The sequence below is a fragment of the Reyranella sp. GW821-FHT14A01 genome, from assembly GCF_058803965.1.
In genome coordinates, this window is the sequence record NZ_JBXAPM010000001.1 from 664,023 (window position 1) to 718,967 (window position 54,945).

The window sequence follows — 54,945 nt, forward strand, 5'->3', positions numbered from 1 at the left end:
GGACTACGTCCTGCATCTGTCGAACCTGCATGTGCAGGAGAAGCACTTCGACCAGGCGATCCAGGTCCTCGCGCCCTATCTGAAGGTCGTCTCGGATGACCCGAAGGCGATGAACAACCAGGGGCTGGCGCTGCTCGGCCTCGAGCGGTTCGACGATGCGCGGCGCGTGCTGAAGAAGGCCGCCAAGATCGCGCCCGACGATCCCTTCGTGCAAACCAACTTCGGTCGCGCCCTGGTGGGCCTCGGCCGGGCGGCGGAAGCCCGCCCACACCATGAGCTGGCGCTGCGCAGCCTGCCGGGTGACGCGCGGCTGCTGGCCAATTACGGCATCTGCCTTGCCCTCCTCGGCGAGCGCGACCGGGCGCGTGAGACCCTCGACGCCGCCCTCGCCGCCGATCCGAACAACGACGAGGCGCTGCTCGCCCGCGCCGGCCTCGACGCATGAGCGAGGGTGCCGACCGTCTGGCCGAGGTTTCCGGCCATATCGCCGAGGCTGCGCGTGCGGCGGGCCGGTCGCCGGCCGATATCACGCTGGTCGCGGTCTCCAAGACGCACGGCGCCGACCGTGTCCGCGAACTGCTGGACGTCGGCCATCGCGTGTTCGGCGAGAACCGCGTGCAGGAGGCCGAGGGCAAGTTCCCGGCGCTGAAGGAAGCCTATCCCGACCTCGAACTGCACCTGATCGGCCCATTGCAAACCAACAAGGCGCGCGACGCCGTCGCTCTGTTCGACGTCATACAGTCGGTCGACCGCGACCGGCTGGCCGCCGCTCTGGTCAAGGAGATGGAAAAGCTCGGCCGCCGGCCCGCCTGCTACATCCAGGTCAACACCGGCGAAGAGCCGCAGAAGGCGGGCATTCTTCCCAAGGACCTCGACGCCTTCGTCACCACCTGCCGCGACCAGTACAAGCTGCCCATCGTCGGCCTGATGTGCATCCCGCCGGTCGACGAGGAGCCGGCGCTGCACTTCGCGCTGCTGGCCAAGATGGCCGCGCGCAATGGCCTGGCCAAGCTCAGCATGGGCATGAGCGCCGACTATGAGACGGCGGTACGCCTGGGTGCCACCCACGTCCGCGTCGGCAGTGCGCTCTTCGGGGCACGTCCGCCGCTGCAACCCGCCGCTTAGGGCCGGATTGAAGCACGGGATCAGGGCGCGATCTTCAGATCGAGGATCAGCGGATGGTGGTCGTTGCCGATGTCCGGCCCCACGCGGCGGCTGACGATCCCGATGCCGGCGCTGACGAGCGCGTGGTCGATGGGCAGGCCGATCCCGGTATTTGCCAGCCGCCAGGTCGCGATCGAGGGCGAGGTGCGCGGACGCTCGGCCGGCAGGATGTTGGTGTCCCACAATCCGCTTTGCGTTATCAGCCGGTCGAAGATCGGCGAGAACGGCGTGACATTGAGATCGCCGACCAGGACGACGCGCTCTCCCTTGTCGACATGCTGGCGCGCCACGGCAGCGGCATGGGCGAGCTGGCGGTCGCGGACGCCGGTCCAGGGCGGCAAGGGCGGCCAGGCATGCAGGCCGAGCAGGGTGAAGCACCCCGATTCCAACGGGCACAGTCGCGCCACCATCAGAGGCGCGTGGTCGCCCATCGTCAGGTCGAATTTCAGCGACTCAGGCTGTTTCTTGGCGAGCAGCATGACTCCAAGCACGCTGCTGCGGGGTGGCGGCGACTGGAAGGGCAGCAGGCTTCGCACGTCGCGCAGCACCGCGTCGTGAACGGGGTCGAGTTCCGTGAACACCGCGATGTCGGGCTTCTCCGCCTCGATCAGATGCTGCAGGGCGCCGAGATCGGTGTTCGCGTTATGCAGGTTGGCCCAGAGGAGGCGCACCACCGGCCCCGGCTGGGGCTGAAGATCGACCGGTGGCAGGTGCATATGCGGCCACACGGTCGAGAAGCTCGCGGCGACGATCAGCGACGACAGAACGGCCGTCCACCATTGCCGCAGGCCGAGCGCGACCACGGCGAGTGCAGCGCCTGCCAGGAGGAAATAGACATGGAAATGGGTCAGCAGCTCGAACGCCCAATGCCACGTCGCCAACCGGGACAAGGCCGCCACCAGCGCAAGGCCGATGACGAGCATGGTCACGGCCAGCCGCAGGACGTTTAATGCTCTCTGTTGCCCCTTCATTGACCCCACTGTACATGGCCGCCGCGCATGCCCGAACTTCCTGAAGTAGAAACTGTCCGGCGCGGATTGATGCCGCGCCTGGTCGGCCGGCGCATCGTCCGCCTGCAGCAGCGTCGCCGCGACCTCCGGGTCCCGCTTCCCGCGAAGTTTGCCTCCAAAGTCGAGGGCCGCACCGTCACCGGCATCGACCGGCGCGCCAAGTACCTGCTGATCCGGCTCGACGACGGCCAGACCCTGATCGTCCATCTCGGCATGTCGGGCCGCATGACCCTGTACGATGCGGAAACGGCGGCCAGCCATCCGCTCGACCGCCACGACCATGTGGTCTTCGACATGGACGATGGCTGGCAGGTCCGCTTCAACGACGCCCGCCGCTTCGGCCTGATGGTGCTGGTGGCCGACGATGCCGTGGCCCAGCACAAATACTTCAAGAGCCTGGGACCGGAGCCGTTGGAAGATGCTTTCGACGGCGATGTGCTGGCGGCCCGGCTCGCCGGACGCAAGACGCCGATCAAGGCGGCCCTGCTCGACCAGAAGACCCTGGTGGGCGTCGGCAATATCTATGCGTGCGAGGCGCTGTTCCTGGCCGGCATCTCGCCGCGCCGCTCCGCCCACACGATCAAGGGCGAGCGCGCGGTTCGCCTCGTCGATGCGATCAAGCTCGTCCTGAACCGTTCGATAGAGGACGGCGGATCGACCCTGCGCGACCATGTCCAGCCCGGCGGCGAGCTCGGCTATTTCCAGACGCGCTTCAATGTCTACGACAGGGCCGGCATCGCCTGTCCGACGCCGCAGTGCGGCAACACGGTACGCCGGCTGGTGCAGGCGGGGCGATCGACCTTCTATTGCACCCGCTGCCAGCGCTAGCTAAGGCACGCTCAAGGAGAACAGGAATGACCGCTGTCTACGAGAACATCCAGACCGAGACCAAGGGCCGGGTCGGCATCATCCGCCTCAACCGCCCGAAGGCGCTGAACGCGCTTTGCGCCGATCTGGTGCGCGAACTCGGCCAGGCGCTCGATGCGTTCGAAGCCGATCCCAATATCGGCTGCATGGTGTTGACCGGCAGCGAGAAGGCCTTCGCAGCCGGCGCCGACATCAAGGAGATGAAGGACAAGTCCTACCAGGACGTCTTCCTGCAGGACTTCATCACCGTCGGCTGGGAGAAGGTCAGCCAGGTCCGCAAGCCGATCGTCGCGGCGGTGGCCGGATACGCGCTGGGCGGCGGCTGCGAGATGGCCATGATGTGTGACTTCATCATCGCTGCGGACAACGCGAAGTTCGGCCAGCCCGAGATCACGCTGGGCACCATTCCCGGCGCCGGCGGCACGCAGCGCCTGCCGCGCTTCGTCGGCAAGTCGAAGGCCATGGACATGGTCCTGACCGGCCGCATGATGGACGCGGCCGAAGCCGAGCGCTGCGGCCTGGCGAGCCGGGTCGTGCCGCTGGCCCAGCTGATGGACGACGCTATCGCCACGGCCGAGAAGATCGCCGGCATGTCGCTGCCCGCCACCATGGTCGCCAAGGAAGCAGTCAATCGTGCCTTCGAAACCACCCTTTCGGAGGGCGTTCGCTTCGAGCGCCGGACTTTCCATGCAACTTTTGCCTTCGACGACCGGTCCGAGGGCATGGCGGCCTTCGCCGAGAAGCGTAAGCCGGGCTGGAAACACCGCTGATTTGGCGGTTTTGGCGCGCTTGACCGGCCCCCATGCGGCCTGTACAAGCGCGCCCTTCGAATAACGAGGACTATCCATGGCTAATCACAAGTCGGCCGAGAAGCGCGCCCGCCAGACGGACCGCCGCACCGCCGTGAATACGGCGCGCCGCAGCCGCGTCCGCGGCTCGGTGAAGAAGGTCGAGGAGGCGATTGCGTCCGGCGACAAGAACGCCGCCAAGGAGGCGCTGCGTCTGGCGCAGCCGGAGATCCAGCGCGGCGCCACCAAGCGCATCGTGACCAAGAACGCAGCCTCGCGCCGCGTGTCGCGTCTCTCGGCACGCATCAAGGCGATGGCCTGACGCTTCCAGACATCCTGCTTCAGGGTTTGTGAACGCCGCTCTTTCGAGCGGCGTTTTCTTTTGTGGCGATGACGAAGCCAAGATTCTTTCGCGAAAAAAATCTCGCCGCTTTTCATCAATGATCGTTAGGACGGCGATCCGCCGAACGACATACGATTCGGAGTTATCGAACGCTGCGCATCTGCGACGCGCTAGATGTTGAGAGGCGTCGCCCGATGAACGACGCGCAAAATAGGATCGAACAACTTGTCAATCGAGCAACGTTGCGAAGTGGCTGAATAGCGTGTGGTGTTAGGCGTGTGAATCGTTTGCGCGGCTCAGAGAGTCTGGATAAGACTCGTCACATCGCGACGGGGCGTGGGGCGCTTGGATCGCGGGCCAGATGGAGAAGAGGGGATTCCTCTCCATCGAAACGACGAACGAGGGAGACAGGTACACAACTTCGCAAGTTCGACGATCGATAAAAAGATGAAGCGTCCCACATAAGCGACGCTCGCTGAAAATCTCTCGTTTCCTCTTGCCGTGTTGTGTGTCGCCCAAGGTCGCTGGCTCGCCAGACAACGCCTCGCTTCGACGAATGAAAGCGGGGGCCATGTCGAAAGACAACAAGATCGCTGACACGTTCGAGGTGTCTCCCGCTGCCGGTTATGCCGGCGACGTGACTCCGACGGTAGCCTGGAAGATTCTCGGCGAACTGAAGGACGCGATCCTGATCGACGTGCGCACGCGCGCCGAGTGGAACTATGTGGGCGTGCCCGACCTTGCCGGCCTGGACAAGAAGCCGGGCCTGGTCGAATGGCAGGTCTTCCCGAGCATGCAGGTCAATCCGGAATTCGTCGACGCCCTGTCGAAGGCGCTGACGGACAAGGCGGTCCCGCTGCTCTTTTTGTGTCGAAGCGGGGTGAGGTCGGTCGCGGCGGCGAAAGCCATGTCCGCGGCCGGATACAGTAAGTGTTTCAATGTAGCAGACGGCTTTGAAGGGCCTCTCGATGCGCACGGCAAGCGCGGCGCGACGAGGGGGTGGAAGGCAGTGGGGCTTCCGTGGAGACAAACGTGAACCGAATTCAATCGCCGATCCAAGGCAATAACAACACAGTATTTGAAAACAACGATATGGCGGGGGCACATATGGATGAAGGGGCGGGCCGAAAGGAGCTCGAAGCGCATTGGGTGCGCGTCTGCGATCGGCTTCGCAAGGAGATTGGGGACAAGGCCTTCAAGACATGGTTCGGCGAGGTCGAGCTGGGTGAGCTGAAGGCCGGCAAGCTGCGCCTCTACGCGCCGACGCGCTTCGTGCGCGACTGGGTCGGCCGTCACTATGGCGACCGCGTGCTCGCCTACTGGCAGTCGGTCAACGGCGAGGTGAAGAACGTCGAGGTGAATCTCGTGCCGCCGCCGGCGCCGCGTCGCCCGAACGAGATCATCGCGATGCCGCCGCTACCCTCGTCGCAGAACAACCACCAGCCGCCGATGCCCCGCATGGGACCGTCGATCGGCCGTGGCGCCGACGAGCTCTCGCAGTCGCCCGAGGCGCGCTACACCTTCGCCAACTTCGTGGTCGGCAAGCCCAACGAATTCGCCTATGCGGCGGCGCGCAACATCTCCGAGCAGGACATGCCGCTGCCCGAGCGCAACCCGCTCTACATTTTCGGCGGCGTCGGCCTCGGCAAGACCCATCTCATGCACGCGATCTGGCACGTCATCCGCGAGCGTGACCCGAAGACCCGCGTTCTCTACCTGACGGCCGAGAGCTTCGTGAACCGCTTCATCCAGGCGCTGCGCACCAAGAACACCGGCCAGTTCAAGGAGCTGTTCCGCAACGTCGACGTGCTGATGGTCGACGACGTCCAGTTCATCTGCGGCAAGGAAGCGAGCCAGGACGAGTTCTTCTTCACGTTCAATTCGCTGGTCGAGCAGAACAAGCAGATCATCCTGTCGTCGGAGAAGCCGCCGAGCGAGTTGCAGGACATCGAGGAGCGCATGCGCTCGCGCCTGGGCAGCGGCCTCGTCGCCGACATCCATTCCTCGACCTACGAGCTGCGCCTGTCGATCCTGCAGACCAAGGCCGAGAATGCCCGCGTGCCGGTGCCGGTCAACGTGCTCGAGTTCCTCGCGCACAAGATCAGCACCAACATCCGCGAGCTCGAGGGCGCCCTGAACCGCGTCGTCGCGCACGGCCAGCTGATCGGCCGCGAGATCACCGTCGAGATGGCGCAGGACGTGCTGCACGACCTGCTGCGCCAGGCCGACCGCAAGGTCACGGTCGACGAGATCCAGCAGCGGGTGGCCGCCCACTACAACATCAAGCTGGCCGAGATGAGCTCGCCCCGGCGCGCCCGCTCCGTCGCCCGGCCGCGCCAGGTGGCGATGTATCTCGCCAAGCAGCTCACGACGCTCAGCCTGCCCCAGATCGGCAAGCGTTTCGGCAACCGCGACCACACCACGGTCATGCACGCCGTGCGCAAAATCGAGGAACTCAAGGTTTCCGACCTGTCGATTGCCGAAGACGTCGAACTGCTCAAGCGCCAGTTGCAGGGCTGACAAATCCCTCACATCAATTGTGAAACAGGCCCCGACCGGGGCCTGTTTTGCTTTGCGCCAAGGCCCCTAAACGCTTCTAGGAACAGCGAAATCGCTTCCCGCGGACGGGGCCCGTGATATACTTTCCAACCGTTCCTCTGGGCCTTTCCGTGGCCGCTGGAACGGGCCTAGAAATTAACCAATCTGGCCCTGACTACGGCGACCAAAACATGAAATTGACGATCGAACGGGCGGCCCTCCTGAAGGCCTTGGCCCATGTCCAGAGTGTCGTCGAGCGTCGGAATACCATCCCGATCCTGTCAAATGTGCTGATCACCGCCCAGAAAGGCCGGCTGAGCCTCGCCGCGACCGACATGGACCTCGCCATCACCGAATCGGTGGAAGCCAGCGCCTCCAAGACCGGCTCGACCACGGCGCCGGCCCATACGCTCTACGAGATCGTCCGCAAGCTGCCCGACGGCGCCCAGGTCGAACTGGAAGCCGCCGCCGACAACAGCAGCCTGGTCATCCGGGCCGGCCGCTCGCGCTTCACCCTGCAGTGCCTGCCGCCGGCCGACTTCCCGGCCATGACCGAGGGCGACCTGCCGCACCGGTTCCAGCTGCCGGCGACCGACCTCAAGGGCATCATCGACCGCACCCGGTTCGCGATCTCCAACGAGGAGACCCGCTACTACCTGAACGGCATCTACTTCCATGCCGCGACCGCGGGCGGCACCCAGGTGCTGCGCGGCGTGGCGACCGACGGCCATCGCCTGGCCCGGGTCGAGGTGCCGCTGCCCAAGGGCGCCGGCGAGATCCCGGGCGTGATCGTGCCGCGCAAGACCGTGGGCGAGGTCCGCAAGCTGCTCGACGAGGGCGACGGGTCGGTCGATGTCGAACTCAGCGACACCCGCATCCGCTTCTCCAGCGGCAGCGTCACCCTGGTCAGCAAGCTGATCGACGGCACCTTCCCGGACTACGAGCGGGTCATCCCGACCGGCAACGACAAGGTCTTGAACGTGCCGTGCAAGGAATTCGCGCACGCCGTCGATCGCGTCTCGACCATCTCCACGGAGAAGTCGCGGGCCATCAAGCTGGCGGTCGCCAAGGGCATCGTCACCCTCTCGGCCACCAGCCCCGACGCCGGCAGCGCCACCGAGGAAATCGAGGTCGAATACAAGGATACGGCCCTCGAGATCGGCTTCAACTCGCGCTACCTGCTGGACATCACCGAGCAGATCGCGGGCAGCGAGGCGCGCTTCCTGATGGCCGATGCCGGCTCGCCCACCCTGGTGCGTGACGGTGCCGACGAGAGCGCGCTCTACGTGCTCATGCCGATGCGGGTATGACCGCACGGGTATGACCGCACAGGCCATCAGCGCCCTCGTCTACTCTTCCGACGCCGTATCGGGCGCTGCGCCGGCACTCCTCGCCGTGCGCCAGCTTCGCCTGACCGACTTCCGCAACTACCGCCAGCTCCGCCTCGAGTGCGGTTATGAGCCGGTTGTGCTGGTCGGCGCCAACGGCGCGGGCAAGACCAACCTGCTGGAGGCGCTCTCCTTCCTGGCGCCCGGCCGCGGCCTGCGCCGCGCCAGGCTCGACGATGTCTGCCGCCGCGCGCGCGGTGACGAGCCCTCGGCCGCCGGCTGGGCGGTCGCCGCGACGCTCGACACGCCGGAGGGCCGGGTCGCCATCGGCACCGGCCTGGAAGCCGGCCGCAGCGAGGGCAGCCTGGCGCGCCGCGCCGTGCGCATCGATGGAAGGCCGATGCAGAGCCAGACCGCGCTCGGCCAGCATGTCGCGGCCGTATGGCTGACGCCGCAGCTCGACCGGCTGTTCCTCGACGGCGCGACCGAGCGCCGACGCTTCCTCGACCGTCTGGTGACGGCGCTGCATCCCCAGCATGCCGGCGATGTCGCAGCCTACGAGAATGCGCAGCGCCAGCGCAGCCGCCTCCTCGGCGAAGGCAACCGCGACCCGCACTGGTTCACGGCGCTGGAAGACACGATGGTCCGCCACGGCGTGGCGCTGGCCGCGGCGCGTGCCGACACGGTGCAGCGCCTCGACGCGGCGGCGCGGCTGGGCGTCGGCCCCTTCCCGCGCGCCTCGCTCGCCATGGCGGGCGAAGTCGATGGCTGGATCGCCACGATGGCCGCGATCGACGTCGAGGACCGCCTGCGCGGCGAGCTGGCCGCCAGCCGCTTGCGCGACGCCGAGGCCGGCACCACTTCCTGTGGGCCGCATCGCAGCGACCTCGCGGTGCGCCATCTCGATATCGATCTGCCGGCGGCCGAGGGGTCGACCGGCCAGCAGAAGGCGGTGCTCGTCTCGATCGCGCTCGCGCATGCCAGGCTGGTGGCGCTGTCGCGCGGCCGGCCGCCCTTGCTGCTGCTCGACGAAATCGCGGCCCATCTCGACGAGGAGCGCCGGCGGGCGCTGTTCGACGAGGTGGTGGCGCTGGGCGTCCAGAGCTGGATGACCGGCACCGATGCCGAACTCTTTGCGCCGCTCCGCGGCCGCGCGCAGATCCTGCGTGTTGCTGACGGCTCGATCGCGGCGGTCTGAACTCTTTTCGAAAGCCAGGATCATGAGCGACAATGACGTGACGCCGGGCGCCGAGGATTACGGCGCCGATTCCATCAAGGTGCTGCGCGGCCTCGAGGCCGTCCGCAAGCGCCCGGGCATGTATATCGGCGACACCGACGACGGCACCGGCCTGCACCACATGGTCTACGAGATCGTCGACAATGCGATCGACGAGGCGCTGGCGGGCTATTGCGACCAGGTCGACGTCGTCCTGCACGGCGACGGCTCGGCCACGGTGCGCGACAATGGCCGCGGCGTGCCGACCGACATCCACAAGGAAGAGGGCATCTCGGCCGCCAACGTGATCTTCACGCAGCTCCATGCCGGCGGGAAGTTCGACCAGAATTCCTACAAGGTGTCGGGCGGCCTGCACGGTGTCGGCGCGGCCGTGGTGAATGCGCTGTCCGAGCGTCTGGACCTGCGCATCTGGCGCAACGGCAAGGAACACCACCTGGTCTTCCGGCACGGCGAGCCGGAAGGCGACTTGCAGATCGTGGGCGACGCCCCCGATGGCAAGCATGGCACTGAGGTGACCTTCCTGCCCTCGACCGGCACCTTCACCAAGACCGAGTTCGACTTCGCCACACTCGAGCACCGGCTGCGCGAACTCGCCTTCCTGAACTCCGGCGTGAGGGTCGTTCTGACCGACGATCGCGGCGCCGAGCAGAAGGTTTCCGAGCTGTACTACGAGGGCGGCGTCGAGGCCTTCGCCAAGTATCTCGACCGCAACAAGTCGGTGCTGCACGACCCGCCAGTGTCGATCCGCGGCGAGAAGGACGGCATCTCGGTCGAAGTCGCGATGCAGTGGAACGACAGCTATCACGAGACGATGCTGTGCTTCACCAACAACATCCCGCAGCGTGACGGCGGCACCCATCTGGCAGGCTTCCGCGGCGCGCTGACGCGCACGCTGAACAAATATGCCGACGAGAGCGGCATCTCCAAGAAGGAGAAGGTCGGCCTCACCGGCGACGACATGCGCGAGGGCCTGACCTGCGTGCTGTCGGTCAAGGTGCCCGATCCGAAGTTCTCCTCGCAGACCAAGGACAAGCTGGTCTCCTCGGAAGTGCGCCCCGTGGTCGAATCGGTAGTCGGCGACAAGCTCGGCCAGTGGTTCGAGGAGCATCCGGCCGAAACCAGGAAGATCCTGACCAAGGTGGTCGAGGCGGCCGCGGCGCGCGAAGCCGCGCGCAAGGCGCGCGAACTCACCCGCCGCAAGGGCGCGCTCGACGTCTCCTCACTGCCCGGCAAACTCGCCGACTGCCAAGAGCGCGATCCGGCGCTCTCCGAACTGTTCATCGTCGAGGGCGATTCGGCCGGCGGCTCGGCCAAGCAGGGCCGCAACCGAGCCAACCAGGCGATCCTGCCGTTGCGCGGCAAGATCCTGAATGTCGAGCGCGCACGCTTCGACAAGATGCTGGGCTCGGCGGAAATCGGCACGCTGATCACGGCGCTCGGCACCGGCATCGGCCACGACGACTTCAACCTCGACAAGCTGCGCTACCACAAGATCATCATCATGACGGACGCCGACGTCGACGGCTCCCACATCCGCACCTTGTTGATGACGTTCTTCTATCGCCAGATGCGCGACCTGATCGATCGCGGCTATCTCTACATCGCCCAGCCGCCGCTGTTCAAAGCGGCCAAGGGCAAGTCGGCGATCTACCTGAAAGACGAGCGCGCGCTCGACGACCACCTGATCCAGACCGGCCTCGAAGGCGCGACGCTGGCGCTCGGCAGCGGCAGCGTGCTGGCCAAGGACGACCTGCGCAACACGGTGGACATCGCCCGCTCCGTCACCAACCTCGTGAAGCCGCTGGCGCTGTCGCGTCGCGTCACCAGCCAGGCGGTCATCGAACAGGCCGCCATCGCGGGCGCCCTCAAGCCCGACGTATTGGGCGATCCTGAGCTTGCCAAGCAGGCGGCCGACTATATCGCGCGACGGCTGGACGTGGTGAACCCGCCGCTCGAGCGCGGCTGGACCGGCGAGCCGATCGCCGACGGCGGTCTTGCTTTCACGCGACGCCTGCGCGGCGTCACCGAACGCCATGTCATCGACGGTCCGCTCACGCGCAGCGCCGAAGCGCGCAAGCTCGACGCGCTGGCCGACGAGCTGCAGGCCGTCTACCAGAAGCCCGGCATCTTCGCGGTCAAGGACAAGGAGACCCGGATCTCCTCGCCCACCGAGCTGTTCGCCGCCGTCCTGGAGGCCGGTCGCAAGGGTGTCGCAATCCAGCGCTACAAGGGGCTGGGCGAGATGAATCCCGACCAGCTCTGGGAGACGACGCTCGACCCCGAGGCGCGCACTTTGCTGCAGGTCAGGATCAACCATGCCGACGAGGCCGACGAGATCTTCTCGACCCTGATGGGCGACGTGGTCGAGCCGCGCCGCGACTTCATCCAGGAAAACGCACTGAAGGTGGCGAACCTCGATGTCTAGAATCGGAAAGGCCCTGCTCGCCGCCATGCTGCTCGCGGCGGCGAATGCAGCCCCTGCGGCGGCGCAGACCCAGTCGTCGACGCCCACGACCAACGCCGGCACCAAGCTCAACTTTCCGGCCACCCTCGGCGGCGCCACCTTCGAGCGCGTGATCAACTATGCCGCCCCGCCGGCCAACGCTCCGGGCCAGGGCATGGCCTACTACTATTCGACGCCCAAGAAGCTGTCGATCAACGTGCAGGTGTTCGATCTCGGCCGCCGCGTGCCGGCCGGCAGCGACAATCCGACGGTGATCGGCCAGTTCAACGTCGAGGTCGGCTCGGCCGAGCAGCAGTTCAAGTATGCCGGCTATACCAGCTTCCAGAAGCCCTCGGTGCCCTCGACCTGCACCTACGGCGCGGTGACCTTCCGCTGCATCACCTACAGCGCCCTCAACCAGGTCAACGCGCGGGTTTCCAGCAAGCTGTTGCTGACCGGCTTCCGCGACCATTTCATCAAGATCAGGGTCGACTGGTCGCAGTCGCACCAGCAGACGGCCGCCGATGCCGACGCCGCGCTGCAGGCCTTCGTGCCCGCCCTGATGCGCTGAGCGTCAATAAGCAGAGATCACCGCAGGCCGAGCCGCCGGAACAGGCCGACGGTCGTCATCAGCCCCAGCGTGACCAGGCAGAGCCCGGCGATCTGCAGCGCGCCGGGTATTTCGCCGACGATCGGGATGCCGACCAGCACCGACAAAGCCGGCACGATCGCCGGAAACAGCACAGCCCGACTGACACCGAGGAAGATCACCGCCTGGCTGTAGGCCACCATGGTGATGGCGCCCTGCAGGCCGCCCTGCACCAGCCCCTGGAAGGCCAGCATGCCGAGCGGCAATGCTTGCAGGTGCGCGACGCCCATCACCGCCAGATAGAGCGGCGTCGTCAGGACGAAGGACAGCACGGCCACGACGGCGGTCGCCTGCAGCGCCGGCAGGCGCCAATGCCGCAGCAACAGGGTGAAGCCCGCCCACAGCACGCTCGACGCGAAGAAGAGAAGATCGCCCAGCCAGGCGCGCTCGCCCGACGGCTGGGTGAGCCCATCCCAGCCGATCAGGAAGATGCCCGCCAGCACGATGGCGGCGCCGATCAGGTGATTGCGGCTCAATCGTTCGCGCAGGAAGAGTGCGGCGCCGACGGTGCTGACGATGGTGACGGTCGAGGGCGCGATGACCGCGCCATGGGCAAGCGGCGCGAAACCGTAGCCGCCTGTCTGCAGGAGCGCGAAAGGCGCGCCGCCCAGTACGGTGAGGATCAGCGATCGCCGCAAGCCGATCCCGGCGAAGCCGCGCACGCCGTAGCGCAGCAGCAGGGGAAACATGATCGCGCCGGCCACGATGTAGCGGGCAAAGATCATGTCGACGGCACCCAGCCCGTCCAGGATGCCGGCGCGCGCCGAGGCGAATGACAGCGACGCGCCCAGCGCCATGATCGAGCCGGAGAGAAAGCCCCAGCGCTCCCGCGCGGTCCGTGCAGCATCCGTCGTGGAATCGGTCATGTCTCGCCGCTAGCACGGAGCGGGCCATACACCCATGAATTTTAGTGCGAACGCTCCAAAATCGTGGTTTTCATGTCGAGCCATGGCCCGCCTGAAAGAATTCAACGAAGACAGCGCGATCGACACCGCCGTCGAGTGCTTCTGGAGTCGCGGCTACGAAGCGACATCGGTGCGCGATCTCGCGCGCGAGATGGGGATAGGCGGGGCCAGCCTCTACAACGCCTTTGGCGGCAAGCGCGCCCTGTTCGAGCGCTCCCTCGAACGCTACGCCAACCGGTCGACGCGCGAGCGCATCGCCCGCCTCGAAGCAAGCCACAAGCCGCGCGAAGCCATCCGCGCCTTCCTCGCGGAAGTGATCGAGCGCTCGCTGAAGGACCCCGACCGCAAGGGCTGCCTGCTGGTGAATTCCGCCCTCGATGTGGCGCCGCACGATGCCGAGCTCGGCCGCGTGGTCACGGGTTACCTTGAGGAGATTCGCGCCTTCTTCCGGCGCAATGTCGAGGCGGCGAACGAAGCCGGCGAGACGCCGCACGGCACCGATGCCGATGCCCTGTCGATCCACCTGCTGGGCGTGCTGATGGGCATGCGCGTGCTGGCGCGCACCGGCGCACGGCGGCGAACGCTGGAAGCCGTCGTGAAACCGGCTCTCGACCTGCTGGAAACACCGCAGTGATCGATCGGGACCGACCAGAAATTTCCTCGAGGAGTTCGTCGCCATGGTGAAGCGGCTCAGCGATATGCCGGAAGTCGAAGCCAGCCATCTCCGGCGCATCGACTGTCCGACTTACAAGGACACGCCCGCCCTCGCCGGCAAGCCGCTCGCCGAACGCCGCGTTGTATTGATCTCGACGGCCGGGCTTCACAAGCGTGGCGACCGGCCGTTCCGTCCGGGCGACGGCAGCTACCGCGTCATTCCCGCCGAGACGCCGGCGCGCGACCTGGTGATGAGCCACATCTCGGTGAACTTCGACCGCACCGGCTTCCAGCAGGACCACAACGTCGCCTTTCCGATCGACCGGCTGCGCGAGCTGGTGGCCGACGGCACCGTGGGCTCGATGGCGTCGGTCCATTACTCCTTCATGGGCGCCTTCCCGCCCGAGGCGGCCGAGCCGCACGCCCAGCATCTCGCCGGCCTGCTGAAGCAGGATGGCGTCGACGCGGCCCTGCTCGTCCCTGTTTGACCCGCCTGTACGCGCGCCGTGGGCGCGCTGGGCCACTTCCTCGAGCGCCAGGGCATTCCGACCGCCGGCATCAGTCTGGTGCGCGAGCATACCGAGACCATCCGCCCGCCCCGCGCCCTCTGGGTGACGTTCGAGCTGGGTCGGCCGCTCGGCATGCCCGACGACCCCGACTTCCAGCGCCGCGTCCTGCGCGCCACCGCCGAACTGCTGGAGCGTACCGACGGGCCGCTGATTGCCGACTATCCGGAAGAGGTCGCCGAAGAAGCCGATTTCACCGGCTGGGCCTGCCCCATCAACCTGGCACCCCAGGCCACGGACACGCTGGCCGCGGAGATCGATCGTCTGGCGACATGGCACGACCAGGCCGTGGCGAAGACCGGCCGTACGACGACGGCGTCTCCGGCCTCGACATGCCCGCCGCAGGCGCATTGCTCTCGACGGCGCTGGCCGGCGACCTGCCGCCTGCCCAGGCCCTCAAGGAAGCGATCGACGATCTGCGAGCTTACTATCTCGAAGCGGCCTCGGCCTTTCCCGATCCCGGCACGTCGAAGAAGCGCAAGGCGTGGCTGTGGGACGAGACGCTGTTCGGCAAGGCGCTGCTCGCGCTGCAGCCGAAGCTCGCCGCCAGCGCCGATCCGCAGCACAGGATCCTGGCGAATCTCACGTTGATTCCGGCGACCGAACGCCACCGGCTGGCGAAGGCCCAGCCTTAGAGAACCATCTGCGTCTGCGTCACGACCGCCACCAGCTTGCCTTCGGCGGTGGTGATGCGCGTGGTCCAGACCATGGTGCGGCGGCCGCGATGGATCGGCGTGGTCTCGCCGATCACCGTGGTGCCGACCGGCGCGGGCCCGACGAAGTTGGTCTTGCTCTCGATCGTCGTCGTGCCCTTGCCCTCGGGGAGGTTGAGCACGGTGGCGGCGGCGCCCAGCGTGTCGGCGAAGGCCATGACCGCGCCGCCGTGCAGGATGGCGGGCCGCGTGCAGAGCTCGGGGCGGACGACCATCTCGGCCTTCACCCCGGTCTCGCTCGCTTCCGTGAACTTCAGCCCCAGAACCTCGGCAAAAGGCAGCTTGATGTCGTTCAGGTGCTGAAGTCTGTCCACGTCTCTTCTCCAATCATCGATGCAATCTATCTCGCGCCATCACGTCTTCGGCGCGAGCTGGTTCCTGATGGGCAGGCTGCGGATGCGCCTGCCGCAGGCGGCGTGGATCGCGTTGGCGAGCGCCGGGGCGACAGGCGGGACGCCGGGTTCGCCGACGCCGCCCATTGGTTTGTCGAAGCCTGTCGTGTTGACGAGGTGGGTGCGGATCTCGGCCGGCGAGGCGTCGATGCGCGTGAGCTCGTAGCCGTCGAAGTTGGTCTGCTCCGGCCGGCCGTTCTTGAAGCTGATCTCGCCCACGGTGGCGAGACTGACGCCCTGCACGACGGCACCCTCGAGCTGCGAGCGCACGCGGTCGGGACTGACCACGGCGCCGCAATCGAAGGCGATGTCGACTCGCGGGATGGTGAGCTCGCCCTTGGCGCCGACCGCGACCTCGACCACGACCGCGGTATAGCTGACGAAGCTCCTGTGCGCGGCGATGCCGAGGCCATGCCCCGCCGGCAGGGTGCGTCCCCAGCCCGCTTCCCTGGCCGCCGTCTCGATAACGCGGCGCAGCCGGCCGGTGTCGAACGGATAGAGCTTGGGATCCTCGCCGTAGAGCCACTTGTCGGACAGGGCGGCGGCATCGATCAGGCGGTCGGGTCCGATCAGCTCCAGCAGGTAGTCCTTCGGATCGCGCTTGAGCGTCGTCGCCATCTCGGCCGCGAAGCTCTGGATGGCGAAGGCGTGCGGGATGTTGGAAACTGACCGGAACCAGCCGATGCGCGTATGCGCCTTAGCCTCCGGGTTCTCGACCCGCAGGTTCGGAATGGCAAAGGGCGTGTCGACGGCGCCCATCGCCAGCTCGAAGGGGGCCTCGTGGCCAGGATCGGGCGCGAAGGTCGAGAAGATGGTCGGCGCCACGGTACGGTGCAACCAGGCGACCGGCTTGCCCGCCGCATCCACCCCCGCCTCGATCCGTTCGACCGAGACGGTGTGGAAGAAGCTGTGCTGCAGGTCGTCCTCGCGGGTGAAGGTGAGCTTCACCGGCCTTCCCTCCATCGCCTTGGAAAGGATCGCGGCCTCGCTCGCGAAGTCGGGCTTGGACTTGCGGCCGAAGCCGCCGCCCAGCAGCAGCGGATGGACCACCACCTTGTCGAGCGGCAGGCCGAAGCGCTTGGCGAGATCGGTGCGCACGGCCTCGGGCGCCTGCACGCTGGTCCAGACCTCGGCGCGATCGGCGAGGACGCGCGCGGTCGCGGTCGGCGGCTCCATCGGCGCCTGGGCGAGATGCGGCACGTAGTATGTCGCCTCCATGCGCTGTGCCGCACCCTTCAGGGCCGCATCGACATCGCCGTCGTTGCGCACGACCAGGCCGGGTTTGGCGGCCGCCTCTTCCAGGGTCTGGCGATAGGCCACCGAGTCGTAGCCGGCGTTGGGCCCGTCATCCCACTCGATCTTGAGGGCCGAGCGGCCCTTGATGGCGGCGAAAGTGTTCTCCGCCACCACGGCGATGCCACCCAGCGGCTGGAAGACCGAGGGGATCGACGGGCTGTCGATCGGCACGACCTTGAGGACACCCGGCACCTTCAGGGTCTCGGCCGCGTCGAACGACTTCACCTTGCCGCCGAAGACCGGCGGACGGGCGATCACGGCATAGGCCAGGCCGTCAGGGCGGGCGTCGATGCCGTAGAGGGCACGGCCGGTGGTGATGTCGAAATTGTCGACCAGCCCGGTATCGGACTTGCCGATGTAGCGATAGCGGTCGGGCGCCTTGAAGACGAGCATCTGGCGAGCGGGCACCGGCCGGGCCGCCGCCCCCTTGGCGAGCGCGCCGAAGCCGAGACGCCGGCCGCTGGCGGCGTGGACGACCTCGTGGTTGGCGGCCTTCACCTCGGCCACCGGCACGTTCCAGCGGGCGGCCGCCTCCTGCTCGAGCATCAGCCGCGCGGCGGCGGAAATGCGGCGCAGCGGATCGAAGTGATGCCGCATGCTGCGCGAGCCATCGGTGTTCTGGTTGCCATAGCGCGCCTCGTCGCCAGGCGCCTGCTGGACCTTGAGGCGCGCAATATCGGCCTCGAGTTCGTCGGCCACGACCATTGCCCAGCCGGTGCGAATGCCCTGGCCCATCTCGGCGCGGTTGCAGAGCAACGTGACCGTGCCGTCGTCGGCGATCGACAGGAAGACGCGCGGATCGTCCTTGAGGCCGCCTTCCATGGCGTCGCCGCCATACTTCTTCTCCTGGGCAAGGGCAGGCGAGGAGAGGCGCGTGGCGATCACGAAAGTGCCGGCGACGAGGCCCAGCAAGGCGGCGCGGCGGCGGAGGTTGATCACGGTGTTGCGTGATTGGGGAAGAACGGTGGAGGAGATGAACTGGTCGGGCATGATCAGGTCCTCCCGGCAGCGCGCCTGACGGCGGCGCGAATGCGCGGATAGGCACCGCAGCGGCAGAGGTTGCCGCTCATGGCGCCGTCGATCTCGGCGTCGGTGGGCTTGGGCGTGTCCTTCAGGAGAGACACGGCCTGCATGATCTGGCCGGTCTGGCAGTAGCCGCATTGCGCGACATTGAGCTCGCGCCAGGCGACCTGGACCGGATGCAGGCCGTCGGGCGACAGGCCCTCGATGGTGACGATGGCGGCGCCTTCGACGTCGCCGACGCGGGTCTGGCAGGAGCGCGCCGCGGTACCATCGACATGGATGGTGCAGGCGCCGCACAGCGCCTGGCCGCAGCCGAACTTGGTGCCGGTGAGTGCCGCAACATCGCGCAGATACCAAAGAAGAGGCATCTCGGGATCGCCGTCGAACTTGTGGGGTTTGCCGTTTACGGTGAACGTGCTCATGGGTGTCCTCTTCGTTGGAGGTTGCCTAGGTCGCGCACTTCATTTGGCCGTATGCAGGACCGTAGCATGGCGCCCGCCGGCTGCGGAACCGACGGGCGTCTTCACGAGATCGTCAATCCTTGAGGCGAGGCCGTCCTAGTTCGCGGCGCTCATCTTGCGCAGGCCGAGATATTCCAGGATCACGAAGTCGGCCACGATCAGCGCGACGACGACGATGCCCGCGATGCCGGCCGTGGTCCACGAGGCCGGCAACGCCAGCACCAGCGCGCTGGCCGCCACCCAGGCGATGTCGGCGGCAAAGATGAAGCGGGCGAGACCGCGCGGTAGCTCGGTGCGCGAGGCGACCCAGGCGCAAAGCCCGCCGAAGGCCACGACGCCCACGCCCAGCAGCTCGAACAGGATGGCGAGATCGATGCCCGCCACGGATACCGGCGCATGCGCGGCCGAGCGGGCAAATGGCTCGGCGAAGGCCACCAGCATCGCGCCAGAGAGCACGGAAAAGACGGCGTTGCCCCACAGGGTGCGGCGGAGCAGGCGGTCGGATGAAGCAGTCATGTCGTCCTCCTTTGGTTTCGGACGACCCGGAAATCGCATCCGCGCGACCGTCTCTCAATTACGCGGCAGGTAATCGGCGGACCCGAGGGCCAGTGTTAGGCTTCCCTTCATGAGCACCCATCCCGCGTCCGCCCCCGCCACCCCGGTCGACACGTTCGGCCCCATGCTGCGCGCCTGGCGGCGTCGCCGCGGCGCCAGCCAGCTCTCGCTGGCGCTGCAGTCCGGCGTCTCGCAGCGCCACGTCAGCTTCCTCGAATCGGGCCGCGCCCGCCCCAGCCGCGAGATGGTGGTCCAGCTCTCGACCGCGCTCGACGTGCCGCTGCGCCAGCGCAACGAGATGCTGCTGGCCGCCGGCTTCGCGCCGGCCTATCGCGAGAGCAACCTCGCCTCGCCGGAGCTTGCGCCGGTGCGCCAGGCGATCGATTTCATGCTGAAGCAGCAGGAGCCCTATCCCGCTGTCGTGATCGACCGGCTGTGGAACCTGCTGCAGGCCAACGAGGCGGCCAATGCCTTCACCCTGTTCCTGTTCGAGGGCGCGCCGCCCCCGCCGCCACCGGGCAAGGCGCCGAACCTGCTGCGCTGGATCCTCGACCCGAAGGCGCTGCGCTCGCGGATCTCCAACTGGGAAGAGGTCGCGCGCTATCTCGTCTCGACGACCTATGCCGAGATCCTGGCGGCCGGCGGCGAGCCCAAGGCGCTGGCCTTCATCGAGGAGATCATGGCCTATCCCGACGTGCCGGCCTCGTTCCGCAAGCTGCGCTTCGAGGAGCGGCCGGCGCCGATGCTGACGGTCGACTATCTGGTGAGCGGCAAGGCGCTGTCGGTCTTCACCACCATCGCCACGCTGGGAACGCCGCAGGACATCACCCTGCAGGAAGTCCGCGTCGAATGCTTCTTCCCCGCCGACGACCGCAGCGACGCGCTGTTCAAGAGCCTGGCGGCGAAGCGGTAGACGCACTCATCTTTGCCGTCACACACCATTGTCATCCCGAGCATAGCGAGGGACCTTTCGGGTTACGGTAAAGGTCCCTCGCTATGCTCGGGATGACACCGGGTGGTTGGTGACCGACACGACTCACGAGCCGCGTCAGAGAACTTCGATACTCATCGCGAAGGTCTCGCTCGCACCTGGCGCGATCGCGACGATGCCGGGCTTGTCGGCCAGCTCGCCGTCGAAGCCTTCGGGGCTGGCATGGCCCTGCCACGGCTCGATGCAGACATAGAAGGCGCCGGGCTTGGTCCAGATGCCGAGATGGGGCATGCGCGGGAAGTCGACGCGCAGGGCATCGCCATAGATGACGCTGCGGCTCGCCAGCGAGTCCCAGACCAGTGCGCCCTCCTCGAACAGATCGTCGTGCAGCTGGAGGTGACGATCGCGCACCGGCGTCGGGAACTGCGCGGCGCTCAGCAGGCCGTCGATCGGCCGGCGGATCGGCGCCGGCTCATTCTTCTCGAAGACGATTTCGTGCGCCTCGCGAGGTTTGCCGTAAGGCAACGGCCAGCGCAGCGCCGGATGGAAGCCGAACGAGGCCGGCATGACCACGGCGTTGGTGTTCGTGACCTCGGCTTCCATGTGCAGTGTGGCCGCCTCGATCCGGTAGGTGACGTCGAGGCGGAACGCGAACGGATAGTGGCGACGCGTCGCGTCGCTCGAGTCGAGGCGCCAGGTGCAGGACGCCGCGTCGGACCGGTGCAAGGCGAAGGTCGAGGTGCGGGCGAAGCCGTGGCGGCCGATATCGTAGGCCTTTCCGGCGACGTTGAGCCGGTTGCCCTTCACCTCGCCGACGATGGGAAACAGGAGCGGCGAGCGGCCGTTCCAGACGGCGGGATTGCCGTCCCATAAAAGATCAGCGCCGGTGTTGTCCTGCAGGCGGACCAGCTCGGCGCCGGTGGCGGAGATTTCAGCGCTGAGCGCGGCGGTGGAGATCGTGACGGTATTGGCCATCAGGCCATCTTACAGAAGATGCGCCTCGCGCACGGCATGATCGACGGACGGCAGGTAGCGCACTTGCGGCCGGCCGGCGCCGGCCCGCAGCAGCAGGTGGCGGACCGACGGCGTGGCGCCGGTGACATAGACCCGGACGCCGTGGCGCAGCGCCTTGCGGCCGATGCCGGCGATGACGTTTGCCGCCGTCGAATCGATGAAGGGCACCGCGCTGAAGTCGATGATGAAGGCCTTGTGCTGGTCGGCGATGCGGTCGAGCGCGGCGCCCACCGTCGAGGCCGTGCCGAAGAAGAAGGCGCCGGACAGCCGGTAGACGATGACCTGCGGGTCGGTCACGAGGTCGGCCGCGAACGGCGCGCGCGTTGCCTGCGCCTCGATGCCGGCAGTGGCCGTCATGCGCTGCAGAAGCAGCACGACGCCCAGCGCCACGCCGACCACAATGCCTTCCGTCAGGTCGCGGAACACCGTGAGCAGGAAGGTCGAGAGCAGCACGACGGCATCGCCGCGCGAGGAGCGCAGCAGGGTCACGAACTCGTGCTTCTCGGCCATGTTCCAGGCGACCACGGCCAGCACGCCGGCCAGCGCCGCCAGCGGAATGTAGGCGGCGAGCGGCGCGGCCAGCAGCATGAAGGCGAGCAGGAAGGCCGAGTGCAGCATGCCGGCGACGGGCCCGCGCGCGCCGGCCCGCACGTTGGTGGCGGTGCGCGCGATGGTGCCGGTGGCGCAGATGCCGCCGAACAGGGCCGCCCCGATATTGGCCACGCCCTGGGCCACCAGCTCGCAGTTGGAGCGATGGCGGCGCCCCGTCATGCCGTCGGCCACGACGGCCGAGAGCAGCGATTCGATGGCGCCCAGCAGGGCGAAGGCGATGGCGTCCGGCAGCACCGCCAGCATCTTGTCCGGCGACAGGTCGGGCAGGCTGGGGGCGGGCAGCATGGAGGGGATGCCGCCGAAGCGGCTGCCGATCGTCTCGACCGGCAGGCCGAACGCGAAGGTCGCGAGCGAGGTGGCGACGACGGCGACCAGCATGCCGGGCCAGTGCGGCCGCAGCTTCCGCAGGCCGAGGATGAGGCCGATCGTGGTCACGGCCAGCGCCACGGCCGCGGCGTTCACGGTGCCGAACGCGCCCACCAGCACTTCGAGCTTGGCGGCGAACTCGCCCGGCTCCTTGCCGTCGAGGGTGAGGCCGAACAGATCCTTGATCTGGCTGGCGAAGATGATGACGGCGATGCCGGCCGTGAATCCCACCGTCACCGGATAAGGGATGAACTTCACGAAGGTGCCGAGGCGCAGGGCGCCGGCCGCCACCAGGAAGATTCCGGCCATCAGCGTGGCCAGCAGCATGCCCTCGATCCCATGTTTTGCGACGGTCGCGGCCACCAGCACGATGAAGGCGCCGGCGGGACCGCCCACCTGGAAACGGCTGCCGCCCAGCGCCGAGATCAGGAAGCCGCCGACGATGGCGGTGAACAGGCCGCGTTCCGGCGTCGTGCCGGAAGCGATGGCGATCGCCATGGAGAGCGGCAGCGCCACGATGGCCACGGTGAGCCCTGCCACGGCATCCGCCCGCAGCGAGGCCAGCCCGTAACCTTCGCGCAGCACCGAAACGAGCTTCGGGACGAAGGGTCCGTCGAAGCCCGTGGAAAGCGGCGAGGAAGGGATACCGAGAGACATTTCACTAAATATTTGTGTTATTATGATATCGAATAACGCCAGCAAACACAACCGACGCAATTTCCAGACCGAAAGACGGGAATCGGCTTGTTGTCTGACAACTCGGTCGCGCATCGACTGAATCCGATGCATAGTCCCTGCAGGGCCACGGTCGCAGAACCACAAACAGGGCCTCGGAGGAAACAGATGAAACGCAGACTGCTGATGGGCGGTATTGCCGCCTCGACTCTTGCTGCACCGTTCGTCGTGAAGGCGCAGGCGCCGCTGACCTTGAACGGCGCCGTCCAGTTCAACGACGACCACGCCTTCAACAAGACGCTGCTGAAGTTCGAAGAGCTGGTGAAGCAGTATTACGGCAAGCCGATCAACTTCGTGCTCCACCGCAATTCGTCGCTGGGCCTCGAGAAGCAGTATTTCGAGTACATGGCGCAGGGCAAGGCGGTCGACTACGGCATCGTCTCGCCGGCCCACATGTCGACCTTCTCGAAGGCAGCGCCGTTCATCGACGCGCCCTTCCTGTTCAAGGACCTGGCGCAGTGGAACAAGGTGCTCGACCTCGACCTGCTGAAGCCGGTCGCGGACGAGATCGCGCAGAAGGCCGATGTCATGCTGATCGGCTATGCCGGCGGCGGCGTGCGCAACATCTTCGTCAACAAGCCGGTGAGCAACCTCGCGGAGATCAAGGGCCTCAAGGTCCGCGTCCAGGGCGCGCCCATCTGGTCCAAGACCTTCGCCGCCGCCGGCATGTCGCCGACCGTCATCGCCTACAACGAGATCTACAACGCCATCCAGAACAACGTGATCTCGGCTGGCGAGAACGAGGCCGCCGGCGTCGAGACGATGAAGTTCTACGAGGTGGCGCCCAATCTCGCGATGACCGAGCACGCCATCACCATCCGGCCGGTCTGCTTCTCCTCCAAGACCTTCAAGGGCCTTCCGAAGGACCTGCAGGACGCGGTGGTCAAGGCCGGCAAGGAAGCCGGTGCCTATGGCCGTCAGGTCGAGAGCTCGGAAGACGCGCAGAAGCTCGATGCTCTCGAGAAGGCCGGCAAGCTGAAGCGCATCCCGTTCAAGGACCGCGCCGAGATGAAGAAGCTCGTCGATCCGGTGATGGCGGCCTACGCCAAGGAAATCGGCGCCGACGGCATCTTCACGAAGATCGTCGCCACCAACTGACATCGGAAACGCAGCGGAGCCGGACGCTCCGCCGCGCCCCTCTGCCGGCTTCGCCGGGCGTTTCCTCCTGAACGGATTCCCGATGCCCTCCTCAGTTTCTGCGCCGCCGCCCAGTCTCTGGCGCCGGTTCACGGCCGCTTACGCTCAATTCCTGACCGGCCTCCTCGCCTTCTCCGTCGCCGTCATCGTCATCCCCGTCACCCTGCAGATGGTGTCGCGCTACACCGACCTGATCCCGGCCTATATCTGGACCGAGGAGATGGCGCGCTTCCTGTTCATCTGGATGATCATGATCGGCGCCATGATCGGCGTCCGCGAGGCCTCGCACTTCGAGGTCGATGTCTGGCCGACCCTGTCGCGTCGCGGCGAGGCGGCCGTCCGTATCGCCGCGCGCCTCGGCATCCTGGCCTTCGCCATCGTGTTCCTGGTCGGCGGCATCGAGTTCACGCGCTTCGCCTGGTACCGCACCTCCGAGCTGGCCGACCTGCCGCTCTGGATGATCCACATCGCCTGGCCCGTCGCTGCCGTCACCTGGATCGTCTTCCTGGGCGAGCAGTTCTACGACGAGACGCGCATCCTGCTGGGAAGGAGCGCGACATGAGCGGCTCCCTCTTCACCGCCGGCGAGGCCGCCTCGATCCTGTTCGGCTGCTTCTTCGTGCTGCTGGTGCTGCGCGTGCCGGTGGCCTTCGCGCTCGGCCTCGCCTGCCTGCCGCTCTTCTATCTCGAGCCGCGGCTCGGGACGATGATGCTCGCGCAGGAAACCTTCAATGCCTACAACTCCTTCATCCTGCTCGCCGTGCCGTTCTTCCTGCTGACGGCGAACCTGATGAGCGTGGGCGGCATCACCGACCGGCTGGTGGCCCTATCGAGAGCCATCGTCGGCAGCTTCCCAGGCTCGCTGGCCCAGATCAACGTCGTGCTCTCGGTGTTCTTCGCCGGCATCTCCGGCTCCTCGACCGCCGACGCCGCCAGCCAGAGCAAGATCTTCATCGATGCCCAGACCAAGGAGGGCTACGACCTCTCCTTCTCGATCGCCATCACCGCCGTCTCCGCCGTGCTGGCCGTCGTGATTCCGCCCTCGATCCTGATGATCGTGTGGGGCGGGCTGATCTCGACCTCGATCGGTGCGCTCTATCTCGCCGGTGTGGTGCCGGGCCTGCTGATCGCCGGCGCGCAGATGGCCACCGTGCATGTCTATGCCGTGAAGCGCGGCTATCCGACCTATCCGCGCCAGGGTTTCCGCCAGCTCCTCTGCTCGATCTGGGTCTCGATCCCGGCGCTGATGACACCCGTCATCATCGTCGGCGGCATTCTCGCCGGCTGGTTCACGGCGACGGAATCGGCTTGCGTCGCGGTGCTCTACTCGGCGGTGCTGTCGATCGTGGTCTATCGCGAGATGGGCCCGAAGGAGCTGTACAGGGCGCTGGTCGACACCGGCAAGCTCGCCTCGGTGGCGCTGTTCTGCATCGGCACCGCCTCGGCCTTCGGATGGCTGCTGGCCTACTACAAGATCCCGCAGGAGCTGCTGGCCAACGTCACGACTTGGGGCATGGGACCGATCGGCGTCGGCTTCTTCATCGCCTTCGTGTTCCTGGTGGTGGGCTGCTTCCTCGACGCCATTCCGGCGATCATCATCGTCGGCACGGTGCTGGAGCCGCTCGCCAAGTCGGTGTCGATGGACCCGGTCCACTTCGCGATCGTCTCGATCGTGTCGCTGGCCTTCGGGTTGGTGACACCGCCCTACGGGCTCTGCCTCATGATCTCCTGCGCCGTCGCCGGCGTCCCGTTACGCTTCGCCCTCAAGGACACGCTGATCATGCTGGTGCCGATGATCGTGGTGCTGGCGGCGATGATCGTGTGGCCCGACATCGCCCTCTTCCTGCCGCGTCTCATCGCGCCGGAGCTGTTGAAGTAGGGATCCTTCATCAAGGCATATTCCGCACACGTTCCCAGGCAGCGGTGAAGTTCGGGGCCGTGTCGGGACGACAGGGCAGCGCGCGCTTGGGGTTCGGGTCTTCGATGAAGGCGTCGCGCAGGCGGGCCGCGCAGGCGTCCTGCACGACGACGCCGTGGCCCTGGGCGCGGAAGACGACGTTGCGCGAGGACGAGAGCGTCTTGGCGGCCTCGCGCGCCCATGAGGGCGGCGTCAGCCAGTCGTAGCCGCCGCTCAGCAACAGGGTCGGCACCTCGGACTTCACCGGCTGGCGTTCGGCGGCGGGCGCGGCCGTGACGCGCCACACCGGGCAGAAGACGGGTGACTTGCTCGACTTCGCGCTCAGCCCGTAGACGCCGTTGCTCTCGATCGCCTTGCGCCGCGCCGTGCGGTCGACCATCGGCCAGGTCTCGCGGCATTCGATGCTGTTGTAGAGCCCGTCGAACTGCTGGGCGTTCTGCTCCAGCAGGCCGCCATCGTTGGTCTCGAGATCCTCGGCGTAGAGCTTGAGCAGCCGCAGGTCGCCGCGCCGCGCCGCCGCCACCGTCTCGGGGATCGAGCCGACCTCGCCCTCGCGCATCATGTTGAGCAGCACCATCAGCACCTGGGTGCCGTCGAGCTGGACCGGGTGCGGCCCGTCCTCCAGGGTGAGCGCGAGTTCGATTGGCGTGCGCTCGGCCGCGTCGATCAGGCCCTCGACGGCGGCGCGCAGCTCGGGATGGCGTTGGCGGCAGACCGAATCGGCGGCGCAGTCGCCGTAGAGCTGCTCGAAGGCGCGGCGCACGATCTCGGGCTCGTTCTGCTCGCCGTTGACCTGGGGCGGATAAACCCCGTCTAGCACCGCCGCCCGCACCAGGTCGGGATGGCGGCGCATCACTTCCAGCGCCCAGCGGGTGCCGTAGGACACGCCGTAGATGTTGATCTTGCTCTGGCCCAGCGCCGCCGCGAGGTCGGCCACGTCGTCGGCCAGCGCCGGCGTCGTGTACATGGCGAGATCGATCTTGCGGCGATCGAGCCCGGACCGGCAGCGCACCAAGATCTCCCGCTCCTGCTGCTCGGTGACGGCGCGGCGCCGGGCCTTGGCCGGGTCCGAGGTGCGGGTGTCGAAGCAATCGAGGTTGGGCGACGAGCCGCCGGCACCGCGCTGGCTCAGGATAACGACGTCGCGGCGGCGGCGGATGGCGGCCGTCTCGTTCCACCAGTCGCCCTCGCTCAGCGCGTCCGCCCCCGGCGTCGAGGCGACCAGCGGCGAATCGCCGGGACCGCCCGAGAGATAGATCATCGGCTCGACGCCGGCCGTGCGCTTGGCCTTGAGGATGGCCACCTTGAGCTTGATCTCGCGGCCCTGCGGCTGCTCGCGGTTCTCCGGCACGGTCAGGACGAAACACTCGACCCGGTCGCCCTTGGGCGGCTTGAAGCTGCAGCGCTCCTTTTCAAGCCGCGGCACCGCCGCCGCGCTTCCTGCCAAAACCAGCAGGAAAGCTGCCAAACCGCACAGGAACCGCAAACGCGCCATGGATAGGTTCTGCCACATCGAAGCTTGTGACGGCATGAAGTAATTCTATGGAAACCATAAGGCGGTACGTCTTGCCAGCTCCGCCACACCGCCTCAGGTTGCGACCATGACCCAACGCTCCTATTGGACCGCCGTCTGGTGCGGCTTCCTCGTCCTCACCATCGGCCTTGGCGTTCGCCAGAGCTTCGGCATCTTCCTGAAGCCGATCTCGGCCGAGCTCCATGTCGGCCGCGAACTCTTCTCCTTCGGCACGGCGCTGTCGATGCTGCTGATGGGGGTCATCGCGCCCTTCTCGGGCCGCCTCGCCGACCGGTTCGGCTCGGCCCCGACCATCGCGGGCGGTGGCGCGGTCTATGTGCTGGGCATGATCGTCACCGCCACGATGCACGACGGCTTCATGCTGATCGTGGGCAACGTGCTGGTCGGCATCGGCCTCTCGGCGGCGACCTTCGGGCCGGTGCTGGGCGTGATCCTGCGCGTGGCCCCGCCGGCCAAGCAGGCGCTGGCGGTGGGTATCTGTTCGGCCGGCGGCTCGTTCGGCCAGTTCTTCATCGTGCCGCTGGCGGCCGTGCTGCAGAACTATTTCGGCGACTGGCGCCCCACCATGTGGGCGCTGACCATCCTGGCCGTGCTGATCATGGTGCTGCCGATCGGCCTCAACGACCGCAAGGAAATCGCGGCCTCCCGCAAGGTGAGCGGCGGCCGCCAGACGGCCGGCGAGGCGATGTCCGAGGCCTTCGCCCAGCGCAGCTACGTGCTGCTGGTGGTCGGCTATTTCGTCTGCGGCTTCCACGTCGCCTTCGTCGGCGGCCACCTGCCGGCCTATATCTCCGACAAGGGGATCGGCCTGTCGCTGTTCGGGATCCAGCTCTCGCCGGCCGAGCTCGGCGGTTGGGCGATCGGCATGGTCGGTCTCTTCAACATCGCCGGTGCCATCCTGTGGAGCTCGATGGGCAACCGGTTCAAGCGCAAGAACCTGCTGTCGCTGCTCTACCTGCTGCGCTCGCTGGTCTTCCTGGGCTTCGTGCTGGCGCCGCTTTCGGCCGCCTCGGTGCTGATCTTCGCCGGCGCCCTGGGCTTCTTGTGGCTGGGCACCGTGCCGCTCACCACCTCGCTGGTCGGCTATATCTTCGGGCCGGTGCACGTCACCATGCTGAACGGCTTCGTCTTCATGGGCCACCAGATCGGCAGCTTCTTCGGCGGCTGGGGCGGCGGGCGCTTGTTCGACCTCCAAGGCAACTACGACATGATGTGGTGGATCTCGATCGCGCTGGGTCTGGTGTCGGCAGCGCTGCACTATCCGATCGTCGAGGAGCGGCTGATCCGTCCGGCGGCAATCCCGCAGCCGCAACCGGCATGACGACCGGCTGGCGCCCCGTGCTGCTGTGGGGACTGGCCAGCCTGGTCGTGGCCGCAACGGTCGTGTCGTTCATCCTGTGGGGCCTGAACGGCCCCGCCTATCTCGTCGACCTGATCGCGGCGTATTGCCTCTGATCAGGTCGTCGAAGACGTCATTGGAGCGCGCAACTCCAATGGATAAGCCCGTCTAAAGCACGAACTTCGAGAGATCCGCGTTCTTCGCCAGCTCGCTGACATGCGCGCGGACGTAAGCCGCGTCGATCTCCATCTTCGTGTTCGGCTTGTCCGAGGCGGTGAAGCTGATCTCCTCGAGGAGCTTCTCCATCACGGTGTGCAAGCGCCGCGCGCCGATATTCTCGACCGTCTCGTTGATGTCGGCCGACAGGCGCGCCAGTTCGTCGATCGCGTCGGGCGTGAAGTCGAGTTCGACCTTCTCGGTCGCCAGCAGCGCCTTGTACTGCTTGACCAGGCTGGCCTCGGGCTCGGTCAGGATGCGGCGGAAATCCTCCTGGCTGAGCGAGGCCAGGCTGACGCGGATCGGCAGGCGGCCCTGCAGTTCCGGCAGCATGTCCGACGGCTTGGCGAGGTGGAAGGCGCCGGAACAGATGAACAGGACATGGTCGGTCTTCACCGGCCCGTGCTTGGTGTTCACCGTCGTGCCCTCGATCAGCGGCAGCAGGTCGCGCTGCACACCCTCGCGGCTCACGTCGCCGCCGCCGCGGAATTCGCTGCGCGCCGTGATCTTGTCGATCTCGTCGATGAAGACGATGCCGTTCTGCTCGACCATCTCGCGCGCCTCGCGGACCACGCGCTCCTGGTCGAGAAGCTTGTCGCTCTCCTCGCGCATCAGGGTCTGGTGGCTCTCGGCCACGGTCATCTTGCGCTTCTTGGTGCGCCCGCCGAACGCCTTGCCCAGCATGTCGCCGATATTGATCATGCCGACCGACGCGCCCGGCTGGCCCGGCACCTCGAACTGCATGGGCCCGCCGGTGTCCGCGACATCGATCTCGATCTCGCGGTCGTTCAGCTCGCCGGCGCGCAGCTTGTGGCGGAAACGCAGCTTCGTCTCCTCGCTGGCATTGGCACCGCACAGCGCCTCGATGACGCGTTCCTCGGCGGCCAGCTCGGCCTTGGCCTTCACGTCCTTGCGCAGGCTCTCGCGCGCCATCTCGATGGCGGCTTCCATCAGGTCGCGCGCGATCTGCTCGACGTCGCGGCCGACATAACCGACCTCGGTGAACTTGGTCGCCTCGACCTTGAGGAACGGCGCGTTGGTGAGCTTGGCCAGGCGCCGCGCGATCTCGGTCTTGCCGACGCCGGTCGGGCCGATCATCAGGATGTTCTTGGGCAGCACCTCGTCGCGCAGCGAATCGGAGAGCTGCAGGCGGCGCCAGCGATTGCGCAGCGCAATGGCGACCGCGCGCTTGGCCTCCTGCTGGCCGATGATGTGCTTGTCGAGTTCGGAGACGATCTCGCGCGGGGAAAAGTCGTTGCTCATGGGGCTCATGGGATCTTAGAGCTTCTCTACGACGATGTTGTGGTTGGTGTAGACGCAAATGTCGGCGGCGATCTTCATCGACTTGCGGGCGATCGCCTCGGCATCGAGCCCGTCCACGTCGATCAGCGCCCGCGCGGCGGAGAGCGCGTAGTTGCCGCCCGAGCCGATGGCGATGATGCCGCCCTCGGGTTCCAGCACGTCGCCCGTTCCCGACAGGAGCAGCGACACGTCCTTGTCGGCCACCGCCATCAACGCCTCGAGCTTGCGCAGGTAGCGGTCGGTGCGCCAGTCCTTGGCGAGCTCGATCGCGGCGCGCAGGAGCTGGCCGGGATGGCGCTCCAGCTTGGCCTCGAGCCGCTCGAACAGGGTGAAGGCATCGGCCGTGGCGCCCGCGAAGCCCGCGATGATCTGGCCGTTGCCGATCCGGCGCACCTTCTTGGCGTTGCCCTTGACGATGGTCTGGCCCATCGAGACCTGGCCGTCGCCGGCCATGACGACCTGGCCGTCCTTGCGGACCGAGAGGATGGTCGTGGCATGCCAGCCGGGACCGGAGGAGCTGTCTGATTGTGCGGAGGACATGGGCCCCTAAATAGGCATTCACAGCGACAAATCAATCGCCGCCTCGGGCTCGCGCAGGCGCCGTGCTAACGTCACCTCATGAGCGAATCAGTCACCAGCGAACCCGTCATCGTCATTGGCGCCGGAATCGTGGGCGCCGCCACCGCCCGCGCCCTGCAACGCGCCGGCCACACCGTCACCCTGCTCGACAGCGCCGAGCCCGGCAACGCGACCTCCTTCGGCAATGCGGGCTTCCTGTCGGTCGACAGCCTGATCCCGCTGGCCCGCCCGGCCACCCTGAAGAAGGTGCCGCAGATGCTGATGGACCGGAACGGTCCGTTGACGGTGCATCCGCCCAGCCTGCCGTGGCTGCTGCCGTGGATGGCGCGTTTCGCGCTGGCCTCGCTCAGCCCGGCCGAGGTCGAGAAGGGCAAGGCGATGTTCAAGCCGCTGATGCTCGAGGCCGACATCGCCTGGAAGGCCGAGATCCAGGCCTCGGGCCTCGGCGAACTGTTCCGCACGCGCGGCGCGCTCTACGTCTACGAGAGCGAGGCCTCGTTCCAGGGCACCGACGAGATGCGCGGCCTGCAGTCGGGCAAGGGCACCGAGTTCGAGATCGTCGACGGCAACCGCGCGCGCGAGCTGGCGCCCGGCCTCAGCCGCACCATCGTGCGCGGCATCCACTATCCGACCGGCACGCACACGATCAATCCGCACAAGGTCGTGGCAACGCTGGTCGAACGCTTCACCGCCGAGGGCGGCACCGTCGTGCGCGGCCGTGTGCGCGGCTTCCGCCGCGACGGCAACCGCGTGACCGCGGTGCAGCTCACCGATTCCGACTTGCCGGCCAGCGCGGTGATGATCTCGGCCGGCCGCGCCTCGGGCGAGCTGACGCGCCTGCTGGGCTTCAATGCGCCCCTGGTCGCCGAGCGCGGCTATCATGTGATGATGGCGTCGGACAATGTGCAGTTCGATCTGCCAGTCAGCCCGCCCGACCGCGGCCTCTTCTTCACGCCGATGCAGGAAGGACTTCGCATCGCCGGCACGGTCGAGCTGGCCGCCCCGCACCAGCCGCCGTCGTGGCATCGCGCCGATCTCCTGAAGAAACATCTCAAGGACATCTTCCCCGATGTCGGCGGCATCGAGCAGAGCCGCTGGATCGGCGAGCGTCCCACGCTTCCCGATTATCGCCCCGCCATCGGCCGCGCGCCGCGCCTTGCCAATGTCTATTGCGGCTACGGCCACCAGCATCTCGGCCTGACGCTCGCCACCGTGACGGGCCGCCTGATCGCACGCCTGATGGAGGGCGAGCAATTGCCGGGTGCGCTGCAGGCCTGCGATCCCGGCCGCTTCGGATGACCGAACCAGCGACGCTGCATGGAAAGTGCCTGTGCGGCGCCGTGCAGTACGAGGTGAAGGATGCCTTCACCTATGCGCTGAACTGCCATTGCTCGAACTGCCGGCGCGCGACAGGTTCGGCATTCAAGCCGTTCGCCGGCATCAAACGCTCTGCATTGACCGTAACGCAAGGCGCCGATCGGCTAATGCTTTACGGCTCCAAGGAAAATCACGACGCGCACTGCGCCCGCTGCGGCTCAATGCTCTATTCGCTGGTGCGCGATGCCGCCTGGGTTCACGTCACCCTGGGCACCTTGATCGATCCGCCGACGATCCGGCCCAGCGCCCATATCTTCGTCGGCTCGAAGGCGCCGTGGTTCACCATCACCGACGACCTGCCGCAATACGAGGGGCACGTGACGGAGTAAGGCAAAGGTCCCTCGCTGCGCTCGGGATGACAAGAGATGTTGGTTACACCACCCACTGTCATCCCGAGCGCAGCGAGGGACCTTTCGCTTAGAGAGACTTGCCCAGCACCGTGACCGGCTTCGCGCTCTTCAACCGGTCCTCGACGAAGGCCCAGTCGCGCACGAAGAACTCGTTGGAGCGGGTCCACTTGCCGTCGGCGAAGGCGAGCTCGTTCGGCTCGCGCTGCAGGATGCGGGTGAAGGGATCGTAGAAGGCGCGCTCGAATCCCAGGTCGGCGAACAACTTCGTCGACCAGTCCGACGTGGCTTCGAGGGCCACGACCTTGAGGCTGGGTTTCTTCAGCACCTCGATCGATCCCTGAAGCACCTGGTCCTCGTACTTCTCGACGTCGAGCTTCAGCAGCGCCGGCTCCGCGTCGCCCACCACGTGGTCGAGCGTCTTCTGCGGGACGATGCGTATGCCCTCACGATGCTTGGACACGACCTGGTTCATGGCGCCGAGCCCGGTGGTGAACATCACCTTGCCGTCGCTGGGGCCCAGCGCCAGCTCGTGGATCGTCACCAGCGCCCGCAGGCCATTGACCTCGACATTGCGCGCGAGATCGCGGGCGGTGCCGGCATCGGCCTCGACCGCGAGGGTCTTCGCGCGGCAGACGCCGGAGGCCAGCACCGTGTAGGTGCCGACATTGGCGCCGGCATCGAGGAAGAGATCGCCTTCCCGCAGGAAATGCAGGACGAGGCCCATGCTCATGAATTCGTGCAGGCCGAAATAGAGATTGCCGGTCGCGCCGGTCATGCCGCGGCGCACGATCAGGCGCTGGCCGCCGATCCAGGGCATCACGACCTCAGGCCGAAGCCGGCTCCGGAGATGCCAGGCCGCGAACCGGGCCCAGGCGCCGAGCTGGCCGTCGCGGGTCATCGGATGGGCGGCGAAGGTGCGGCCGACCGCGAGTAGAGATCTCAACACGTGCGGACTGCCGACCTTCCTTGCCCCGTCGGCGAAGTGTACCGCCCCCTGAAGGGATCAGCCACCGGTCAGACCCCGTACTGCAGCAGGGTCTCGCCGTTCTTCTTCAGCCACGCCTGAGGCCCTTCGATCGGCCCGTCGCAGAGCGTACGCGCCAGGGCCCAGAAGCGCGGGCCGTGATTCAGATGGACGAGGTGCGCGGCCTCGTGCGCCACCAGATAGTCGAGCACGTCCGGTGGCGCGAAGACCAGCCGCCACGAGAAGGACATCGCGCCATCGGGGCCGCAGCTTCCCCAGCGCGAGCGCGTGTCGCGCACGGTGATGCGCTTCACCGGCCGTTCGGCGCGCGCGGCCTTGGCCTGGACCCGCGGCACCAGCTCCTTCTTCAGTTCGGCGACCAGCCAGTCCTTCACGCGACGGGGCAGGTGTTCGGGCCGGCCCGCGACATGGATCTCGCCGCCCTCGCGCCACACCGTGCCGCGGGCGCCGGGATGGTGACGCACGCGATGCGGCACACCGAACAACGGGATCTCGGCACCGTCGACGAAGGGCCGCCGCTGCGGCAGGCGGTCGAGCCGCGCGGCGATCCAGCCGGCCTGGGCCTCGGCGAACCCCACCGCCGTGCCGCGCGCCATGCGCAGCGGCGCCGTCAGCACGATGCGGCGGTTGGCCGGATCGACGCGCAGCGAGGCGCGCCGCGCCCGCGCATTGCGCACGAAGGTGACGGGCAGCGTATCGCCGGCATGAGCAATGGTGAGTTGCTCGGGCTCCGGCGTCGCTTTAGGCAGGAAACGGCTGAACCAGGAGGAAGACGGCATGTCCGAAGAGCAGGCTCACAAGACGCTCAGCGATGCGGGGCGGAAAGTCCTCGCCGAGGTGATGGGCGAATCCTATCTCGCCAAGCGCGACGCGACCAACAACGATTTCTGGGGGCCCTGCCGTGCCTTCTCCGAGGAGTTCGCCTACGCCTCGCTGTGGACGCGCGACGGACTCGACCGCAAGCAGCGCAGCATGATCACCATCGCCATGCTCTGCGCCCTCAATCGCCCGCACGAACTCAGAATCCATCTCGTGGGCGCTCTGAACAACGGCTGCACCAAGATCGAGCTGCGCGAGATCTTCACCCATGCCATCGCCTATTGCGGCTTCCCCGCCGCCCTCGACTCGCTGCGCGTCGCCGAGGAAGTGCTGAAGGAACAGGGGAAGTTCTGAGATGGCCCCCGCTGCCCAGAAACTCGACGTAGACCGCATCCGCGCCGAGACGCCGGGCTGCGCCCATGTGCTGCATCTCAACGCCGCCGGCTCGTCGCTGCCCAGCCGTCGCACCCTCGACGCCACGCTCGATCACCTGAAGCTGGAGGCCGAGATCGGCGGCTACGAGGCGGCCGACCGGGCGCGCCCGGTGCTCGACGGCTTCTATCCGTCGATCGCGAAGCTGATCGGCGCGGAGGCCGACGAGATCGCCTATGTCGAGAACGCCACCCGCGGCTGGGACCTCGCCTTCTACTCGCTCGACTTCAAGCCGGGCGACCGCATCCTGACCTGCGTCAGCGAGTATTCGTCGAACTACATCTCCTACCTGCAGATGGCGAAGAAGACCGGCGCCGAGATCGTGGTCGTGCCCGACGACAGGCACGGCCAGATCGACCTCGCTGCCCTGGAACGTGCCATCGACAAGCGCACCAAGCTGGTCTCGATCTCGCACATCCCGACCCAGGGTGGCCTCGTGCAGCCGGCCGAGGCGGTCGGCAAGATCGTGAACGATGCCGGCATCCTCTACCTGCTCGATGCCTGCCAGTCGGTCGGCATGATGCCGATCGACGTGAAGAAGATCGGCTGCGACTTCCTCTCGGCGACGGGCCGCAAGTACATGCGCGGCCCGCGCGGCACGGGCTTTCTCTATGCCCGCACGCGCAGCACCTCGCAGATCGAACCGATCTTCCTCGACAACCACGCCGCGCGCTGGACGGGCGACAACGAATACACGGTGATCGGCGACGCCAGGCGCTTCGAGAACTGGGAGCGCTACTTCGCGGGCGTCATCGGCCTCAAGGTCGCGGCCGACCAGGCCAACGAGCTCGGCATGCCGGCGATCTGGGGGCGCCTGCGCGAACTGGCCGACGGGCTGCGCGACCGCCTCGCGAAGCTGAAGGGCGTGACGCTCACCGACCTCGGCGTCACCAAGGGCGCGATCGTGACCTTTGCCGTCGAGGGCATGGAGCACCCCGCGCTGAAGCAGACCTTGCGCGAGCAGCGCATCAACGTGTCGGTCTCCACGCAGTTCTCGTCACGCCTCGATCTCAAGGGCCGCGGCCTGCGCGACGTGATGCGCGCCTCGGTACACGTCTACAACACCGAGGCCGAGCTTGACCGGTTCGTGGCCGCACTCGACGCTGCGATCCATCGCTAGCGTGGCATGCGGCTTGCTGGCTGTCGTCCGCCGGTTGGCCGGGCGTTCGAAGGGGGAGTGAGATGAAGATTCGTCGTTCATGGTCGGTGGCCGCGCTGGTCGCCGCTTCACTGCTGGGGCCGGCAACGGTCCAGGCGCAATCGACTCTCAAAGTGGCGCCGGAGACGCTGAGCCGCGTGCTCGACCCGCATTTCACCACCTCCTTCACGACGCGCGACCTGGGCTACCTGATCTACGACACGCTGTTCGCGGTCGACGACAAGTTCGAGCCCAAGCCGCAGATGGTCGAGAGCTACACGATCAGCAACGACAGGCTCACCTACTCGTTCGTGCTGCGGCCCGGCCTGAAATGGCACGATGGCCAGCCGGTGACGGCCGCCGACTGCGTCGCCTCGATCCTGCGCTGGGCGTCGCGCGACAGCATGGGCCAGACGCTGCTGAAGTTCATGGCCTCGCTCGAAGCCTCCGACGCCGGCACGATCAAGCTGGTGCTGAAGGAGCCCTACGGGCTGGTGCTCGACAGCCTGGCCAAGATCGGCGCGCCCGTGCCCTTCATGATGCCGGAGCGTATCGCCAAGACCCCTGGCAGCGAGCAGGTGAAGGAGATCGTCGGTTCCGGCCCCTACAGGTTCCGCGCCGACCTGCATGAGCCCGGGGTCAAGATCGTCCTCGACAAGTTCGCCGACTACAAGCCGCGCAGCGAGCCGCCCAACTGGGCGTCGGGCGCCAAGATCGCGAAGATGGATCGCGTCGAGATGCTGGGCATGCCGGATGCGCAGACGCAGGTGAGTGCGCTGACCCGGGGCGAGGTCGACTATCTCGAACGCGTGCCGGCCGACCTGCTGCCGCTGTTCGACGCGAAGTCCGGCGCCAAGGCCGAGGTCGTGAGCAAGTTCGGCTTCCAGGCCATCATGCGCATGAACCACCTGCAGCCACCGTTCGACAACATCAAGGTGCGGCAAGCCATCGCCCGCGCCGTCGACCGGTCGATGTACGCCGCCGTCGTCGCGGGCGATCCCAAATTCGCCACCGACTGTGCCGCGATCTTCGGCTGCGGCATGCCCTACGAGAGCAAGGACGGCATCCCCTCCTTCGACATGGCTGCCGCCAAGGCGATGCTGAAGGAAGCCAACGTCGACATGTCGAAGCCGCTGGTGATGCTGCACGTCGCCAACGCGCCGGGCATCGCGGCGCTGGGTAACGTCACGCGCCAGATCCTGGTCGATCTCGGCTTCAAGGTCGACATGGTGTCGATGGACTTCCAGACCTTCGCCACGCGCCGCCTCAACACCGGACCCGTCGACAAGGGCGGCTGGAACCTCGCCCACACGACGAACTCCGTGCCCGACCAGGGCAATCCGCTCAGCAATCCGTTCCTGGTGGCGTCGGGTCCGCCGGCTTCGGCGTGGGGCTGGCCGACCGACGCCAGGACCGAGGAGCTGCGGCTGCGCTTCGCCACGGCGCCGGGCGAGGCCACGCGGAAGACCATCGCCAACGAGATCCAGGCCCGCGCCTACGAGCAGGTGCTGTACCTGCCGCTGGCGCAGTTCACGACGCCGTCGGCCTGGCGCAACAATCTCGACGGCGTGCTGAAGTCGCCGGTCATGCTGCTCTACAACATCGAGAAGAAGTGAGGATCGCCATCATGGCGAAAGCGGTTGCCGACGATTACCTGCGACGCATTCCCAAGGCTGAGCTGCACTGCCATCTCGCCGGCACCTTGCGGGCGACGACCGTGGCGGAGCTCGCGAAGAAGTACGGCCTGCCGCTGCCGCGGCCGGCGGAGCAGCTCTATCAGTGGCCCAACTTCGACGGCTTCCTCGAGATCCTGCGTCTCGCCGCCCTGGTGCTGCGCACGCCCGAGGATTTCAGCCGCGCGGTCTACGAATATTGCGAGGATGCCAGGCGCGACGGCAACCTGCGGCACGTCGAGTTCTTCTTCAATCCCGACTACTTCTATCCCAACGGCATCGACTATCCGTCGATGGTGAGCGGCATGGCCGACGGCGTCGAGCGCGTGGCCCGCGACTTCGGCATCTCGGCCCGGCTGATCTGCTGTATCGACCGCTCGATCAACTCGCCGGCCCAGGCCGTCGAGATCGTCGAGACCGCGCTCGCCCATCGTCATGAGCTGGTGATCGGCATCGGGCTGGACGGCAACGAAAGCGTCGGCCCGCCCGCGACCTTCGCCGAGGCCTATGCGCTGGCCCGCAAGGGCGGGCTGCGCTGCACGGCGCATTGCTGCGAGGATTATCTGACGCCGCTGGAAGCGCCGCCGACCAACTACCTGATCTGCCGCGACGTGCTGCGCTGCGACCGCATCGACCACGGCTACAACATGCTGGCGTCGGAGTTCGTGTTGAGCGAGGCGCGCAAGGACGGGCTCTATTTCACCCCCTGCGCCTGGACCAGCCTTCTACACAATCGACCGCACCGGCCGCAGCGCATCCGGCGCATGGTCGAGGCCGGATTGAACGTCACGATCAACACCGACGATCCGGCGATGTTCGGGACCAATCTCGGCCACGGCTTCATGACCCTGTTCGAGACGATCGGCTGGGGCCCCGACAAGGCCCGCACGTTCAGCCTGAACTCGGTCGAAGGCTCGTGGCTCGACGAGAGCGACAAGGCGGCGCTGCGGATCGACTTCCGCCGCCAGATAGCAGCGCTGGACAAGGAATTCGGCTACGAGAACAAGGCGTTGCCGGTCTAGCCATCCCGCGTTGAAGTGCCCTCTCCGCGCGCGCCAGCGTGGGGAGAGGGAGGGGACCCGCGCAGAGCGCGGGGAGGGAGAGGTGTCCCTCCATCGCTTAGCCGAGTCCGTATCGAGCACCACCTCTCCTTCCCATTGCTTCGCAATGGGCCCCTTCCTCTCCCCCACTTCGTGGCGGAGAGGAGTTAAGAGATGTGGCTCTGTAAGCGCCTTACTCCGCCGCCACGCCCAGCCCGATCGGACACGACACGCCGGTGCCGCCCAGGCCGCAATAGCCGCCGGGGTTCTTGGCGAGATACTGCTGGTGATAGTCCTCGGCGTAGAAGAAGGTCGGGGCCTCGACGATCTCGGTCGTGATCGTGCCGTAGCCCTTCTTCGCGAGCTCCTTCTGGAAGACCGCGCGCGAGGCCAGGGCCTCCGCCTTCTGTGCTCCTGAGAAGGTGTAGATGCCCGAGCGATACTGCGTGCCGACATCGTTGCCCTGGCGCATGCCCTGCGTCGGATCGTGGCTCTCCCAGAACAGGCGCAGCAGCGCCTCGTACGAGACCTTCTTCGGGTCGAACCACACCGTCACCACCTCGTTGTGACCGGTGTAGCCCGAGCAGACCTCCTCATAGGTCGGGTGGGGTGTGAGGCCCGCGGCATAGCCGACGGCCGTCGCGTAGACGCCCGGCGCCTCCCAGAACACGCGCTCGGCGCCCCAGAAGCAGCCCAGGCCGAACATCGCCTGCTCGAGGCCTTCGGGAAACGGCGGCTGGATGCGGTTGCCGTTGACGTAGTGCATCACGGGGATCTCGAAGTCCGGCGACGGGCGGCCCGGCAGGGCGCGATCGGCGGTCGGCATCTCGGTCTTCTTGCGCAGAATTCGCCACATGGTCCGGCTCCTCTTGCCATCGCCCGCTGGTCTCCGGCCAATATGATCATAGAATGCCGCCGAATCGAGAGGCCAAAGGGAGGTCGCCAGTGCCCGTGTTTTTCGTCTGCGCCGGGCTGCTCGGCCTCCTGGCGGTCGCCCTGACCGTCCATGTCGGCCTGATGCGCGGGCGCAAGCGGATCGCGCTGGGCGACGGCGGCGATGCCGAGATGCAGGCGGCGGTGCGGGCGCACGGCAACCTGATGGAGTTCGCGCCGCTCAGCCTGCTGATGATCTACATGGCGAGCGACTTCTACGGCTTCCGCACGGTCGCAATTCTGTCGGTGGTGCTGCTGGTCGCGCGCGTCCTGCATGCCGGCGGCATGTTGGGCATGATCCCGAAGGGCCGCATGGTGGGAACGATGGCGTCGGCGGGAACGCTGGGCACCGCCTCGATCCTGCTCGCCATCGCCGGCCTCGGCCTCAAGCAATACTGAGGGAATGCGCCATCGCTCACCTGCGTTGAACACGATCAACATGCTCTGGCGTATCGCCTACGAGGCCGGCTACGGCTACTTCGCGAACCGGCTCTCGACCTCGGCCGCGGCGATGGCGTTCTACACGATGTTCGCGCTGGGCCCGATCATGATCTTCACCATCGCCATCGCCGAGCCGTTCGTCGGCCGGATGATGGCGCAGGAAGCGATCTTCGACGCGCTGGGCACCCTGGTGGCGCAGGACCAGTTGCGCACCATCCGCCGCTTCGCCTCGGAGGATCTGTTCCGCGGCGGCGGCCTCGCCGCCATCGCCGGTGCGGCCGTGCTGCTCTACACGGGCACGCGCGTCTTCGTGGAGCTGGACGACGGCATCGATGCGATCTGGCGTGACCACAAGAGCCCCACCGTGCATCCGGTGCTGGCCAGCCTGAAGTCGCGGCTGCTCGCCATCCTGCTGATGATCGTGCTGGGCGTGCTGCTGATCGCCGTCATCCTGGCGAGCGTCCTGGTCTCGGCCTATGCCGGCGTGCTCGAAGCCTTTCCCGTGCTCGGCGTCTGGATCGGCCCGGCGATCTCGACCTCGGTGCATTACGGCCTGCTCTCGGGCTTCTTCACCCTGATCTACAAGTGGCTGCCGGCGGGCGGCGTGCCGTGGCGCTACGCGCTGATCGGCGGCGCGGTAAACGCGCTGCTGTTCGCGGCCGGCAACCGCGCGCTGGTGTTCTATTTCGAGGTGACGCAGCTCACTTCGGCGTTCGGCGCCACGGCGGGCTTCGCGGCCATCATGGTCTGGATGTACTGGACATCGCTCACCATTCTGATCGGCGCCCAGGTCGGCCGCGCGACACGCGACGTGCTGATCGACAATCGCGCGCGGGACATGGTGGAGGGGGATCTTTAGCGCGTTCACACGCGCTGGCGGGCGGCAGCGCCTTCACAGGCGCGAGAGCCCGCACCGGGCAGAAAAGACAATGGTGCGCAAGCGAAACCGTGCGGGCTCCCGCGCCTTCGCGGCTTGTAGCCAAGCCGCTGTGAAGGCGCTGCCGCCCGCCGGCGCGCGTTGCGCGCCTAAAACATCGTCGCCAGCACGCGATCCGGCGGCTTGTGGCCGTCGGCGAAGGTCTTGATGTTGATCAGGACCTTCTCGCCCATCTCGATGCGGCCCTCGAGCGTGGCCGAGCCCATGTGCGGCAGCAGCACGACGCGGTCGAGTTCGAGCAGCTTGGGGTTCACCTGCGGCTCGTTCTCGTAGACGTCGAGGCCGGCGCCGGCCATCTCGCCCGCCTTCAGCATGCGCACCATCGCGTTCTCGTCGATCACCTCGCCGCGCGCGGTGTTCACGAGGATCGAGGTCGGCTTCATCAGCTTGAGGCGGCGCGCCGACAGGAGATGGAAGGTCGCGGGCGTGTGCGGGCAGTTGACCGACACGATGTCCATGCGCGCCAGCATCTGGTCGAGACTCTCCCAGTAGGTCGCCTCGAGCTCGCGCTCGATGTCACCATGGACGCGCTTGCGATTGTGATAGTGGATGGCGAGCCCGAAGCCGCGCGCGCGACGCGCCAGCGCCTGGCCGATGCGGCCCATGCCGACGATGCCCATGCGCTTGCCCTGCAGCCGGCCGCCCAGCATCGAGGTCGGGCTCCAGCCGGTCCATTTACGTTCGCGCACCAGCCGCTCGCCCTCGCCCATGCGGCGTGCCGTAGCCAGCACCAGCGCCATCGACATGTCGGCCGTGTCCTCGGTCAGCACGCCCGGCGTGTTGGTGACGGTGATGCCGCGCTGGCGGGCGGTGTCGAGGTCGATATGGTCGACGCCGGTGCCGAACGAGGCGATCAGCTTCAGCTTCGGCCCGGCCTGCGACAGCACGCGGCTGTCGATGCGGTCGGTGACGGTCGGCACCAGCACATCGGCCGTCTTCACGGCCTCGACGAGCTGCACACCGGTCATCGGCTTGTCGTCGGCGTTGAGGCGCGTGTCGAACAGCTCCATCAGACGCGTCTCGATCGCGTCGGGCAGCTTCCGGGTGACGATCACCAGCGGCTTAGTCTTGGAACTGGACGGCATGTGGATGGGACCGGCGCTGGCTCGAGACAGGACTACGCCCGATTAGCAAGTCCGCGCGCGTTTTGTCCAGCAAACGCCCCCGCCTATCTACATGCCGAAAAGTCGCGCCTTTTCAGGTACTTGTCGCTCGATCTAAATAATTCAGGTATATAGGCCGCGATGGGAATTCGATCGTCGGTCCTGCTTTGCGGCTTCTTCGTTGCTCTGACGGCATTTTCCCTGCCTCAGGCCGGCGGCAAAGCAGCCTTCGCCGCCGACAAACCGAACAGTACCCAGCAGCGCAAAGGGTCCGGCCTGCCCATCCCGCGGTTCGCGTCCCTGCGCTCCGACGAGGTGAATGTCCGGACCGGACCGGGCTCGCGCTACCCCATCGACTGGGTATTCAAGCGCAAGGCCATGCCGGTCGAGATCGTCGCCGAGTACGAGAACTGGCGCAAAATCCGCGACTGGCAGGGCGCCAGCGGCTGGGTCCACCAGAGTCTGCTGACCGGCAAGCGCTCCTTCATCATCTCCTCGAGGACCGCCAGCCTCTACAAGACGCCGGCTTCGTCGGCCGACGTCGTGGCCAAGCTCGAGCCGGAAGTCATGGGCGAAATCCGCTCCTGTGCCGGCGACTGGTGCCGGGTCAAGGTCTCCGGCGTGAGCGGCTGGGTGGAACGGAGCGGCATGTGGGGCGTCTACAAATCCGAGCCGATCAACTAGCGGACCGCCGGGCCGCCTCGTAGAACGGGGTCAACGTGACCCACGACGTCAGTCTCACCTATTCCCGCTTCGAGCACATGCCGCCGTCGGCCCTGGCGCTGGCGACGCTACTGCACGTCGCGGTGGCGGTGGCGCTGTTCTGGATCTCGCCGCTGCGTCCGGTCGATCCGTTCGAGGATGCCATCGAGATCTCGATGGATGCGCCGGAGGTGCCGCCTGCGAAGTCCGAGGCCAAGTCCGAGGCGACCGCCGAGACCACGCCCGAACCGGCCGCCCCCTCGCCGCCGCCACCGCCTCCACCCCCGCCTGCCGCGCGCACGCCGACGCCCACCCCGCCCTCGGCGCCGCCGGTGCGCCTCGGCCTGCCGCCGCTTCCCGCCGAGCGCAGCCCCAATCCGCGCGATGTCGCCGGCCTCGAGAAACCGGCCCCGCGGGCGACCGACATGCCGACGCCCGACAAGGTGCAGGAGGCCGGCCCCAAGGAAGAACCCAAGCCCGAGGAACCGAAGCCTCAAGAGGCGAAGGAGGAGGCCAAGGAGGAGCCGAAGGAGCCGCCGCCCCAGCAGCAGGCCCTCGCCCAGCCGGATCCTCCACCGCCTCCGCAGCAGCAGGCGCTCGCCAAGCCCGAACCGCCGCCTCCCCCGCCCCCACCGTCGCTCGAGCAGGCCCTGCCGCCGCTCGATGCGCCGCCGCCGCCCGTGACCGAGCGGGACATCCCGAAGCCTCTGCCGGCTCCCCCTCCGGCACCGCCGCCGTCCCAACCCCAGCAGGCCGTGCGCCCGCCGCCACCGCCGCCGCCGCCGGCCCCACGGCCGCCGGCACCGCACGCGCCGCCCCAGCCGCAACAGGCCCGGCCGTCCCCGCTCAATCCCGTGCCGCAGGCTCCGGCGCCGCGAGGCTCGGAGTCGCAGGCCGCCGCGCAACCCTCCTCACCCGTCTTCCGCAATCCCGCCGACAATTACGGCCAGCGGCGCGCGCAGGAACAGTATCTCTGGGACGTGATGCGCCGGCTCTCGCAGTTTCCCTATGTCCCGAAGAACACCAGCACGATCCGCGAGGAAGGCACGGTGCTGACGCGCGTGACGATCTCGCGCCAGGGACAGCTGCTCAGCGTGGTCATGGAGAAATCGAGCGGACTCCCCTCGCTCGATGCCGGCGTGATGGACACGATCCGGCGCGCCAGCCCCTACCCGCCGCTGCCGGCCGACATTCCGGGCGACCGCCACACGTTCCTCCTGCCCGTAAGCTTCAAGTACAACCAGCAGCGCTGATCCTGCGCCGATCCGGCTGGCCGAGGCTGCCGCCGGGACGTAGAACTTAGGCGCCGTGACGCACGACAGTTTCATCCGCTCGCAATCCGGGCGCATGTCGCCGGTAGCGCTTGCCCTGGCGATCGGCCTGCATGTGCTTGTCGCCGTGGCGCTGTGGTGGGCCGCGCCCTTGCGCCGGCTCGACCATGCCGAGACGCCGATCATGATCTCGATGGAGCCGGAGCCGCTGTCGATCGGCAATACCGAGACGCTGGCCAGCACGCCGCCCAAGGGTGAAACCACGTCGCCGCCGCCGGTGCCCGCCGACGCAAAGCCGCCGGAAGCCACGCCGCAGCCCAGCCAGCAAGCCGCACTCGCGCCCGCCGAACCGACGCCAACGCCGCCCCCCGAACGGACACCAGAGCCAGAGCCAGCGCCAGCCCCCGCCGCGCCATCCCCTGCACCGGAAGTGACGCGGCTTCAGCCCGCGCCCACGCCGGAGCCTGCACCCGCCCCGGGCGAGACCACAATGCCGCTTCCAGCGCCCGCGGAGACAGGGACGGCTGCGATGGCGCCCGAGATGCCCAGCGAAGCCGAAGCGGAGGCCACATGGCAGACCGATGCCTCGTCGTGGAAGCCGCAGGTGACGCTGGAGCCATCCCTGACGCCGCCGCCGCCACGGCCCATCCGGCCAGCGCCGCGACCGCCAACCGCGCCACGCATGGCCCAATCGCCCGGCCAACGGCTGCAGGATTACCCGCCACAGACCTCGAGCCTGGGCTTGCCGTCGAGCAGCTCGATGGAATCGGCGATGGCCGACGGTGGCGCGCGCAACGACTACCTGACGCGCGTGTACCGGCACATCGATCCCTATCGCGACTATCCGGCAGCCGCGCGCGCGGCCCGACAGCATGGACGTGTCGCCACGCGCGTCACGATCAACCGGGCGGGCGAACTCATCGACATCAGGCTCGAGAGTTCGAGCGGCTGGCCGCTGATCGACAATGCCGAGATGGCAGCGATCCGCCGCGCCATGCCCCTGCCACCGGTGCCGGCCGGGATGCGCGGCGATCCGGTCGTGCTCGTCCTGCCGATGAACTACTGACGAAGTTCGCTCAGGCGAAATCGCCTGCGAGCGCCTGCCGCACGGTGGGCGACATCACCGCCATGTGGCCGTAGTTGGCATGATCGAACCCCACGACGACATCTCCGGCGCCGCTCCTGAACGCCTGGACCTGAGCCGCCGTGAAGGGAAAGCGGATGAACTGCACGGAGGAAGCCTTGCCGTCGTCGCGCGAGCGCTCCTGGTCGTCTTCCGGCACGCCGCGGATCGTCTCGCCGCCCACCCGGATGAAGGCCTTGTGCTCGACGCCGCCCAGCATGCCGAGCACGCGGGCACGGCGCAGCGGATCGTCGATCTCGAACATCACGGTCGCCACCAGTTCGCTGCCCGTGGGGATCAGCGGATTGTAGGCGGCGAGTTCGTCAGGGAGCTGCTCGGCGCCGCCCTTCTCGATGAAGAGCATTTCGAGCACCTGGTGCAGCATCGTGTCGAAGGATTCGAAGTAGAACGTCGCGAACGGCCCGACCTCGAGCCGGCGGTTCTTCTTGATCTCCGAGATCTGCTTGCGGCGCTCGACCCGCAGCTTGGCGTATTCCGCCAGTGGAATGATGTCGGAAGCGTCGATCTTGCGCGTGCTCATGGGTCTTTCCTCGCAAACCCGTAGGCCTGCGCGAAGAGTTCGATGGGATGGCTGGCGCGCGACGGCTTCGGCACCGTGTCGCCCGCCGTCATCTCCATTACCTGCATCAGGTGATCGGCCGCCAGCGGGCATTCCGACGCGACGAAGCTGGTGTCGTTCTTGAGCGCGGCCTGTGCGGCCGGCTTGCCGACCTTCACCGCCGTCTCGAAATTCTCGGTGCGGGCGCCCCAGATGCCGCCATGGCCGCTGCAACGCTCGATCACCGCGACTTTCGTCTGCGGAACGAGGCGCAGCATCTCGGCCGCCTTCGCGCCCATGTTCTGCGCCCGCGCATGGCAGGCGAGATGGACGCTGACGCCGCCTTCCAGCGGTTCCAGGCCCGGCGCCAGCCCGTGCTTCTTGGCAATGTCGACGACGTATTCGGAAAGGTCGAACGTGGCATTCGACAGGCGCTCGATCGCCGGATCCTTCGGGACGATCAGCGGCCATTCGAACTTCAGCATCAGCGCGCAGGACGGCGTCAGCGCGATGATGTCATAGCCCTTGTCGACCCACGGCAGCAGCGCCGCAGACACTTCATGCGCGGCCTTGGCGACCGATTCGATATCACCCAGTTCGAGCTTCGGCATGCCGCAGCAGGCCGGGTGCACGACCTCGGTTTCGACGCCGTTCTTCGCCAGCACGGCACGCGCGGCGGCGCCGATGTCGGTGTTGTTGAAGTTCACGAAGCAGGTCGCATAGAGCACCGCCTTGCGCTTGCCGAAGGCCGGCGCCGCCTCGTTCAGCTCGACACCTTCGCGGCGCGCGCGGATCTCGAAGGTCTCGCCGGCATAGTGCGGCAGGCGGGCGCCGTGATGGATGCCGGTCCAGCGCTCCATGCTGTGGCGCGTCGTCGTGTTGTGCTCGTCGCTCGCCCAGTTGACGACCGAGGCCAGGAAATTGCCGATGCGGCCGCTGCGATCGGTGTCGGCGAGCTGCTTGTCGACGAAGTTCATGCCCTTCTTGCGCGCCTGCACCGCGCGATGGCGCAGCATCAGGTGCGGGAAATCCAGCGCCCATTCGTGCGGCGGCACGTAGGGGCACTTGGTCATGAAGCACATGTCGCAGAGCGTGCAGGCTTCCTCGACCTGCGCATAATCTTCCTTCTTCACGCCGTCGAGTTCGCCGGTCGGGCCGTTGTCGATCAGGTCGAACAGGCGGGGGAAGGAGTCGCACAGATTGAAGCAGCGGCGGCAGCCGTGACAGATGTCGAAGACGCGCTCCATCTCCTTCTCGAGCGCCTTCTCGTCCCAGAACCAGGGATTCTGCCAGTCGAGGTCGTGGCGGATCGGGGCTTCGAGGCTGCCTTCGCGCATGGCGTCTGCTCTGCTGGAAAGAAGTATAGGAACGCGGTTACGAAAAAGGGGACCCGCGCGGGGTCCCCTTCGCAAAGCCCGGAGGGCTCAGCCCATCGTGTCGAGGGCCTTCTGGAAGCGGCCGGCGTGGCTCTTCTCGGCCTTCGCCAGCGTCTCGAACCAGTCGGCGACTTCGGCGAAGCCTTCCTCGCGCGCCGTGCGCGCCATGCCCGGGTACATATCGGTGTACTCGTGCGTCTCGCCGGCGATCGCGGCCTTGAGGTTGCTGTCCGTCGGGCCGATCGGCAGGCCGGTGGCCGGGTCGCCGCTCACTTCGAGGAACTCGAGATGGCCATGCGCATGGCCGGTCTCGCCTTCGGCGGTCGAACGGAACACGACGGCGACGTCGTTGTAGCCTTCGACATCGGCCTTCTGTGCGAAATACAGGTAGCGGCGATTGGCCTGGCTCTCGCCGGCGAATGCAGCCTTCAGGTTGTCTTCGGTCTTGGATCCTTTGAGGTCTGCCATGGTCCTTCTCCCTTTGCGATCGGCCCATCCGCCGATCTCACGGGAGGGATTTAGGAGGCCATGCGCGACGGCGTCAAGCACCTTAGAAACGTTCTAAGTTATTGCAAACGCTTCGCAATCGCCGTTAGCGGCGGACCCTGACGATCACGTCGACTCGGGAGACGCTGGTGCCCTCGGGCGGCGCCGGCAGGCCGGCAATGGTCACCTGGTCCGACGGGAAATCGTGCAGTTCGCCGTCGGTCTCGACGAAGAAATGGTGGTGATGGCCGGTATTGGTGTCGAAATAGGACCGCCCGGGCGCCACGACGACTTCGCGCAGCAGGCCGGCCTCGCGGAACTGGTTCAGGGCGTTGTAGACGGTGGCCAGCGAAACCGGCATGCGGTTGGCCTTGACCTCGGCATGCAGGCTTTCGGCCGTGACGTGACGATGACCGCCCTCGAACAGCACCCGGGCAAGCGCCATCCGCTGCCGCGTCGGCCGGAGTCCGGCGATGCGCAGCCTGACGGCAAAGTCGGGGCTATTGTCTGCCATGATTGCAATCTTATGTACGCAGGTGAAAGAGACAAGAAAAGGGCATGTTTTGTCGAGTGGGCCGGTTTGCACCGGGCGTCCGGCATCCTTATTCTGGCCCCGAAGCCCCTCCGGGGCGGCCTGTGGGACGGTGAATGTGAGCGAGCACGAGCAGAAGAACAGTTACACTTTCGAAGACTTGATCGAATGCGCCAAGGGTAACCTTTTCGGTCCCGGGAACGCCCAGCTGCCGCTGCCGCCGATGCTGATGTTCGACCGTATCGTCAAGATCGACGCCGCCGGAGGCAAGTACGGCAAGGGCGAGATCGTGGCCGAGCTGGACGTGAAGCCCGACCTCTGGTTCTTCGCCTGCCACTTCAAGGGCGATCCGGTGATGCCGGGCTGCCTGGGCCTCGACGCGCTCTGGCAGATGCTGGGCTTCTTCCTGGGCTGGATGAAGGCCCCGGGCCGCGGCCGGGCGATCGGCGTGGGCGAGGTCAAGCTGACCGGCATGATCGTGCCGACCGTCAAGAAATTGACCTACCACGTGCACCCGAAGCGCCTGATCCTGCGCCGCCTGGTCATGGGGGTCGGCGACGGCTTCGTGACGGCCGACGGCAACCCCGTCTACGAGGCGATCGACATGAAGGTGGGCCTGGTCAAGGACCCGGTGCCCGCCGGAGCGGCCGTCTGATGAAGCGCGTCGTCGTCACGGGTCTTGGGATCGTCTCCCCGATCGGCAACAACGCCGCGGAGGTGACGCAGTCCCTCAAGGAAGGCAAATCCGGCATCGAGTTCGTGCCGCAGTACAAGGAGCTCGGCTTCCGCAGCCAGGTCGCCGGCACCCTCAAGCTCAATGTCGAGGAGCTGGTCGACCGGCGCCTCATGCGCTTCATGGGCAATGGCGCCGCCTATGCCTGGCTCGCCATGAAGGAAGCGATCGCGGACGCGGGCCTCGGCGAGGCCGAGATCTCCAACGAGCGTACCGGTCTTGTTGCTGGCTCGGGCGGGCCGACCACCGGCGCCATCGTCCAGGCGGCGATCACGACCAAGGAGAAGGGACCCAAGCGCGTCGGCCCATTCCAGGTGCCGCGCGCCATGTCGAGCACCGTCTCGGCGAACCTCGCCACGGCCTACAAGATCAAGGGCCCGAGCTACTCGATCAGCTCGGCCTGCTCGACCTCGGCCCACTGCATCGGCAACGCCGTCGAGACCATCCAGCTCGGCAAGGCCGACCGCATGTTCGCGGGCGGTGGCGAGGAGCTTGAATGGACGCTCTCGGTGCTGTTCGACGCGATGGGCGCCATGTCGTCGAAGTTCAACGACACGCCGCAGCGGGCGAGCCGCGCCTATGACAAGGATCGCGACGGCTTCGTCATCGCCGGCGGCGGCGGCATCGTGGTGCTTGAGGAGCTCGAGACCGCCAAGGCGCGCGGCGCCAAGATCTACGCCGAGGTGATCGGCTACGGCGCCACCTCCGACGGTGCCGACATGGTGGCGCCGTCCGGCGAAGGCGCGCTGCGCTGCATGAAGCTCGCGCTCGCGGGTTTTCCGGGCGCCCCCCGGCGCAACACGCCGGTCGACTACATCAACACCCACGGCACTGCGACGCCGGTCGGCGACATCACCGAACTCGACGCCATCCGCGCCGTGTTCGCCGACAGCCAACCCGACAAATTGCCGGTCGTCAGCTCGACCAAGTCGCTGACCGGCCACAGCCAGGGCGCGACCGGTGCGCACGAGGCGATCTACTCGCTGCTGATGATGAAGGAAGATTTCATCGCGGCCTCGGCCAACATCGAGAATCTCGATCCCGGCGCCGAGGGCTATCCGATCGCCCGCCAGCGCATCGACAAGGCCGGACTGCAGACCGTGATGTCGAACAGCTTCGGCTTCGGCGGCACCAACGCCTGCCTCCTGTTCTCCCGCTACGATCACTGAGGCGGATACATGCCCAACGATCCTGTCGCCAGGTCGCTGCCTGACGTTCCTAAACTCATGGCCGGCAAGCGCGGCCTGATCATGGGCGTGGCCAACAATCATTCGATCGCCTGGGGCATCACCCAGGCGTTGCACGCCGCGGGCGCCGAGATGGCCTTCACCTATCAGGGTGCGGCCTTCGGCAAGCGCGTGCTGCCGATGGTGCAGAAGCTCGGCTCGAACGTGGTCGTCGAAGCCGATGTCGAGGACGAGGCGAGCCTCGACCGGCTGTTCGAGACCTTGAAGAAGGAATGGGGCCGCCTCGATTTCGTGGTCCATGCCATCGCCTTCTCCGACAAGGACGAGCTGAAGGGCCGCTACGTCGACACGACAAAGGCGAACTTCCAGCGCAGCCTCACCATCTCCTGCTACTCCTTCACCGAGATCGCACGCCGCGCGCTGCCGTTGATGACCGAGGGCGGCAGCATGATCACGCTGACCTATGAAGGCTCGACGCGGGTGATGCCGTCCTACAACGTGATGGGCGTGGCCAAGGCCGCGCTCGAGGCCAGCGTGCGCTATCTCGCGGCCGATCTCGGCCCGCAGGGCGTGAGGGTGAACGCGATCTCGCCCGGCCCAATGCGCACCCTCGCCGGCGCGGTGATCGGCGGCGCGCGCTACGTCTATCGCGTGTCGCGCGACGCGGCGCCGCTGCGCCGCAACGTCGAGCTGACGGATGTCGGCGGCGCCGCGCTCTACTACCTGTCGGATCTCAGCGCCGGCGTCACCGGCACGGTTCACTTCGTCGATTCCGGCTACCACGCGATCGGCCTGCCTCACGACGGCAGCGCCGCACCGAGCGCCGGCGGCGAACAGTAGCGCGCCGCTCCCTGTCGCCTCGACCTACTGGTCGAGCTGGAGATTGTTCTCCTTGATGAGCTGCGCCCACCGCACCGTTTCCTCGGCGATGCGCGCCTGGAACTGCGCCATCGTGTTGGGCAGGTAGATCAGGCCGTTATCCGTCAGCATCTTCTTCACTTCGGGTGTGCCGGCGGCGGCGGTGTATTCCTTGTAGAGCCGGTCGACGATCGGCTGCGGCGTACCGGCGGGCGCGATCACGGCGTACCAGGTCACCACCTCGTCATCGCCGAGCGACAGCTCCTTCAGCGTCGGCACGTCGGGAAGCTGCGGCACGCGCTGCAAGGTCGTCACCGCGAGCGCGCGCAGTTTACCCGCCTGGATGTGCGGCAAAGCGAGCGGCAGCGTGTCGAACATCGCGTGGATGTCGCCTGCGAACATCGCCGGCAGCGATTCGTTGGTGCCCTTGAAGGGCACATGCAGGAGGTCGCTGGCGGTCCGCCTCTTCAGCATTTCGAAGGTAAGGTGCGCGGGGCTGCCCGGCCCGACCGAGGCGTAATTGAGAACGCCGGGCTTGGCCTTCGCCGCGTCGATCAGGTCCTTCACCGTCTTGATGGGCGAGTCTCCCGAGACGACCAGCACCAGCGGCGAGGCGGCGAACATGGTGATCGGGATCAGGTCGTCCTTCACGCTGTAGGGCATCTGCTTGTACAGCGACGGGAAGATCGTGAGCGGGCCCAGGTTGCCCATGCCGATCGTGTAGCCGTCGGGCTTGGCCTTGGCGATCTCGGTGACGCCGATGCGGCCGGCTGCGCCCGCCTTGAAGTCGGTGATCACCGTCTTGCCCAGCGAGGCCGAGACCTTGTCGTTGAACGACCGCGCGATCACGTCGTTCAGGCCGCCGGCCGGCCAGGGCACGAGGAACCGCACCGGCCGCGTCGGCCAGTCAGTCGGGGACTGGGTCGGAGCCTGGGCCTGGGCCGGGACCGCAGTCGCCACAGGCGCCGCGCACAGGAGGTTCGTCAGCAGACGTCGCGTGATTTTCATGGTCCCACCCCAAGCAATAGTCGGGCCGCAATTTGAAGCATATTCTCTTCAGAGGAACATACTGAACACAGGCGCTTCAAGTTAAAGACAACATACGTCGAGGCGCATTCGGCGTCTGAGGCGGGCCTGTCCTCTTCGCTCGGTGGCTCTCAAACAGTACTTGATAGAGCCATCAAATTGTATGGTAGCCTATACCTACAGCGCGAAGTTGCGACGCAGGTGGTCGCCGAGGAAATAGATGACAGGCGGATTTCGAGATATTTCGTTCGGATTCTCGAGCGCGGAAAGCGAACGAGAGAATGAACCGAACCTTTTGGTTGATGGCTACATCGATTTTAAGAAGGCGAGCCATGAAGCCCTAGAGGGGAGCAAATACCTCTTTCTTGGTTACAAGGGCGCGGGAAAGTCGATGATTGGCGAGCGAATACAGCTCGCAAATTCGGGAAGTTACTCTCGCTTTGTAAAATTGCTTGGGTTAAGCGACTTTCCGTTTACACCATTCTCAAAGATCATCCGGGGCGATGCTGAGCCCGAAAACAAATATCCGACCGCTTGGTCGTGGATTTTACTTATCTATTTGCTGGAGTCTTTGGCGTCGGATGAAGGACTTCGTCATCCCGATCTTGCCTCTATCCATGATACAGTTGCCGCCTTTCGTGCCATGGGCTTGTCGCCACAATCGACTCCCGCGGCAATTGTTCGAACAAGCGCGAAGAATACTTTCAAGCTGGCATTGCCTGGTAAGCTCGCTGAGTATGAATGGTCGCAAGCAAGTGTTCGGCCAGCCTCGGAGATACCCGATTTCGTTGAGAGTCTTAAGGGACTTCTAGAAAAGGCGAGAAGCGACAGTCAGCATTTCCTAGTGATTGATGGCTTGGATGATATTCTAACTTCGCGTGAAGTTCAGTTCAGATCCCTGTCGGCATTGGTGTTCGAAGTAAGCCGATTGAATCGACTCTTTAAGCAAAACAGTGTTCCAGCAAAAATTATTCTTCTCTGCCGAACTGACCTCTTTGAGAGAATCCCAGGCGCTAACAAGAACAAAATCCGCCAAGATTATGCAGTTGAGTTGGATTGGTATCACGACCCACGCGAACCTGAGAATTCGCTTCTCGTACAACTAGCTCAATTACGAACTGCTCGAAGCCTTGGCCCCGGAGTTCATGTCCTTGAGACTTTCTTCTCTCCGAAAATTGAGAATACGGAAACGCCTCGCTATCTCCTCGATATGACGAGGCATATTCCTAGAGATTTTCTGCGTTTGCTTGCGCACATTCAAGAGTTCGCGACAGGTGGCCGTATAAGTTCAAGTCAAATCAAAAACGGATTGAGAGAATACTCTAAGAAGTATTTCTTGCCGGAGATTCAGGACGAACTGAGTGGCTATGCTACGCCGGAAGAAATAGCGACGCTCATCCATGAATTGGGAACGCTAAGAAAACGGGACTTTAGATTAAAAGAACTCGTAGAAGCGGCAGCAAAGGCATCGAAGCCTTTAACGTCGGAACGCATATTTGAGATTATGAAGGCTCTGTTTGAATGTAGCGCCGTAGGCAATATTCAGAACCGGCCGGGCGGCAGTACTTACTACACCTTCCGATATCGCAATCGTCATTCGTCGTTCAATGAAAATGAGAAAATCATGCTTCATCGGGGCCTTTGGAAGGCACTGAATTTAACATAGATCGATTTTGTCAAAATTCGAGACAAACAAAAACGGCGGCCCGTGGGCCGCCGTTTCGTTACCGATCGGTAGAGGTGTTACTCGCCGGCGGCGGGAGCCGCTTCGACCGGCTTGTTCGAGATGTCCTCACCGGTCTCCTGGTCGACCACCTTCATGGAAAGGCGGACCTTGCCGCGGTCGTCGACGCCCAGGACCTTGACCTTGACCTGGTCGCCTTCCTTGACGACGTCGTTCACCTTGGCGACGCGGCGCGGCGCCAGTTCCGAGATGTGCACGAGGCCGTCGCGCGCACCGAGGAAGTTCACGAAGGCGCCGAACTCGACGGTCTTCACGACCTTGCCGGTGTAGATCACGCCGACTTCCGGCTCGGCCACGATGCCCTTGATCCAGTCGATGGCGCGCTGGCCGGCCTTGGCGTCGACCGCCGCGACCTTGATCGTGCCGTCGTCCTCGATGTCGATCTTGGTGCCGGTCTGCTCGGTGATCTCGCGGATCACCTTGCCGCCCGTACCGATGACTTCGCGGATCTTGTCCTTGGGGATCGTGAACTGCGTGATGCGCGGCGCGTTCGAGCTGACGCCCTCACGCGCGCCGCCCAGACCCTTGGCCATCTCGCCCAGGATGTGGATGCGGCCGTCCTTCGCCTGGCCGAGTGCCACCTTCATGATCTCCTCGGTGATCGAGGTGATCTTGATGTCCATCTGCAGCGAGGTGATGCCCTTCTCGGTGCCGGCGACCTTGAAGTCCATGTCGCCGAGGTGATCCTCGTCGCCCAGGATGTCCGACAGGACGGCGAAGCGCTCGCCTTCCTTGATCAGGCCCATGGCGATACCGGCCACCGGACGCTCCATCGGCACGCCGGCATCCATCAGCGACAGCGAGCCGCCGCAGACCGAGGCCATCGACGAGGAGCCGTTCGACTCGGTGATCTCCGACACGATGCGGATCGTGTACGGGAACTTCTCCTTCGACGGCAGCATCGGACGCAGCGCGCGGAAGGCGAGCTTTCCGTGGCCGATCTCGCGGCGGCCGGGCGAACCCATGCGGCGGACTTCACCGACCGAGTACGGAGGGAAGTTGTAGTGCAGCATGAAGTGCTCGCGGTACTCGCCCTCGAGCGCGTCGATGATCTGCTCGTCCTGGCCGGTGCCCAGCGTGGCGACGACCAAAGCCTGCGTCTCGCCGCGGGTGAACAGCGACGAGCCATGGGCGCGCGGCAGGATGCCGACCTCGGCCACGATCGGACGGACGGTCTTGGTGTCGCGGCCGTCGATGCGCTTGCCGGTGTCAAGGATGGCGGTGCGAACGACGTCAGCCTCGAGGTTGCCGAACTGCTCGCCGAACGCGGCCAGGGCGGCCTCGTCGCCTTCGAACAGCTTCTTGGCCTCGGTCTTCACCGCGCCGATCTTGGCCTGGCGAGCCTGCTTCTGGGTCTCGGCGAAGGCCTCGACCAGCTTGCCGTGCATCTCGGACTTGAGCTTGGCGGCCACGGTCTTCGACGCTTCCGACGGATCGGTGAGCGGCAGCGGCTCCTTGGCGCAATGCTCGGCGAGCTGGATGATCGCGTCGATCACCGGCTGGAAC

Annotated in this window: 56 protein-coding genes (2 of these 56 running past the window's edge); 35 read left to right on the top strand and 21 right to left on the bottom strand. The window is 66.5% G+C overall.

Going from position 1 to position 54,945, the window contains the following annotated elements; all coding sequences use genetic code 11:
- Positions 1-445, top strand: the final stretch of a protein-coding gene (locus AC1ROX_RS03240; RefSeq protein ID WP_493122311.1) for a tetratricopeptide repeat protein. It extends 911 nt beyond the left edge of the window; the window shows 445 of its 1,356 coding nt (coding positions 912-1,356); its start codon lies beyond the left edge, outside the window; it ends in the stop codon at positions 443-445.
- Complete coding sequence (locus AC1ROX_RS03245) at positions 442-1,125, top strand: YggS family pyridoxal phosphate-dependent enzyme (protein ID WP_493122313.1); 684 nt, start codon at positions 442-444, stop codon at positions 1,123-1,125. Before AC1ROX_RS03240 ends, AC1ROX_RS03245 begins: the two co-directional genes overlap by 4 nt.
- A 20-nt stretch (positions 1,126-1,145) precedes the next feature.
- Here the strand turns inward: AC1ROX_RS03245 and AC1ROX_RS03250 are convergent, their stop codons facing one another.
- Positions 1,146-2,087, bottom strand: coding sequence for an endonuclease/exonuclease/phosphatase family protein (locus AC1ROX_RS03250; RefSeq protein ID WP_493122522.1), 942 nt, complete (start codon positions 2,085-2,087; stop codon positions 1,146-1,148).
- A 75-nt stretch (positions 2,088-2,162) separates the two neighbouring features.
- Between AC1ROX_RS03250 and mutM the strand changes: the two genes are divergently transcribed.
- The 9 genes from mutM (at position 2,163) to AC1ROX_RS03295 (ending at position 12,289) form a co-directional block, all read left to right on the top strand.
- On the top strand, positions 2,163-3,002 hold the full coding sequence (mutM, locus tag AC1ROX_RS03255; protein WP_493122315.1) for a bifunctional DNA-formamidopyrimidine glycosylase/DNA-(apurinic or apyrimidinic site) lyase: 840 nt from the start codon (positions 2,163-2,165) through the stop codon (positions 3,000-3,002).
- Positions 3,003-3,028: 26 nt separating this feature from the next.
- Positions 3,029-3,811, top strand: coding sequence for an enoyl-CoA hydratase (locus AC1ROX_RS03260; RefSeq protein WP_493122317.1), 783 nt, complete (start codon positions 3,029-3,031; stop codon positions 3,809-3,811).
- A gap of 76 nt (positions 3,812-3,887) precedes the next feature.
- The gene (gene rpsT, locus AC1ROX_RS03265) at positions 3,888-4,151 is read left to right on the top strand and encodes a 30S ribosomal protein S20 (RefSeq protein WP_493122318.1); all 264 of its coding nucleotides are present in this window, start codon (positions 3,888-3,890) and stop codon (positions 4,149-4,151) included.
- A 592-nt stretch (positions 4,152-4,743) separates the two neighbouring features.
- Positions 4,744-5,208: a rhodanese-like domain-containing protein gene (locus AC1ROX_RS03270; protein WP_493122320.1), complete on the top strand. Its 465-nt coding sequence runs from the start codon at positions 4,744-4,746 to the stop codon at positions 5,206-5,208.
- 71 nt (positions 5,209-5,279) lie between these two features.
- Positions 5,280-6,692: a chromosomal replication initiator protein DnaA gene (dnaA, locus tag AC1ROX_RS03275; RefSeq protein WP_493122322.1), complete on the top strand. Its 1,413-nt coding sequence runs from the start codon at positions 5,280-5,282 to the stop codon at positions 6,690-6,692.
- Between the two features lie 209 nt (positions 6,693-6,901).
- Positions 6,902-8,020, top strand: a complete 1,119-nt coding sequence (gene dnaN / locus AC1ROX_RS03280) for a DNA polymerase III subunit beta (RefSeq protein ID WP_493122324.1) — start codon at positions 6,902-6,904, stop codon at positions 8,018-8,020.
- Positions 8,021-8,030: 10 nt separating this feature from the next.
- The gene (gene recF / locus AC1ROX_RS03285; protein ID WP_493122326.1) at positions 8,031-9,236 is read left to right on the top strand and encodes a DNA replication/repair protein RecF; all 1,206 of its coding nucleotides are present in this window, start codon (positions 8,031-8,033) and stop codon (positions 9,234-9,236) included.
- A 22-nt stretch (positions 9,237-9,258) separates the two neighbouring features.
- Complete coding sequence (gene gyrB / locus AC1ROX_RS03290; RefSeq protein ID WP_493122328.1) at positions 9,259-11,700, top strand: DNA topoisomerase (ATP-hydrolyzing) subunit B; 2,442 nt, start codon at positions 9,259-9,261, stop codon at positions 11,698-11,700.
- Positions 11,693-12,289: a hypothetical protein gene (locus AC1ROX_RS03295; RefSeq protein ID WP_493122330.1), complete on the top strand. Its 597-nt coding sequence runs from the start codon at positions 11,693-11,695 to the stop codon at positions 12,287-12,289. The genes gyrB and AC1ROX_RS03295 overlap by 8 nt, the downstream gene beginning before the upstream one ends.
- A gap of 17 nt (positions 12,290-12,306) precedes the next feature.
- Here AC1ROX_RS03295 and AC1ROX_RS03300 read toward each other — a convergent pair whose 3' ends face one another.
- Positions 12,307-13,233, bottom strand: coding sequence for a DMT family transporter (locus AC1ROX_RS03300; RefSeq protein WP_493122332.1), 927 nt, complete (start codon positions 13,231-13,233; stop codon positions 12,307-12,309).
- 82 nt (positions 13,234-13,315) lie between these two features.
- Here AC1ROX_RS03300 and AC1ROX_RS03305 point away from each other — a divergent pair, with 82 nt between their 5' ends.
- From AC1ROX_RS03305 to AC1ROX_RS03315, 3 genes are all read left to right on the top strand, one after another.
- Entirely contained in the window at positions 13,316-13,906 is a 591-nt protein-coding gene (locus AC1ROX_RS03305) for a TetR/AcrR family transcriptional regulator (RefSeq protein WP_493122333.1), read from the top strand.
- Positions 13,907-13,949: 43 nt separating this feature from the next.
- The gene (locus AC1ROX_RS03310; protein ID WP_493122335.1) at positions 13,950-14,414 is read left to right on the top strand and encodes a glycine/sarcosine/betaine reductase selenoprotein B family protein; all 465 of its coding nucleotides are present in this window, start codon (positions 13,950-13,952) and stop codon (positions 14,412-14,414) included.
- A gap of 350 nt (positions 14,415-14,764) precedes the next feature.
- Positions 14,765-15,127: a hypothetical protein gene (locus tag AC1ROX_RS03315; protein ID WP_493122337.1), complete on the top strand. Its 363-nt coding sequence runs from the start codon at positions 14,765-14,767 to the stop codon at positions 15,125-15,127.
- Here AC1ROX_RS03315 and AC1ROX_RS03320 read toward each other — a convergent pair.
- The 4 genes from AC1ROX_RS03320 to AC1ROX_RS03335 all read right to left on the bottom strand — a co-directional run bounded on the left by AC1ROX_RS03320 (position 15,124) and on the right by AC1ROX_RS03335 (position 18,893).
- Positions 15,124-15,519 (bottom strand): PaaI family thioesterase, encoded by a 396-nt coding sequence (locus tag AC1ROX_RS03320; protein ID WP_493122338.1) that lies wholly within the window; start codon positions 15,517-15,519, stop codon positions 15,124-15,126. The genes AC1ROX_RS03315 and AC1ROX_RS03320 overlap by 4 nt on opposite strands.
- A gap of 39 nt (positions 15,520-15,558) precedes the next feature.
- Complete coding sequence (locus tag AC1ROX_RS03325; protein WP_493122340.1) at positions 15,559-17,883, bottom strand: xanthine dehydrogenase family protein molybdopterin-binding subunit; 2,325 nt, start codon at positions 17,881-17,883, stop codon at positions 15,559-15,561.
- Positions 17,884-17,885: 2 nt separating this feature from the next.
- A complete protein-coding gene (locus AC1ROX_RS03330) occupies positions 17,886-18,338 on the bottom strand; it encodes a (2Fe-2S)-binding protein (protein WP_493122342.1) in 453 nt (150 codons plus the stop codon).
- Positions 18,339-18,473: 135 nt separating this feature from the next.
- Positions 18,474-18,893: a hypothetical protein gene (locus AC1ROX_RS03335; RefSeq protein WP_493122344.1), complete on the bottom strand. Its 420-nt coding sequence runs from the start codon at positions 18,891-18,893 to the stop codon at positions 18,474-18,476.
- 109 nt (positions 18,894-19,002) lie between these two features.
- On the opposite strand from AC1ROX_RS03335, the gene AC1ROX_RS03340 reads away from it, so the two are divergent.
- Positions 19,003-19,845 (top strand): helix-turn-helix domain-containing protein, encoded by an 843-nt coding sequence (locus AC1ROX_RS03340; protein ID WP_493122346.1) that lies wholly within the window; start codon positions 19,003-19,005, stop codon positions 19,843-19,845.
- Between the two features lie 135 nt (positions 19,846-19,980).
- Here the strand turns inward: AC1ROX_RS03340 and AC1ROX_RS03345 are convergent, their stop codons facing one another.
- Positions 19,981-20,838 (bottom strand): aldose 1-epimerase family protein, encoded by an 858-nt coding sequence (locus AC1ROX_RS03345; protein ID WP_493122348.1) that lies wholly within the window; start codon positions 20,836-20,838, stop codon positions 19,981-19,983.
- Between the two features lie 9 nt (positions 20,839-20,847).
- On the bottom strand, positions 20,848-22,512 hold the full coding sequence (locus AC1ROX_RS03350; protein WP_493122350.1) for a SulP family inorganic anion transporter: 1,665 nt from the start codon (positions 22,510-22,512) through the stop codon (positions 20,848-20,850).
- Between the two features lie 186 nt (positions 22,513-22,698).
- Here AC1ROX_RS03350 and AC1ROX_RS03355 point away from each other — a divergent pair, with 186 nt between their 5' ends.
- From AC1ROX_RS03355 to AC1ROX_RS03365, 3 genes are all read left to right on the top strand, one after another.
- Positions 22,699-23,688: a TRAP transporter substrate-binding protein gene (locus AC1ROX_RS03355; RefSeq protein ID WP_493122352.1), complete on the top strand. Its 990-nt coding sequence runs from the start codon at positions 22,699-22,701 to the stop codon at positions 23,686-23,688.
- 82 nt (positions 23,689-23,770) lie between these two features.
- Positions 23,771-24,289, top strand: a complete 519-nt coding sequence (locus AC1ROX_RS03360; protein ID WP_493122354.1) for a TRAP transporter small permease — start codon at positions 23,771-23,773, stop codon at positions 24,287-24,289.
- On the top strand, positions 24,286-25,605 hold the full coding sequence (locus tag AC1ROX_RS03365) for a TRAP transporter large permease (protein WP_493122356.1): 1,320 nt from the start codon (positions 24,286-24,288) through the stop codon (positions 25,603-25,605). Before AC1ROX_RS03360 ends, AC1ROX_RS03365 begins: the two co-directional genes overlap by 4 nt.
- Before the next feature lie 10 nt (positions 25,606-25,615).
- Here AC1ROX_RS03365 and AC1ROX_RS03370 read toward each other — a convergent pair whose 3' ends face one another.
- Complete coding sequence (locus tag AC1ROX_RS03370) at positions 25,616-27,139, bottom strand: alpha/beta fold hydrolase (RefSeq protein WP_493122358.1); 1,524 nt, start codon at positions 27,137-27,139, stop codon at positions 25,616-25,618.
- Positions 27,140-27,245: 106 nt separating this feature from the next.
- Between AC1ROX_RS03370 and AC1ROX_RS03375 the strand changes: the two genes are divergently transcribed.
- Positions 27,246-28,499: an MFS transporter gene (locus AC1ROX_RS03375; protein WP_493122360.1), complete on the top strand. Its 1,254-nt coding sequence runs from the start codon at positions 27,246-27,248 to the stop codon at positions 28,497-28,499.
- A complete protein-coding gene (locus tag AC1ROX_RS03380) occupies positions 28,496-28,633 on the top strand; it encodes a hypothetical protein (RefSeq protein WP_493122362.1) in 138 nt (45 codons plus the stop codon). The genes AC1ROX_RS03375 and AC1ROX_RS03380 overlap by 4 nt, the downstream gene beginning before the upstream one ends.
- 52 nt (positions 28,634-28,685) lie before the next feature.
- Here the strand turns inward: AC1ROX_RS03380 and hslU are convergent, their stop codons facing one another.
- Both hslU and hslV read right to left on the bottom strand, forming a co-directional pair.
- A complete protein-coding gene (hslU, locus tag AC1ROX_RS03385) occupies positions 28,686-29,996 on the bottom strand; it encodes an ATP-dependent protease ATPase subunit HslU (protein ID WP_493122364.1) in 1,311 nt (436 codons plus the stop codon).
- 15 nt (positions 29,997-30,011) lie between these two features.
- Positions 30,012-30,575 (bottom strand): ATP-dependent protease subunit HslV, encoded by a 564-nt coding sequence (gene hslV, locus AC1ROX_RS03390; protein WP_493122366.1) that lies wholly within the window; start codon positions 30,573-30,575, stop codon positions 30,012-30,014.
- A 78-nt stretch (positions 30,576-30,653) separates the two neighbouring features.
- On the opposite strand from hslV, the gene AC1ROX_RS03395 reads away from it, so the two are divergent.
- Together AC1ROX_RS03395 and AC1ROX_RS03400 are read left to right on the top strand one after the other, a co-directional pair.
- On the top strand, positions 30,654-31,913 hold the full coding sequence (locus AC1ROX_RS03395; RefSeq protein ID WP_493122368.1) for an NAD(P)/FAD-dependent oxidoreductase: 1,260 nt from the start codon (positions 30,654-30,656) through the stop codon (positions 31,911-31,913).
- Positions 31,910-32,320 (top strand): GFA family protein, encoded by a 411-nt coding sequence (locus AC1ROX_RS03400; RefSeq protein ID WP_493122370.1) that lies wholly within the window; start codon positions 31,910-31,912, stop codon positions 32,318-32,320. The genes AC1ROX_RS03395 and AC1ROX_RS03400 overlap by 4 nt, the downstream gene beginning before the upstream one ends.
- Before the next feature lie 88 nt (positions 32,321-32,408).
- On the opposite strand, the gene AC1ROX_RS03405 is transcribed toward AC1ROX_RS03400, so the two are convergent.
- Together AC1ROX_RS03405 and AC1ROX_RS03410 are read right to left on the bottom strand one after the other, a co-directional pair.
- The gene (locus AC1ROX_RS03405) at positions 32,409-33,287 is read right to left on the bottom strand and encodes an FkbM family methyltransferase (RefSeq protein WP_493122372.1); all 879 of its coding nucleotides are present in this window, start codon (positions 33,285-33,287) and stop codon (positions 32,409-32,411) included.
- A 68-nt stretch (positions 33,288-33,355) separates the two neighbouring features.
- Entirely contained in the window at positions 33,356-34,105 is a 750-nt protein-coding gene (locus AC1ROX_RS03410; RefSeq protein ID WP_493122373.1) for a M48 family metallopeptidase, read from the bottom strand.
- On the opposite strand from AC1ROX_RS03410, the gene AC1ROX_RS03415 reads away from it, so the two are divergent.
- From AC1ROX_RS03415 to add, 4 genes are all read left to right on the top strand, one after another.
- Positions 34,104-34,499, top strand: coding sequence for a carboxymuconolactone decarboxylase family protein (locus tag AC1ROX_RS03415; protein ID WP_493122375.1), 396 nt, complete (start codon positions 34,104-34,106; stop codon positions 34,497-34,499). The two genes, AC1ROX_RS03410 and AC1ROX_RS03415, sit on opposite strands and share 2 nt — an antisense overlap.
- Position 34,500: 1 nt before the next feature.
- Positions 34,501-35,697, top strand: a complete 1,197-nt coding sequence (locus tag AC1ROX_RS03420; RefSeq protein WP_493122377.1) for an aminotransferase class V-fold PLP-dependent enzyme — start codon at positions 34,501-34,503, stop codon at positions 35,695-35,697.
- Positions 35,698-35,759: 62 nt separating this feature from the next.
- Positions 35,760-37,331 carry an ABC transporter substrate-binding protein gene (locus AC1ROX_RS03425; RefSeq protein WP_493122379.1) on the top strand — a complete coding sequence of 524 codons (1,572 nt, stop codon included), beginning with the start codon at positions 35,760-35,762 and terminating at the stop codon, positions 37,329-37,331.
- Between the two features lie 11 nt (positions 37,332-37,342).
- Complete coding sequence (gene add / locus AC1ROX_RS03430) at positions 37,343-38,410, top strand: adenosine deaminase (RefSeq protein ID WP_493122381.1); 1,068 nt, start codon at positions 37,343-37,345, stop codon at positions 38,408-38,410.
- Between the two features lie 211 nt (positions 38,411-38,621).
- Here add and msrA read toward each other — a convergent pair whose 3' ends face one another.
- Complete coding sequence (msrA, locus tag AC1ROX_RS03435) at positions 38,622-39,284, bottom strand: peptide-methionine (S)-S-oxide reductase MsrA (protein ID WP_493122383.1); 663 nt, start codon at positions 39,282-39,284, stop codon at positions 38,622-38,624.
- Between the two features lie 89 nt (positions 39,285-39,373).
- Here msrA and AC1ROX_RS03440 point away from each other — a divergent pair, with 89 nt between their 5' ends.
- The gene (locus AC1ROX_RS03440; RefSeq protein ID WP_493122385.1) at positions 39,374-39,760 is read left to right on the top strand and encodes an MAPEG family protein; all 387 of its coding nucleotides are present in this window, start codon (positions 39,374-39,376) and stop codon (positions 39,758-39,760) included.
- 40 nt (positions 39,761-39,800) lie between these two features.
- Positions 39,801-40,661 (top strand): YihY/virulence factor BrkB family protein, encoded by an 861-nt coding sequence (locus AC1ROX_RS03445; protein WP_493122387.1) that lies wholly within the window; start codon positions 39,801-39,803, stop codon positions 40,659-40,661.
- Positions 40,662-40,828: 167 nt separating this feature from the next.
- Here the strand turns inward: AC1ROX_RS03445 and AC1ROX_RS03450 are convergent, their stop codons facing one another.
- On the bottom strand, positions 40,829-41,824 hold the full coding sequence (locus AC1ROX_RS03450) for a 2-hydroxyacid dehydrogenase (protein ID WP_493122389.1): 996 nt from the start codon (positions 41,822-41,824) through the stop codon (positions 40,829-40,831).
- A gap of 159 nt (positions 41,825-41,983) precedes the next feature.
- Here AC1ROX_RS03450 and AC1ROX_RS03455 point away from each other — a divergent pair, with 159 nt between their 5' ends.
- The 3 genes from AC1ROX_RS03455 to AC1ROX_RS03465 are packed head-to-tail and all read left to right on the top strand — an operon-like array spanning position 41,984 to position 44,881.
- Complete coding sequence (locus AC1ROX_RS03455) at positions 41,984-42,526, top strand: SH3 domain-containing protein (RefSeq protein WP_493122391.1); 543 nt, start codon at positions 41,984-41,986, stop codon at positions 42,524-42,526.
- A gap of 35 nt (positions 42,527-42,561) precedes the next feature.
- On the top strand, positions 42,562-43,797 hold the full coding sequence (locus tag AC1ROX_RS03460; RefSeq protein ID WP_493122393.1) for an energy transducer TonB family protein: 1,236 nt from the start codon (positions 42,562-42,564) through the stop codon (positions 43,795-43,797).
- 55 nt (positions 43,798-43,852) lie between these two features.
- Positions 43,853-44,881: an energy transducer TonB gene (locus AC1ROX_RS03465; RefSeq protein WP_493122395.1), complete on the top strand. Its 1,029-nt coding sequence runs from the start codon at positions 43,853-43,855 to the stop codon at positions 44,879-44,881.
- 10 nt (positions 44,882-44,891) lie between these two features.
- On the opposite strand, the gene AC1ROX_RS03470 is transcribed toward AC1ROX_RS03465, so the two are convergent.
- The 4 genes from AC1ROX_RS03470 to irrA form a co-directional block, all read right to left on the bottom strand.
- Positions 44,892-45,479 carry a DUF3501 family protein gene (locus AC1ROX_RS03470; protein WP_493122397.1) on the bottom strand — a complete coding sequence of 196 codons (588 nt, stop codon included), beginning with the start codon at positions 45,477-45,479 and terminating at the stop codon, positions 44,892-44,894.
- Positions 45,476-46,834, bottom strand: coding sequence for a heterodisulfide reductase-related iron-sulfur binding cluster (locus AC1ROX_RS03475; RefSeq protein WP_493122399.1), 1,359 nt, complete (start codon positions 46,832-46,834; stop codon positions 45,476-45,478). Before AC1ROX_RS03475 ends, AC1ROX_RS03470 begins: the two co-directional genes overlap by 4 nt.
- A gap of 87 nt (positions 46,835-46,921) precedes the next feature.
- On the bottom strand, positions 46,922-47,341 hold the full coding sequence (locus tag AC1ROX_RS03480) for a rubrerythrin family protein (RefSeq protein WP_493122401.1): 420 nt from the start codon (positions 47,339-47,341) through the stop codon (positions 46,922-46,924).
- A gap of 124 nt (positions 47,342-47,465) precedes the next feature.
- Positions 47,466-47,873 carry an iron response transcriptional regulator IrrA gene (irrA, locus tag AC1ROX_RS03485; RefSeq protein ID WP_493122403.1) on the bottom strand — a complete coding sequence of 136 codons (408 nt, stop codon included), beginning with the start codon at positions 47,871-47,873 and terminating at the stop codon, positions 47,466-47,468.
- Between the two features lie 136 nt (positions 47,874-48,009).
- Here irrA and fabA point away from each other — a divergent pair, with 136 nt between their 5' ends.
- Genes fabA through AC1ROX_RS03500 form a run of 3 tightly spaced genes read left to right on the top strand, consistent with a single transcriptional unit; the run spans position 48,010 to position 50,651 of the window.
- Positions 48,010-48,546, top strand: coding sequence for a 3-hydroxyacyl-[acyl-carrier-protein] dehydratase FabA (gene fabA / locus AC1ROX_RS03490; protein ID WP_493122405.1), 537 nt, complete (start codon positions 48,010-48,012; stop codon positions 48,544-48,546).
- Complete coding sequence (gene fabB / locus AC1ROX_RS03495; RefSeq protein ID WP_493122407.1) at positions 48,546-49,793, top strand: beta-ketoacyl-ACP synthase I; 1,248 nt, start codon at positions 48,546-48,548, stop codon at positions 49,791-49,793. Before fabA ends, fabB begins: the two co-directional genes overlap by 1 nt.
- Before the next feature lie 9 nt (positions 49,794-49,802).
- Positions 49,803-50,651 carry an SDR family oxidoreductase gene (locus tag AC1ROX_RS03500; RefSeq protein WP_493122409.1) on the top strand — a complete coding sequence of 283 codons (849 nt, stop codon included), beginning with the start codon at positions 49,803-49,805 and terminating at the stop codon, positions 50,649-50,651.
- A 24-nt stretch (positions 50,652-50,675) separates the two neighbouring features.
- Here AC1ROX_RS03500 and AC1ROX_RS03505 read toward each other — a convergent pair whose 3' ends face one another.
- Positions 50,676-51,677 carry a Bug family tripartite tricarboxylate transporter substrate binding protein gene (locus tag AC1ROX_RS03505; protein WP_493122411.1) on the bottom strand — a complete coding sequence of 334 codons (1,002 nt, stop codon included), beginning with the start codon at positions 51,675-51,677 and terminating at the stop codon, positions 50,676-50,678.
- Between the two features lie 238 nt (positions 51,678-51,915).
- Here AC1ROX_RS03505 and AC1ROX_RS03510 point away from each other — a divergent pair, with 238 nt between their 5' ends.
- A complete protein-coding gene (locus tag AC1ROX_RS03510; RefSeq protein WP_493122413.1) occupies positions 51,916-53,361 on the top strand; it encodes a P-loop ATPase, Sll1717 family in 1,446 nt (481 codons plus the stop codon).
- A 77-nt stretch (positions 53,362-53,438) separates the two neighbouring features.
- Here the strand turns inward: AC1ROX_RS03510 and pnp are convergent, their stop codons facing one another.
- On the bottom strand, positions 53,439-54,945 hold the 3' portion of the coding sequence (gene pnp, locus AC1ROX_RS03515; RefSeq protein WP_493122415.1) for a polyribonucleotide nucleotidyltransferase. Its footprint extends 632 nt past the window's final position; 1,507 of the gene's 2,139 nt are visible here — the last part of the coding sequence; its start codon lies off the right edge, out of view; the stop codon is at positions 53,439-53,441.

Coding starts and splice junctions, on each gene's coding strand:
- AC1ROX_RS03245 (WP_493122313.1), top strand. CDS start 442: ATGAGCGAGGGTGCCGACCGTCTGGCCGAGGTTTCCGGCCATATCGCC.
- AC1ROX_RS03250 (WP_493122522.1), bottom strand. CDS start 2,087: ATGCTCGTCATCGGCCTTGCGCTGGTGGCGGCCTTGTCCCGGTTGGCG.
- mutM (WP_493122315.1), top strand. CDS start 2,163: ATGCCCGAACTTCCTGAAGTAGAAACTGTCCGGCGCGGATTGATGCCG.
- AC1ROX_RS03260 (WP_493122317.1), top strand. CDS start 3,029: ATGACCGCTGTCTACGAGAACATCCAGACCGAGACCAAGGGCCGGGTC.
- rpsT (WP_493122318.1), top strand. CDS start 3,888: ATGGCTAATCACAAGTCGGCCGAGAAGCGCGCCCGCCAGACGGACCGC.
- AC1ROX_RS03270 (WP_493122320.1), top strand. CDS start 4,744: ATGTCGAAAGACAACAAGATCGCTGACACGTTCGAGGTGTCTCCCGCT.
- dnaA (WP_493122322.1), top strand. CDS start 5,280: ATGGATGAAGGGGCGGGCCGAAAGGAGCTCGAAGCGCATTGGGTGCGC.
- dnaN (WP_493122324.1), top strand. CDS start 6,902: ATGAAATTGACGATCGAACGGGCGGCCCTCCTGAAGGCCTTGGCCCAT.
- recF (WP_493122326.1), top strand. CDS start 8,031: ATGACCGCACAGGCCATCAGCGCCCTCGTCTACTCTTCCGACGCCGTA.
- gyrB (WP_493122328.1), top strand. CDS start 9,259: ATGAGCGACAATGACGTGACGCCGGGCGCCGAGGATTACGGCGCCGAT.
- AC1ROX_RS03295 (WP_493122330.1), top strand. CDS start 11,693: ATGTCTAGAATCGGAAAGGCCCTGCTCGCCGCCATGCTGCTCGCGGCG.
- AC1ROX_RS03300 (WP_493122332.1), bottom strand. CDS start 13,233: ATGACCGATTCCACGACGGATGCTGCACGGACCGCGCGGGAGCGCTGG.
- AC1ROX_RS03305 (WP_493122333.1), top strand. CDS start 13,316: ATGGCCCGCCTGAAAGAATTCAACGAAGACAGCGCGATCGACACCGCC.
- AC1ROX_RS03310 (WP_493122335.1), top strand. CDS start 13,950: ATGGTGAAGCGGCTCAGCGATATGCCGGAAGTCGAAGCCAGCCATCTC.
- AC1ROX_RS03315 (WP_493122337.1), top strand. CDS start 14,765: ATGGCACGACCAGGCCGTGGCGAAGACCGGCCGTACGACGACGGCGTC.
- AC1ROX_RS03325 (WP_493122340.1), bottom strand. CDS start 17,883: ATGCCCGACCAGTTCATCTCCTCCACCGTTCTTCCCCAATCACGCAAC.
- AC1ROX_RS03330 (WP_493122342.1), bottom strand. CDS start 18,338: ATGAGCACGTTCACCGTAAACGGCAAACCCCACAAGTTCGACGGCGAT.
- AC1ROX_RS03335 (WP_493122344.1), bottom strand. CDS start 18,893: ATGACTGCTTCATCCGACCGCCTGCTCCGCCGCACCCTGTGGGGCAAC.
- AC1ROX_RS03340 (WP_493122346.1), top strand. CDS start 19,003: ATGAGCACCCATCCCGCGTCCGCCCCCGCCACCCCGGTCGACACGTTC.
- AC1ROX_RS03345 (WP_493122348.1), bottom strand. CDS start 20,838: ATGGCCAATACCGTCACGATCTCCACCGCCGCGCTCAGCGCTGAAATC.
- AC1ROX_RS03350 (WP_493122350.1), bottom strand. CDS start 22,512: ATGTCTCTCGGTATCCCTTCCTCGCCGCTTTCCACGGGCTTCGACGGA.
- AC1ROX_RS03355 (WP_493122352.1), top strand. CDS start 22,699: ATGAAACGCAGACTGCTGATGGGCGGTATTGCCGCCTCGACTCTTGCT.
- AC1ROX_RS03360 (WP_493122354.1), top strand. CDS start 23,771: ATGCCCTCCTCAGTTTCTGCGCCGCCGCCCAGTCTCTGGCGCCGGTTC.
- AC1ROX_RS03365 (WP_493122356.1), top strand. CDS start 24,286: ATGAGCGGCTCCCTCTTCACCGCCGGCGAGGCCGCCTCGATCCTGTTC.
- AC1ROX_RS03370 (WP_493122358.1), bottom strand. CDS start 27,139: ATGGCGCGTTTGCGGTTCCTGTGCGGTTTGGCAGCTTTCCTGCTGGTT.
- AC1ROX_RS03375 (WP_493122360.1), top strand. CDS start 27,246: ATGACCCAACGCTCCTATTGGACCGCCGTCTGGTGCGGCTTCCTCGTC.
- AC1ROX_RS03380 (WP_493122362.1), top strand. CDS start 28,496: ATGACGACCGGCTGGCGCCCCGTGCTGCTGTGGGGACTGGCCAGCCTG.
- hslU (WP_493122364.1), bottom strand. CDS start 29,996: ATGAGCAACGACTTTTCCCCGCGCGAGATCGTCTCCGAACTCGACAAG.
- hslV (WP_493122366.1), bottom strand. CDS start 30,575: ATGTCCTCCGCACAATCAGACAGCTCCTCCGGTCCCGGCTGGCATGCC.
- AC1ROX_RS03395 (WP_493122368.1), top strand. CDS start 30,654: ATGAGCGAATCAGTCACCAGCGAACCCGTCATCGTCATTGGCGCCGGA.
- AC1ROX_RS03400 (WP_493122370.1), top strand. CDS start 31,910: ATGACCGAACCAGCGACGCTGCATGGAAAGTGCCTGTGCGGCGCCGTG.
- AC1ROX_RS03415 (WP_493122375.1), top strand. CDS start 34,104: ATGTCCGAAGAGCAGGCTCACAAGACGCTCAGCGATGCGGGGCGGAAA.
- AC1ROX_RS03410 (WP_493122373.1), bottom strand. CDS start 34,105: ATGCCGTCTTCCTCCTGGTTCAGCCGTTTCCTGCCTAAAGCGACGCCG.
- AC1ROX_RS03420 (WP_493122377.1), top strand. CDS start 34,501: ATGGCCCCCGCTGCCCAGAAACTCGACGTAGACCGCATCCGCGCCGAG.
- AC1ROX_RS03425 (WP_493122379.1), top strand. CDS start 35,760: ATGAAGATTCGTCGTTCATGGTCGGTGGCCGCGCTGGTCGCCGCTTCA.
- add (WP_493122381.1), top strand. CDS start 37,343: ATGGCGAAAGCGGTTGCCGACGATTACCTGCGACGCATTCCCAAGGCT.
- msrA (WP_493122383.1), bottom strand. CDS start 39,284: ATGTGGCGAATTCTGCGCAAGAAGACCGAGATGCCGACCGCCGATCGC.
- AC1ROX_RS03445 (WP_493122387.1), top strand. CDS start 39,801: ATGCTCTGGCGTATCGCCTACGAGGCCGGCTACGGCTACTTCGCGAAC.
- AC1ROX_RS03450 (WP_493122389.1), bottom strand. CDS start 41,824: ATGCCGTCCAGTTCCAAGACTAAGCCGCTGGTGATCGTCACCCGGAAG.
- AC1ROX_RS03455 (WP_493122391.1), top strand. CDS start 41,984: ATGGGAATTCGATCGTCGGTCCTGCTTTGCGGCTTCTTCGTTGCTCTG.
- AC1ROX_RS03470 (WP_493122397.1), bottom strand. CDS start 45,479: ATGAGCACGCGCAAGATCGACGCTTCCGACATCATTCCACTGGCGGAA.
- AC1ROX_RS03475 (WP_493122399.1), bottom strand. CDS start 46,834: ATGCGCGAAGGCAGCCTCGAAGCCCCGATCCGCCACGACCTCGACTGG.
- AC1ROX_RS03480 (WP_493122401.1), bottom strand. CDS start 47,341: ATGGCAGACCTCAAAGGATCCAAGACCGAAGACAACCTGAAGGCTGCA.
- irrA (WP_493122403.1), bottom strand. CDS start 47,873: ATGGCAGACAATAGCCCCGACTTTGCCGTCAGGCTGCGCATCGCCGGA.
- fabB (WP_493122407.1), top strand. CDS start 48,546: ATGAAGCGCGTCGTCGTCACGGGTCTTGGGATCGTCTCCCCGATCGGC.
- AC1ROX_RS03500 (WP_493122409.1), top strand. CDS start 49,803: ATGCCCAACGATCCTGTCGCCAGGTCGCTGCCTGACGTTCCTAAACTC.
- AC1ROX_RS03505 (WP_493122411.1), bottom strand. CDS start 51,677: ATGAAAATCACGCGACGTCTGCTGACGAACCTCCTGTGCGCGGCGCCT.
- AC1ROX_RS03510 (WP_493122413.1), top strand. CDS start 51,916: ATGACAGGCGGATTTCGAGATATTTCGTTCGGATTCTCGAGCGCGGAA.